The organism is Saccharicrinis aurantiacus (assembly GCF_001660705.2).
GTDB classification, from domain to species: domain Bacteria; phylum Bacteroidota; class Bacteroidia; order Bacteroidales; family Marinilabiliaceae; genus Saccharicrinis; species Saccharicrinis aurantiacus.
Genome location: NZ_LYBV02000021.1, coordinates 1 through 57,671 on the forward strand (window position 1 = coordinate 1; position 57,671 = coordinate 57,671).

Genomic DNA, 57,671 nt, shown 5'->3' on the forward strand with positions numbered 1-57,671 from the left:
GTACCCTTTGCGCCTCGTCATTCCGAGGCACGAAGGAATCTCAAGGCAAGCATTAAAGCAAATAAATTTTCAATGAATAAAATAACTTGGTTATCTCAAGGCAAGTTGTAACAACAAATTAAATATCTACTAAAACCACACAAAATGACAGCACTAAGCAAAATAGAAAACCACAACTACAACTTATCAGATAGCGATATACTAGAACTATTAAACATTGATGCCACAAGCCCAGAGTTTTACCGACTCATTGCCGTATCAAATGCCATAACCCGACAGAAAAGCAATAACAAAGGCTATGTGTTTACGCAAATTGGTATTAATGCACAGCCGTGTTCTATCGATTGTAAGTTTTGTTCCTTGGCTTCGAGCCATTACTCCCTAAGCGAGAAGTGGGAGAAGAGCATTGATGATGTGGAACTTGAGCTAAAGGGTTTAATGCAATATCATTTCGACGATTTCTTTTTGATGGCTACGGCCGATTACCCCGTTGGTAAGTTTCTGGAAATGGCAAAGGCGCTGAAACCATTACTACGTCCCGATCAGAAATTTGTAGCCAATGTAGGCGATTTTGATACACAAACTGCACAAGACTTGGTAGAAGCGGGTATTACTGGTATTTACCACATCAACCGCCTCCGCGAAGGTATAGATACCAAAGCCCAACCCCAACAAAGAGAAGCCACCATAGAGGCCGCCCGAAAAGCTGGTTTAGAAATATATTACTGCATAGAGCCCATTGGCCCAGAGCACAGCTACGAAGAAATTCTGACAGAGATAAAGCGCGCACGCGATTTGAATATTTCTGTTATGGCAGCCATGCGACGCACTCCTGTTAAGGGAACTCCGCTTGCAGACAAAGGCATGTTAAGTACCCTTGAAATGACAAAAATTGCAGCAGTCACCAATATTGTGGTAAACCCCTCCCGCTCAATGAATGTACACGAACCCTCGCAAATGACCTTATTGGCAGGCATAAACCAACTTTATGCCGAGTTGGGTGCCAACCCACGCGATACCGATTGCCACACCGAAAACAACCGTGGCTTTACTCCTGAAAAAGCTTGGGAAATGCTTTGCGAAGCAGGGTACGAGAGGTAATTGTTAATCTGCTTTATTACGCCTTTCCGAGGAATGAAGGAACCTCAAGGCAAAATGTAAAGCCAACAAAACAAAAAAGCTGCACCTATTGCTAAGTGCAGCTTATTAATTGAGACTATAAACCTATACTATTTAACTACTTTATGGCGGTGTACTTTGCCATCGCTATCTGTAATTATTAAAAAGTATATACCGCTTGGTAAATCACCCGTGTTTAATTGATAATCACCTTCAGTAGTACCTTGTTGTACAGTGCTTCCATTAATACTTAGTAATTGGTAGCTATACGTAGTATCAAAACTATTTGGTTTAATGTTTAAGATAGTTTTGAAAGGGTTAGGGTAGATATTAAAACCAATTTCTTCATTTAAGTGTAGATTCGCGTCTAATGGGTTTATGTTAATTTCCTCACTCATTATTGAATCACTTGTAATTGCATCTGAACTAGCATTTTTTAATGTGCTAAAGCTATCACTAATTTTAATTGTTAGATTTGATTTTGAGTTCGAAGAGTATGCAAATCCGGGCTTTAATGTTATGCTACTTTTAGCTTCAATATACTTTGAACTGGCGACATCCTCAAAAGGATATATCTTTAACTGCAAGTGATTTTCGATAGATGCACTACATGAGACCCACGAAGTATAAGCTCCATACTGTGTACCGATATCATGGAAATTATATGTTGGATTTGCTATAGCTTTGTATATTCGATTATCAATTTTATCCTCAAACCTGATGAATTCTATGTCTTTATCATATACAGATTTGCTATCTCTTACACTCGTTTTTGAATCTTCTATTTGACATCTAGTTGACTTTAAATCATAATAGTATGTAGGTCTACTCCATTGTGCAAGAATCAATGTTGGCCCAATCCTTTGCAAGGAAAGATCTGTAATTTTATAATTACCATGCTTATAAAATTCGTACTCACCATTTCCGTCACCATTATCACCATCTCCAGTATCTTCTTTTGTATAAGTAATAGTTATTTCTTTAGAAAATTCCACAATATCGTCAGCATTATAAACAACCATGGTTACAGTTCCATCAGCATATTTGTCGAGCATGCCAGAGATAGTTACTGTAAATGTTGTGTTTTCAGCAATGATTATGTTTACAAGATTTGATTCGCAGCTTGTTACACCATTTTGAAAATCTTCAAAACCAACTCTAAAATTCGTTTTTGTTGAGGAACTATTTTTTAATGTAATATCACCGCTAAAATCTCTACTTTCTTTGTCGGACTTAATTGTAAACTCTTCTGTTTTGGGCCCTGAAATAGAGCCAGCTATTATTGCACTTGTATATATCAATAAGGATAATACGATTATTATCTTCTTCATATCTATTTATTTAGTAGGGTTTCAATAGTTTGTAATCTTTTATTAAGGTCTTTTACCTCTTTGTCTTTTTGTATGGCATACAAGGTAAGCTCCTCAACTTTTTGTAGTAATATTTTATTCATTTCTCCTAGTTCAATGCCTTCGTTTTCAACAACTGCAGCGCTTGGTACGTCGGGTAGGTGGCTATTTTCAGTAATAAAGGCTTCTACCTCGCATAATGGTTTAAGTGCATAATCATCGGCAAATACGTAATCGGCCCAATTTGAGGCTTCTACTTTTATTTCTTTTGCTCGGATGGTACCGTTTACAGAAAGTTTTTCCGTCGGTTTTGTTGTTCCAATACCAACTCTTCCTGATTTGTCAATATATAATCTAGTATTACTAAAATTAGGATCGTTTGTGCCCGTTTGTAATGCAATACTATGGCCATGGAAGAGTGCTAAACGTTTATACTGGTGGTCATCACCTACAATACCACCTGCATATCCCAGTTTCTCAGGGAATCTGATTTCATCATATTCTGATCCCATAACAATATCACCATGTATATTCATCGTACCTCTGAAGATATGCCCATTGTCGGGTAGTTTATCATACACATAGATACTGCCTCCGTTATGGCTTATGCTTGATTTAGTAGATCTATTAGTTAAATCGAATACACGAGAACTCTCTGTAATAGTAAATTTACCAGTTTGCACACCATTGTTCGCTCTAACCCATAGTTCAGAATAAGTACCAGTGTTAATTATAGCAAACATTGGTTGATTCCATGCACTATATCCCATAGTATGATGGTTTTGTATTGCGCCATTTTTAGCATTGATAAATATAAACTCGCCCGTAGCTAAAGAAGGATTATTGCTAGTATATTGTGCATAGGTGTATTTTAAATGTGCATGTCCACCAGTTGCTTTACCTACGCGATGCCATTTTCCATCTCCTGGTAAATCAAAACTTGTTTGAGCATATGTGCTTATGGCCATTATACCCAATAGGGCAATCAATAATAATTTTTTCATCTTGTTAAAAGTTTAAGTTTATTTATTTTTCAATTCGTTTATTTCCTTTTGTTGTTGTATTACGTATAAGGTAAGCTCCTCAATTTTTTGTAGTAATATTTTATTCATTTCGCCTAGCTCAATGCCTTTGTTTTCAACAACTGCAGCGCTTGGTACATCGGGTAGGTGGCTATTTTCAGTAATAAAGGCTTCTACCTCGCATAATGGTTTAAGGGCATAATCATCGGCAAATACGTAATCGGCCCAATTTGTGGCTTCAACTTTTATTTCTTTTGCTCGGATGGTACCGTTTACCGAAAGTTTTTCCGTTGGGTTTGTAGTTCCGATACCAACTTTCCCCCCATATGCAGAAATTGTGACTAGCCCATTATCAGAATATCCAACACCTGTACCAATATGTAACTTATTTCCACTAGAAGCATCTGGACTGATCCAAAACATAGAGTTATTTGTTGCATGGTTACTCCCAAATATTATACCTGCGCGTGCATTGGCATTACCTCTTATATCATATCCTAAACCTGGGTTTTGTATTGCAATACCTCCACGGACATGAAGTTTAGCATCTGGAGCAGTTGTTCCAATACCTACATTACCACTATTTTCAACGGTTACCTTGATGTTTTTATTAGCTTCTGCAGTTCCACTTGATAACCTAAGGATGGGATGTACATTATCTACTTGATTAATATATACTACAGATTCACCACCAGTTCTTACAAAGTGGTTGTAGTCTCGATTATTTGCAGCATTCCTATAAACCTGCCCCCAAACAGAAGTACTCATTACAGCTATTATAGCTAGTGAAATTAATTTTCTCATAATTATTTATTTTTAAGTAATTGATTTATCTGATTTTGTTGTTTTGTAAGTTTCTTCTCTTGCTCAATGGTATAAAGCATTAGCTCCTCCACCTTTTGCAATAGCAGTTTGTTCATCTCGGCAAGGTTTACGCCTTCTTCTTCCATGGTGGCTGCGCTGGGTACGTCGGGTAGGTGTTTGTTGGTGGTAATGAAGTTTTCTACTTCTGAGAGTTCACGTAGGTTATAGTCATCAGCAAAAACAAAATCGGCAGTATTGCCGTTGGCGTTAATCGTAATTTTATCGGCAGATAAAGTTCCACTAATATTTGTGGAGTTGGCTGCTATTAGCTCAACCTTAATTTCCGAAGCCGCAATGGTTCCACGCACATCAAGTTTAGCTGTTGGTGCATTAGTGCCAATGCCAACCCTTCCGTTTGATCTTAAAACCAGATTATCTCTCCATTTCCAAGTAGAACCAGCTAAATATCGAGTTTGTAAATACATCCTTCCACATGCATTTGCATTCGTTGTATTATCAGGCGTAACAAGTATTCTACCTTGCTGCCAAGGATTCGATCCGTTCGAATTTGCAGGAACAATAAAGCCTAAAGCCGCGCCATTACTCGTTGTTCTTGAATTACTAGTGCCTTCAATAATCATATTTGCATCGTGTTGATTTGTAGAACTGAGTGCTACATTATTGGATTTTACATGTAATGTAGCATATGGATTAGATGTTCCTACACCTAACATTGCTCTTAAATAACCAACACCTTTACCAGATACATTAAAATTTGTAGTCCAAGAATTCGCTGAATAACCTTCATATCCAACTTGAAAATCAGAAGTATTTTCGTCACCCATTTGAATCCTCAATTTAGCTCGATCTTGAACTTCATCAGCACGATAAATATAAACTGGATCATAATTATTGATAGGATCAGCAAATCCATTATTAGATTCACATAGGACTTTAATTTTCTTATATGTGCCGGTTTGCCCCCACACAGAAGTACTCATTACTGTAATTACAGCAATTGCTATTAACTTTCTCATTTTAATTAAGTTTTAGCCCCCTCAAATATTGAGCGGGCTTATTACATATTTATCTATTTATTATTTCGCGCGATGCTTTGTATTGGTTATACAATTCGGGGTAAGTGTTTTGCGATAGTTCCATTAACAAATCTAGCTTGCCTTTTAGTATATCATTGGCTTCATCTATATGTGCTTCTATCTGTTCGCCAGCATCTCGGCGGTTTACAATGGCACTGCGCACTGTTGTCTGCTTTTCCTTAAAGGTATCAATGGCGTTTTGTAATGCTACGGCTCTGTCAACGGTTAATCCTAATGCTTCTGCTGTTGGCTGTATGGCATTGGCATGCTCCATCATTTTGCTGGCACGCACTATTAAAAGCTGCTCTGATGAACGGCGTAACTGTGATGCTGTAAAATCAATTTCGTTTAGCAGAATGCCTTGTAATAGCCGCAAAGTGCTTTGTAAACCCTGCAGGATGCTTTGCAAGCATCGCAGAACAAATTGTAAGCTTTGCAGCAGGCATTGCAGGTATTGCGGAAGGCCTTGTAAACACAGTTAGTATAATGTGTTATAATTAGTACAGAGATTTATGCAAGTAGTACCTTGTTAACATTACCTAGCCACTTAATATGCAAGTGAATTAAGTCGTACAGCAAATTCCTTCTGTAAAAGTATGTTTATAGTGGATAATATCTGAACGGGTTAAACCACCAATACGGAGTTGGGTGTTAGTTTGATGCATGTCCTGACGTGTTTTAATTACACACAAAGGGGTGTTAATTTGGGTAAAATTAAGTTTCATTGTTTAGGCTATTTGTGCAAATTAACAATTGAATGTTAATTCGGATTTGTTTGATGGCACAAATGTATATAAATATTAATTTTCATCTCATTTTGGGCGTGAAAAGGTATGATAGAATTTTGAGTTTTTGATTAACATATAATTATTTGGGCTGTATGTAGGTTTTGATGATTTAAGATTGTGTTTTGGTTAAAATATTTTGCGGTTATTTAGCCGAAATTCAGTAAGAATTGGGAATGTTTATGAGATGTGCTTTATTGCGATGGGATTGTGGTTAGTGTTTTAAGTTGCTGATATTGAGTAGTTGTGTTCTGGGGGGTAAGCCTTGGTTTACCATGTTGCGTCATTGCTAAGCACGAAGGGAACTCAAGGTGAAATGTAAGCTGCTTGATATTATCAATAGTACTGTATCTATGTGGTAAGGTCAGAAAAGCTGTACTGATATTATTTATTATTGCTAAGTTTTAGTTTATTATATTTACTAGTTGGTGCTGAGGTGTAGTAGCGAATTAAGGATAGATCTAACACTGCCTTGAGATCGCATTCAGCCTCATGATTATTCAATATTCTTAATGCGATTTACCATTAAACAAGCTGTAAATTCTTCTTATCGCATTATTACGAAAGCTTACCACAGTTAAAAATGGTCATAAAGGATTAATTACAGTGTATATTTCGATTGACCTATAATTCAGCACAGCGATATTAAAACCCTAAACAATAAGCATCGGGTTCTCCATGTGCTTTGAGTTTGAGTGGTAAATAAACCATTATACCATTGCCTCAAATAAAGAAATCTCAATCTGAAATGCAAACTTACTCGCAACTACAGCCAACCCAATACATCGTGCGCAATGCACCAACGTTTTTCTTTAATTTCGGCACCCTGACCTTCAACCCAGTGTTTGAAAAGTTTATCGATGGTACCATCTTTCGATTTTAGCTCAATCCATGTATCCACATATTCTTTCCAGCTTGAATCGTTTTGAGGTATGGGATATGCGTTGGGAATTGTTACAATATTGGGCTGTGGCACCACTACCTGATAATACGGGTAAATTAAAGTCCATGCAGCTCCAGCTTCAGCTGAAAATAGTAGGGCATCTGCATCGGGGTGATTGCCTTTAAAAAACTGACGTGGACTGGCAACGTTGAGTACCTCGCCATTAGGCATTGCCGTACTAAGTTTTGCTGTTAAATATGGATTGGCACTCACTATTTTTAATGAGTCTTTCTTGTTTAAAGATTCACTGTTGCCAAATAACTTTCTGTTGTAATCGGGTACTATAAATGCTAAGGTTTGGTTGAGGTAAGTTATACTAAAGTCGTTCGTCTCAAGCATGTCAATGGTTTTTGAAACGCCCGACATAATAATGTTGATGTTTCCTTTAGCCAAATGCAAGGGCATGTTCTCATAGCTAACTCTATAAAACTCGGGTTTAACCCCTAATTCTTCAGCCAATAAATGCGCCATTTCCACATCAAAACCAACCAATTCCCCTTCGTTGTTTCGGTATGCATAGGGCAAATGATCTGAGATGTATCCTACGCGTAGTACACCTCTTTCTCTAATATCGCGTAAGTTATTTCGTCTAAACTTAATAATGCTATCATTGGCGTAGTTGCCATCGGTAATAACTTTGGCCTTTTGGTGTGGAGTTCTGAATTCCATTTGAACGAATTCTTCGTACTGATTGGATTCTAACAAGGTTTCCTTTAGGTAATAACGAGCGCCAATAAATAACCCAACTGTTAATACAGAGCCAATTATTACTCCTTTAATCAATTTACCAAAGTCTATTCCGGCTTTGCCAATGGTCCATTTTACAGTTATTATGGTTAGGGCTATTAAATGAATGGTACCTAAAACCACACGTATTCTATCGGTATAAACACTGGATATCACAAATAATTGAAACATATCCTGCGGTAATTTAAATAGGTCGAGCAAAAAAGGAATACCAGTAACCGGAGCCACAAAACTACTAAGAGTAGTAGCAAATACGAATGCTATGTTCTCAAACAATCCGAATGAACTTCCCATGTACCAAGCCACAAACGGAACAAATACAAAAACCACAAAGGTTCCAATGTTTGGGAAAGGGTAAGAAAGTGGTACTAATAACTCAATTTTAGATTCCTCGTCCTCCGTTAAGCCGTGCTTACTTTCTTTAATCAACTGTTTAATATCATCAATTAACTGCGGAAGTACTATTATTATTTTACTTGTTGCAAAAATGGTAAGCATGGTGGTTTTTGTTACTGCAAACAAGCGCGAGGGTTTAATGCCTGTGGTCACATTAATAAGCATTGGTAGCCAGTAACCTCCTAGCAGTATTACTGCAAGGCTATACATAATAATGTAGGAGTGCAAGCGCTGCATTTCTTCAACCGTCATTGTGCCTGCGTTGTAGGCTCCAATGGCAAATACTCCAATAGGAGTAATTCTTACCACCATTTTATTAATCTCGTTAAGGGCATCACCCAGTATATCAAGATTGTCTAATAACTTTTCCTTATTCTTAATGCCGGTAAGGCCTATACCTAAAAATATACTAAACAGAACAACCGCAGGCACCACATTATTGGCCATCGAACTAAAAGGGTTAGATGGAATGTACAGATCAATAAAGTTCAAGGGTTCTTCAATGGCAATTACCGCGGGGTTGAAAAAAGAGCCTGAAGTCCACTCGGGTAATATAAGCGGCAAGAATAGTAAGGTTACCACCCCAATGCCAAGAATTGAAGCCAAAACAATAACGCCTTTTAGTAGCATGTCTTTACCATCAACCAACGACATTCGACCTAAGTTAGCAATGATGCCTACCATAATATAAGGTAAAACCGTCATCTGCATTAGGCCAATAAAACCATCGCCAATGTAATGTAAAGGTTCACAGAGTTCTCCAAAAAACAGACCTACTCCAATACCTAATAATAACCCTAATAATATCTTTGTTGATAACTTCATGTGCAAACAATTATAACTCATATGCAGGGTATTAAACCCTATATGAATTGAAAGGCAAAAAATAAGGAATTTTTTGCAATACTACAGCTTCAAAAAAGTACAATAAGTATTAAACTTCATTTATTTATTGGCTTCGCGGAGTGCTTTAGCATACAGAATGTTTGCAATTAAGGCACAAGCAAACATTGCGCTCCCGATAGGAATCAGATTTTCGGCCTTAAATAAGGAGATTACACTACCTATTATAAAGCTCAGTAAAAAACGGCTAATGCCGATGGTTGCATTGGCAGAGCTACTTACTTTGGGGTTGATGTTTAATATAACTGCCGTTCCATTTCCGAATACCAAACCCAAACTACCTATGAATAATACAATGCCTGAAAACACCCACCAAAGTTCAGGTTCTGCTTGGGATACGGATACTAGAATAATGATTCCTGCAATAAGTTCAAGCAATAAACCTGCTCGTAAAATATAGCGTGGGCGATAACGCTTCAGTAGAAAAGTATTTAAGAATGATAATAAAATATTGAGTAAAATATTGGCTCCAAATAAGTATGGAAATAGACTTCTGTCGATACCGAAATATTCAATGTAGATAAAAGATGAACTGGTAAGGAAAATGTATAAGCCCGACATTGAAAAACTTATGGCAAATAGCAGAATAACCGATAGTCTATCAGAGAAAAACTCTCGGTATTTATCTAAAATCTGGTTTCGAGTAACTTTTTTTGTAATCAATTCTTTACTTCTCGATTCGGGTACAATAATAAAGAAGGCAGAAAATAACACTACCGCAAATATAAATAGGAAGTGAAATACGGCTTGCCACCCCTTAAAGTCAATTAATAAAGACCCAATAACCGGAGCAAATAACGGAGCAAGCATCATCATTAAACTAACAATGGTTACCATCTTAGCTACCTGTTTCCCTTCGTACCAGTCTCTAATAAAAACGTTAGCTGTAACTGTGGCAAATCCTCCGCCAAAAGCTTGGAATACGCGAAGCACAAGTATATATTCTATTTCTTTACAAAAGGATATGCCTAGTGCGGATAATCCATATAAGGCAATACCGAACAGTGCAATTCTACGTCGGCCAAATGAATCGGATAAAGGGCCTCCGAAAAAATTACCGAGGGCGAATCCTAGAAAATATAAAGTTATGGTAAGTTCAACAACGCTAATGTGTACCCCAAAAACATCCGACATTATTGGCATAGCTGCCAAATAGGTGTCAATGGCTAAGGGTGAAAGGGTTGCTAAGGCTGCTAACATTACAGTTAACAAGGGTATGGCTTTGTGTTGAATATTTTTAATGGGCATAAAATAATTTTGATACAAATATAGCCTATAACGGCTTGTCAACAACTAACGTTACCGAAAAATGTTAAATCACCCCTTAAAGAATTGTTTGAATCAATCGACTTTGTATATTCACACTACAAACACTAATAGTTGGCAAGGGTATGAATTATAATCTCTTTAAATATATCATCGCATTAATTGTAGTGCATATAGGTGTGGTCTCATATGCGCAAATTAAAAAGATAGGCTTGGCTGAGGTGGAAGTTTTTAATAGGCGACAGTATAATGGAGCTACTCAAAACTGGAAGATTACTCAATCAGAATACAATTATATATATGCTGCTAATAACGATGGTTTACTTGAATTTGATGGGGAGACTTGGCGAAAATACATAAATACTGGTAACACTATTGTTAGAAGTACTTATGCAACTCATAATCGAATATACGTTGGGGCTATTAGCGAGTTGGGTTACTACTCATATAATGAGAACGAGAGCCTAGTATATCATTCATACAGTAATTTAGGGAACTTAAATACATTAGGCGATTATTGGACTATACTTGAGATTAAGGATCAAATAATATTTCATTCACAACAAGGGCTCGCTATTATTAAAGATGATAAGTTGCTTAAAACTATTGCGGCCCCTAGTATATTAATATCCTGTTTTAAGGTGAACAATACCATACTTGTTCAAGATGAGGAAGAAGGTCTCATGGAGCTACGAGGATTCGAATTATATCCCATATCAGGTGGGCATAGGTTTAAGGGACAAGTCATCGGTTCCATGATGTCACTCTCCAATAGCGAAGTACTTATTGGTACCATGAAAGAGGGGCTTTTTGTTTGGGATATGACTACAATAAAACCATGGGACAGTCCTACAAACAAGATGTTAGATAAAGCCAATGTATTTTGTGGTACGGTTCATTCCAATGAGCTTTTAGTGTTTGGAACCATACAGAGTGGAATTATAATTACCGATAAAAAAGGCAAGCTAGTAATGCATATCGATAAGGATAAGGGGCTTAAGAATAATACTGTTCTGGGTGTTTTTGTTGATATTGAAGGAAACATATGGTGCGGACTTGATAATGGTATTGCTCGAATAGCTTTAAATGCACCTGTCACTTTTATTAGTTCGTATTTTGATTTAGGTACAGGATATACCTCTAGTAAAATTGGTGATGATTGGTATTTTGGTACCAACCAAGGCTTATTTACCATTAACAATAAGAGCCTGGTTAATCCGGAAAAAACACATTCTGATTTTAAAAAGATTGAGGGGACCGATGGTCAGGTGTGGTCAATATATAATAATGGCACAAATCCGCTTTGTGGCCATAACTTAGGTGTTTTCGAAATAGATGGGAATCGATCTAAACTAATTACTCCTTCATCCATCAGAGGGGTTTGGAATTTTAAACCCGTCCCTAATAATCCCAATCTATTAATGTGTGGTACATATAGCGGGTTAATTCTATTGAGGTGGAATGGTGCCAATTGGGTTTTTCATAAGAAACTAAATGATTTTGATGTTTCATCACGATTTATCGAATGGGATGCCTTAAGTAATTTATGGGTATCACATGGTTCAATTGGAGTATATAAAATAAGTTTCAATAGTGCCCTAGATGAGATTGACAAGGTTGAGTTATTTAGTACAGATTATTTTTCTGAGAATAGCAGCGTAGTGGTTTCATCTGTGGCCGGAGAAACCATTTTATCATGTTCTGATAAGGTGTTTTATATCAATCAATACGGTAAGATTGCTGATTATACACAATTAAATAAGTACTTTCCTTCAAAAGAATTTCCTTTAAGTTATCAACAAGATAAATATGGTAATATTTGGTACTTCTTCGAAAATCATACGGGTGTATTAAGACTTTTAGAAGATGGCAATTACATAAGGATAGAAAACCCTTTTACAAACCTTAAACAGAAATTAGTTTCAAGTTTTGAAAATGTATTTGTTGCCGATCAGGCAAATGCCGTTTTTGGTATTGAAGATGGCTTTGCCCATTACTCAACTCAGGATAACAACAACTTTAGGTTACCACTATACGTGCACATGCGCTATTTTAAAAGTGAAAATGATACCATGGTGGTTGCACTAAACCAAAAGAAAGTGCAAACACAGCAAGCTATACCTCAAATTAATTTTGCTGATAATACTATTGAAATCGCTTATGCGAGCCCGTATTTCGATGATCAGGAGGTTTTGTATCAATCAAAATTGCACGGCGTTGATGCTCACGAAACAGAATGGACCCGCAATACAACACGTATATTTACGCAGTTGCACGAAGGGAAATATCAATTTGATGTTAAAGCAAAAAATAGTTACGGCACGGTATCAGAAACCCTTAGTTATAAGTTTGTTATTAAACCGCCTTGGCATAGAAGCAACACAGCCAAAATCATTTACCTTATACTGATATTGTTAACGGCATCTCTGCTCGGATTTATTTTTAACAAAAGGGTAGAAGTAAGTAGAGCCCGCGAAAAACTGAAACAACAAGAGCGCTTTAAACGAAGAGAAGAGAAATTAAAGAATGAAGCTTTGCGCAACGAAAAGGAGCTAATTAAAATGCGTAATGATAAATTACGTACCGATGTATTGCATAAGGAAAAAGAGTTAGCCAATTCAACTATGAACATTATTCATAAAAATGATTTTTTAGTATCTATAAAGGAGAGCTTGAAACAAATTAAGAAAGTAACAGATGTAAGCCAATTGCAACAAAAGGTAAATAAGCTTATTAAAAACATTGATAAGGATATTGATAGCGAAAGTTACTGGGAAATATTTGAAGTGCACCTTGAGCATATTCACGAAGACTTTTTGAAGCGCTTATTAGAACGTCATCCCGACCTTAATTCTAAAGAGAAAAAGCTGTGTGCCTATATTAGGATGGGGATGAGTTCAAAAGATATCGCATCGCTTATGAATATTTCTGCTCCAACAGTTGATAACAATAGATACAAACTACGTCAGAAATTAAATATTGAGCAGGGTACAAACCTTAATAAGTATATTACAGATATGTAATTTAGTTCCATAATTTAGGATAAATTGAAATAATTCATTTCGGATAACATTACAACTAATCCAATTTTTGTTAACGAATGCAAATTTGTAATTGTGAGGTAAGTGAATATTATATATTAATACTATGATGAACATTAAATAGCTTTATATTAAATATTTGGTAATTTTAAAATGAGAAAAAAGTGAGAAGTAATATGTAGTATAATGAGATTTAAGTGACTTGATAAATTACCATTTATTAACAATTGAGAGCAATATTTGCATAAAATCAATTGTCACTTAAAATCCAATTATTATGAAACATGTCTTAGGGATTTTTCTCTTTTTATTGGCTATAACAAGTCAAGCACAAAATTTAACAGTAACAGGAACAGTTACTGGTGAATCAGATGGACTTCCCATACCAGGTGTAAGTGTACTTATCAAAGGTACAACTAATGGTACTATTACCAACATTGATGGTAAATATTCAATTCAAGCCGTAACAGGTGAAACGCTTCAGGTTTCTTTCATCGGAATGCAAACACAAGAAATAATCGTCAACTCATCTACAATAAATGTAACATTAGGTGCTGATGTTACAGATATAGATGAGGTCGTGGTTGTTGGTTATGGTGTACAGAAAAAGAGTGTAGTAACTGCTGCTATAAGTAGCGTTTCTGCCGAGGATCTTGATCTTACAAACCCAGCCAGGGTTGAGGATGTTCTAAAAGGTAGAGTATCTGGTGTGCAGATAACTCAAAGTTCTGGTCAACCTGGTGCAGATTCAAAAGTTAGAATCCGTGGTGTTGGTACTATTAATAATAGCGAACCTCTATATATTGTAGATGGTATGGCTGTTGGTGGAGGTATCAATTACCTTAACCCTTCAGATATCGAATCTGTTGAAATCCTTAAAGATGCTGCTTCTGCTGCAATTTACGGTGCTCGTGCTGCAAATGGTGTAGTGTTAGTAACTACAAAGTCAGGTAAAAAAGGTAAAGCAACTATTAGCTACGACTTTTCTTACGGTATGCAGAATCCATGGAATAAACGTGATGTATTAAACTCAAAAGAATACATGACGATTATGAATGAAACTGCTTTAAATGATGGCAACAGCCCTATGTTTTCTACAGAAGAGATTGCAGCGGCTGGTGAAGGAACAAATTGGCAGGATGAAACATTTAATAAAAATGCTCCAATTCAAAACCACCAAGTAAGTATTAGTGGAGCTAGTGATAAAGCCAGTTATTTCTTGTCTTTTGGTTATTTTAATCAAGAGGGTATCATAGGTGGTGATTATGGTAGATCAAACTACGAACGCTATAGTATCAGAACAAATAATACTTATGATGTTTTTGAAGAAGATCGTAAGCTTTTAAAGAAATTTAGAGTTGGTGTAAACCTTGGATATTCTAGAGTTGAGTCAACAGCCATTGAAACAAACTCAGAGTTTGGTTCTGTTTTGGGTAGTGCTGTAGCATTTAGTCCTTTGGTTCCAGTATATGCCGAAGATCCTGATGCTGTATTAGCACAGTATCCAACTGCTGTTACTGATAAAGATGGTCGTGTTTTCTCAACACCACCAAGTGGATTTCAAGAAATTGCCAACCCAGTAGCAATGTTGAATGCGCCAACAAATACATTTGATAATTCAGATAAAATTGTGGCAACCTTTTGGGGAGAACTAGATATTATCGATAATCTTAAGTTCAAAACAAGTTATGGTGCTGATTTAGCATTTTGGGGTTCGGATGGTTATACCTTCCCTCACTTTTTAGCTTCTCAAGGTAAAGATATTACTCGTAGTGATGTTCGTTCATCAATGAACAGAGGTTACACTTGGCAGTTAGAGAATACATTAAGCTATGTGAAAACATTTAATGAGAAACATAACTTTTCTGCATTACTTGGTCAATCAGCACAAAAGTATACCTACCGTACTTTATCAGGAAATGATTTTGACTTGTTAGAGTATGATCCTAACAAGGCCAATATTGATTATGGTACTGCTGATAGAGATGATGAAAGAGTTTCTGGTGGTACTGGCGGATATTCTGCAAAAACATTAGCTTCTTACTTTGGTAGATTAGATTATAATTACGACGAAAGATACATGTTACAAGCAACCGTTCGTCGTGATGGTTCTTCAAACTTCGGACCGGATAATAAATGGGCAGTATTTCCATCTTTCTCAGCCGGTTGGAATATTACTAATGAAGCTTTTATGGAAGATGCACCACAATGGTTAAACTATTTAAAGTTACGTGCTAGTTGGGGTAGAAATGGTAACGAAAATATTGGAGCCTTTAGCTACACAAGTTTAATGAGTGGGCAACAAAATTATTATTTCGGAGCTGGAGATAGCCAAAGCTTAGCCTACGGTGCTAGTCAGGCGCGTATTGCAAACCCAAATGTTCTTTGGGAAGAATCAGAGCAATTAGATATTGGTTTTGACGCACGCTTTTTCGATAGCGCTTTAACTTTCGGATTTGATTATTTTGTAAAAAATACAAACGGAATGTTAATGGAACTACCAATCCCAGGATATGTTGGATTAGGAGCTCCTACGGCGAATGTTGGTGATATGGAAAACCGAGGTATTGAATTTGAGATTTCATACAAAAACAATATTGGCGACTTTATTTACAGCATTGGAGCCAACGCTTCATTAATTAGAAATAAACTAATTGAATTAGGAAACGAGTCAGGAGAAATAGTTTATAGTAGCAATGGTACTGCTGGTATTGGCGACTATGTAAAAGGAGAGAATGGTGAAGTATTCCCTTATTTTTATGGTTATAAAACAGATGGTATTCTTCAAAACCAAACACAAGCTGATGAGTACAATTCAATGTACGGGCAGTCAGCTCAACCAGGTGATGTGATTTTCCAAGATGTTAATGGCGATGGCGTTATTGATGATGAGGATCGTACTAAAATTGGGCAAGGAATGCCAGATTGGACTTTCGGTATTAATCTTGGTGCTGAGTATAAGAACTTCGATTTAAATATGTTTTTCCAAGGGAGTGTAGGAAATGATATTTTTGATTTCTCACAACGTGGAGATATTCCAAACATGAATAGACCAACTTGGGTACTTGACCGTTGGACAGGAGAAGGAACTTCTAATAAAATTCCTCGAATGACTTCTGCTGATTATAATTACAACTGGAAGTCTTCAGATTTATATATTAAAGATGGTTCATTTGTTCGTCTTAAGAATATTCAACTGGGGTATTCATTACCAAAAAATGTTCTTCAAAGCATCGCCATACAACGATTGAGACTGTATGTGGCAGCTGAAAACCTATTAACATTTACAAATTACGATGGGTTCGAACCTGAAATTGCTTCAGGCGATTATATGAGTATTGGTGTGGATAAGGGGATTTACCCACAAGCAAGAACTTTCTCAGTTGGAGCTAACATTACTTTCTAACTCAAAAAAGATACAATTATGAATAATTATATAAAAACAATATTTCTAGCAGCTGTTATTGCTTTTACATCGTGTAGCGATGATTTCTTAACAGTTACACCAACAGCTGATCAAGAAGCTGGCGGCCCTGCAACCGAAGGGGCAATAATGTCGAATCTTACTGCGTGTTATCAAATTTTATTATTTGATAGTTATGCTGATTTTCAATACAACAGCGTTACCCTATTATCTGATTTAAGATCAGATGACATTTATAAAGGTGGCGGTAATGCGGGCGATCAGGCTGTTTTATACAGAGTATCTCAGTTAAATCCTACTGCAAACGAAACACCACAAGGACTTTGGAATATTTATTTTGCAGGATTAAGTAGGGCCAATGGTGCAATAATTTCTTGCGAGAATGCTGTTGACGTTAATGAAGAAACATTAAATCGTTTTAAAGCAGAAGCGCATTTCATGAGAGCCTATTATGTGCACTGGTTATGGAAATTCTGGGGTAATATTCCTTATTTCACAGGTAACCTAGATGCTCCTTACATGGCTCCTCAATATTCGGCAGATGAAATTTATGCTGAACTAATAAAGGATATTGATTTTGCTATAGCAGATGATAAATTACCTATTACTACTACCGGTGCAGAAGCTGGAAGAGCTAGTAAAGCTGCTGCAATGATGCTAAAAGCGCGTATTGTAATGCACCAAAAAGATGAAAGTAAGTACGCTGAAGTTTTAGCTGATATGCAAACTATAGTTAGCGAAGGTGGTTTTGTATTAGCTGACTATGCTGACATATGGGGCCGTGATGGTCAATTCGGAAGTGAGTCTATTTTTGAAGCAAATCATGAAGCTGATGGAAAAAGTTGGGGTGGAGCCTGGTCTGGTTTCGGAACAAACTATCCAGCCTTTATTTCTCCGAATGAACTTACGGGTACTGATTTATTAAGCGGTAGTGAAGAATATACTGGCGGTTGGGGTTTTGGCCCTGTGAGATCTGAAACAGTTGCTATTTTCGAAGAAGGAGATGAAAGATTAGCTGCTTCTATTAATCAATTTGAAGCTGGTACATATACCGAGCGTTTTCAAAATACAGGTTATTTCATGGCTAAATATGCTGCGCGTGAAGGTTATAATGATGCTGCTTACGATCAAGATTTGAACTACGAAAACAATGTAAGAATTTTCAGATATGCCGAAACATTGTTAAATATTGCTGATTTAATAACAATACAAGGTGTTGCTGCAACTGGCAGTATGACCGCTCAAGATGCATTAGATGCCATAAGAATGAGAGCTGGTTTAGATCCTATTTCTGCTACAGTAGAAAATGTTAAGTTAGAACGCAGAAGAGAATTTGTAGGTGAAGGAGTTAGATTTTGGGACTTATTAAGATGGGGTGATACCAATTTAATTACTGAGAATATTCCTGATTTTTCTTCAGAAAGAACATGGGATGATACTCGCAAGTGGTTTCCAATTCCACAACCTGAAATTGATAAAACTGAAGGAGAATTTAAATTGGTTCAAAACGACGGTTATTAAGAAGGTATAATATGAAATTAACTGAGAAGTTAGCTTCTCAGTTAATCACTAAATTATAAAAACATGAAACGAGCGATGAGCAGCGTTTCCCACACAGGTAAACCATGTATAAGCGAGTTCCATCGAATACCTTTTAAAATATAAAAATATAATGAGATGAAAAATATAATTAAGTCAAGCATAATATTAGTGTTATCTACTATATTTTTTATGTCCTGTGAGGACAAGGAATATACATTAGGTGCCAATGAGGCACCTACGGATGAACAAATGGATTTCACCATTACACCTGGCGATGATGCCTTTCACTTTGTAATTACAAACAACACTCCAGTTGATGGAATTCATACTGTAAACTGGGATTTAGGCAATGGAGCTAGCGACAAGGGAAATGAGATAATTGCATATTACCCGCTACCAGGTGAATTTGAAGTTACGCTAACAATAACAACCAATAACGGACAATCTAATTCAAAGATTGGTAATGTTGAGCAAACTGAAACGGATTATTCATTTCTTGAAAGTCCTATACTTACCTACTTAACAGGAGGTGTAGAAAATACTGAGGGAAAAACATGGGTAGTGGATAGCTTAGCAAGTGGACATTTTGGAATAGGACCAACTGACGGAGTTGGTTTAGAATGGTGGGCAGCAACGCCACTTCAAAAAACAATGTCAGGAGCTTACGATGATGAATTCAATTTCAAATTAGTTGATTTCGTATTTACTTACGAAAATTACGGAGACTCATATGTTAAAGATTCGCGTATAAGTGATTCTAACTATTCTAATCCTGTAGAAGTAGATGGAACAGATGCACGTGTACAATATACTATTACAGAAAGTGCTTCTTGGACGTTGACAGAGCGAGATGGGATAAATTACCTTATTCTTTCCTCAGGACAGCCAATGTTCCTAGGTTTTGATTATGGTGGTACTTATGAGTATCGTATTGATGAAATTGATGAAACCAATATCAGTTTAAGTACAATTGGTGGCGATGGAAACAGATGGTATAATAAGTTAATTTTAAAAGGCTACGAAAAACCAACAGTTACTTTTACGACTGATATTGCCGAGGCTGCAGATGAAAATACATGGGCAGTATCGCTTCAAGATGTTGAGATACCAGAAGGAGTAAGTGTAAATGGCTTTACTGTTGATTTTGGCGATGGTTCTGAAGTGTATTCTTCCGATGATTACAATGCAACAATAGAGCATACTTATATGCGTAAGGGTACTTATCCAGTAACCATTACAGTTAGAGCATCAAATGAAGATACTGAAGACATGCAGTCTATTACGATTGATAACTATCACTCAGAGTATGAGGTGTTCCTATTGGATTACATGGTAATGTATGTTGATAATAGTGAGGTTGAAATGGCTCCAATGCAAGGAGAAGATTGTGCACTTACTCTTGTTGAAAATCCTGAGCGTATTTATCCTAACAAAGGCGTTAATGTGCTTCATTATAGTAAAGATGGACAAGAGTGGGCGAATGCTAACATGAAACTTCCTGCTGGATATCGCTTTAATTTAACTAAGACTTCTGTTTTTAAAGTTATGGTTAGAGGAAAAGCAGGACAAGCTGTATTGTTAAAATTAGAAAACACCGATAGAGGTGGTAATGCTTGGCAAACAGGTGCAGAATTATCATATACTATTCAGGCAGACGACACATGGGAAGTTGCTGAATACGATTTTGCAGGTGTTGGTGCAGGATGGGATTGGACAGGCGATATATTTACTTCGGATATCACCACAGATCCTAACTTTAATGATGGATTCTACAATATTGTAAGAATTATGCTTAATCCAGGAAATGGAGAAGGAGCTCACGAGTTTTATATTGACGACTTAGCTGGGCCTCACGTTGAGGGTTTAAAATCAGCGTCTGAATAATAACATGTAGATTGATGAGTACTCAATAATATGCTTAACCATTAGCAAACCATTGAGTACTCATTATTAAATAAAACTTCACAATATGAAACGCCCAATGTTTGTATCTATTCTTACCTCAATATTAGCTATCTGGAGTTTTATCTCTTGCGATAAATCCGATGATAATGCATCCTCAATAGACCCAAAATTCTCTTGGGAGGAATCAGCCAGTAATCCAAACGAAATTATATTTAAGAACCTTAGTGAAGGAGATTATTTATATGTAGAGTGGGATTTTGGTAATGGTAAAACCATTAGTAAAACTACCGATAAGCTTCAGGAACCCTCAGTTCATTATCCTGTAAAAGGAGAATACTCTGTAACACTTACTTTATGGGGGCAAACTAACCAAGCCAGCGATACTAAAACAACTATACAAACCATAACTATTTTAAACGATGACGAAAATTACGAACCCATTGAAGGACTAATTTGGTCTGATGAGTTTGATGGATCTTCAGTTAATATGAACAACTGGAAATTTGAAACCGGTGATGGGGGCTGGGGAAATCAAGAACTTCAAAACTATACCAATGGCGATAATGCGCACATTGAAGATGGGAAATTAATTATAACGGCTAAAAAGGTTAACGATAATCAGGTAGCAGGTTCATACACTTCAACGCGCATGGTTACTTGGGGTAAGCAAGAGTTTACCTGCGGACGAATTGAAATTAGAGCAAAATTACCATCAGGTAGAGGAATGTGGCCCGCAATTTGGATGCTAGGTAGCAATATTGGTGACGCCGGATGGCCAGCCTGTGGCGAAATAGATATAATGGAGTATGTAGGTTTCGAGCCAAATCAGGTACATGGTTCAATACATTGCCCAGCAAGTTATGGTGCTACAGAATTTACAAAAACGCTTCCGCTCGAGAATTGTGAAGAAGAATTTAATAATTACGGTATTATATGGACCGAAGAAAGTATACAATATTATGTGAACGATCCTGAAAATCCATTTTATACCTATGCTCCAAGTAATAAAAATGCTGACAATTGGCCATTTAATAAACCGCACTTTATTATTTTAAATGCTGCTGTTGGTGGTACCTGGGGTGGTGCACAAGGTATTGATAACTCTATTTTCCCACAAACAATGGAAGTGGATTATGTGAGGGTATACGAACTCTAACCTCCCTAATCTATAACCAAATTGCACAAACTTTAAATTAAATAAGATGAGATTAATTGTTTCCTCCTTTCTGGTATTTATGATGGCCACTAGTTTATTGGCCTCCGATGCATTGCTGCAAAATAATTACCTGCGCAAAGGTTTAACCCTTAACGGTAAATGGAATTATATTGTTGATGTATATGAAACGGGTTACTATAACTATCGTTGGGAACCCCATGATGGTTCTACAAACCCTGGTTCTGGTGCATTCTTTTTAAATGAGAAGCCACAAAATAAGAGAGAAATTATTGAATACGATTTCGATATGGCTCCTACGCTATTGGTACCTGGCGACTGGAACTCACAAAAGGAAAAGTTATTTTATTACGAAGGAACCTTGTGGTACAAAAAGTCGTTTGACATTGAAAACTTCGATGCCAATAAAAGATACTACCTACACTTTGGTGCTGTTAACTATAGAGCAGATGTTTATGTAAACGGAAAAAAGTTAGGTGTGCACAAAGGTGGTTTTACACCATTCAACTTCGAGATGACTCACCTAGTGAATGCCAAAGATAACTTTGTTGTGGTACGTGTGGATAACAAAAGAGCTGCCGATGAAGTACCAACCTTAAATACTGATTGGTGGAATTATGGCGGTATCACTCGCGATGTGACTGTTTACGAATTGGAGCAAACTTTCATCGAAGATTATTCTCTTCAGTTAGATAAAGAAAACAATAAATTATTGAATGGATATATCCAGCTGAATGGTGATACAAAAGCCAATGCAAAAGTAACAGTAAATATTCCTGAGCTTAAGCTGAATAAAGAATTTACTACCGATGCCAACGGGCATGTGAAATTCTCCATACCAACAAAAAAGTTAAACCTTTGGAGTTGCGATAATCCTAAACTTTACGATGTAAGCTTTGCATCGGGCGATGATATCATAAGCGATAAAATTGGTTTTCGCCAGATAAGCACACGTGGTTCTGATATTCTTTTAAATGATGAAGTAGTCTTTTTAAAAGGGATCTGTATTCACGAGGAAAACGCCATGCGTGGTGGCAGAGCTTATTCTATGGAGGATGCAGTAACGCATCTAAACTGGGCCAAAGAGTTGGGATGTAACTTTGTGCGCTTGGCACATTATCCGCACAACGAAAATATGGTACGCTTGGCCGATGAAATGGGGATGTTAGTTTGGGAAGAAAGCCCCGTGTATTGGACAATACAATGGGAAAACCCCGAAACTTATAAAAAAGCAGAGCAGCAATTAACCGAGGTGGTGTACCGCGATAAAAATAGAGCATCGGTTATTATATGGTCTATGGCAAATGAAACGCCACAATCAGAACCGCGATTAGAATTCTTATCGAATTTAGCCAAGAAAACACGTTCGCTCGATGACACTCGCTTGGTTAGTGCGGCTTTAGAAGTGCACAGTACAGTTCCTGGAGGCAATACCATGGTTATTGAAGATGAGTTTGCCGATGTGGTAGATATACTAAGCTTCAACCAATATTACGGTTGGTATTGGGGCGATATCGAAAATATCAAGAACCTTAAATGGGAGATTGATATCGATAAGCCTGTTGTGATTTCAGAATTTGGAGCTGGTGCTTTACAGGGTTATCATGGCGATAGCCTTACGGCTTGGAGCGAAGAATTTCAGGAGCTTTTATACGAAAAAACATTACCGGTATTAAATGCTATTCCTCAAATTAGCGGAATTACACCATGGATTATTTCTGATTTCCGCTCGCCACGTCGCGTACTTATTCCTTATCAGGATGGATGGAACCGCAAGGGGTTAATATCTGAAACTGGTAATAAAAAGAAAGCGTTTTACACGCTACAAAACTTTTACAAGAACATCAACAAATAAGATACATATGAACTTTAAATCGCTAATAAATGTAGGACTGATTGCAACCACTCTTTTAGGAGTGGGTTGTACATCGAGTGCAAATAATCGTGGGTACAGCAAAGATGCTGAGATTAACACTAAAGTAGAGATGCTACTTTCTAAAATGACCTTAGAGGAAAAGGTAGGTCAAATGAATCAGTACAATGGTTTTTACGATGCTACTGGTCCCGCACCTTCTGATGGTGATGCTAAAAATAAATACGAGCATCTGCGCAACGGATGGGTAGGTTCAATGCTTAATGTACGTGGCGCTAAAGAAGTACGTGCCATGCAAAAAATGGCCGTTGAAGAATCGCGTTTGGGTATTCCTATGATTTTTGGTTTAGATGTAATTCATGGTCATAAAACATTGGCTCCTATTTCATTGGGCGAATCGGCTAGTTGGGATTTAGAGGCCATTAAAAAATCGGCTCAGGTAGCTGCCACTGAAGCTGCTGCTGAGGGTATCAACTGGACTTTTGCTCCTATGGTTGACATTTCGCGCGATGCCCGTTGGGGACGCGTTATGGAAGGTGCTGGTGAGGATACTTACCTAGGCTCAAAAATCGGAGTAGCACGTATTCAAGGTTTTCAGGGAGATGATTTATCAGCAAATAACACCATTGCAGCTTGTGCCAAACACTTTGCAGGATATGGTTTTGCTGAGGCGGGTAGAGATTACAACACCGTTGATGTGGGTACTTCTACCTTATACAATGTAATTTTCCCTCCATTCCAGGCTGCGCTTGATGCGGATGTAAAAACAGTGATGAACTCGTTTAATATTTTAAATGGCGTACCAGCCACAGGAAACAAGTGGTTACAGCGCGACCTTTTAAAAGGGAAATGGGGCTTTAATGGTTTTGTAATTTCCGATTGGGGAAGTTGTATGGAAATGATGGCGCATGGTTTTGCCGCTGATTTAAAAGAAGCTGCCGAATTAGCTGCCAATGCAGGATCGGATATGGATATGGAATCGTATGCTTACGTAAAACATCTATCCACTCTAGTGAAAGAAGGAAAAGTTAACGAAGCAGATATTGATGATGCGGTACGCAGAATATTAACCGTAAAATATGAGTTAGGCTTATTCGATGATCCTTATAAATATTGCGATGAGCAACGCGAACAAGAATTGATCTATCACGAAGATCATAAGGCTGCTGTTTTAGATATGGCGCTTAAATCAGTTGTGTTGCTTAAAAATGACAAGCAAGTTTTACCGCTTGATAAATCACAAAAGAAGATTGCTGTAATTGGTGCTTTGGCCAATGATAAAACCAGCCCGCTTGGTAGCTGGCGTGTGGCTTCTGACGATAATACTGCAGTTTCTGTTTTAGAAGGATTAAAAAATCACAATATAAAATATACTTATGCCAAAGGTGCTGATGTATCGGTAGGTGATGTTGGTTTTCAAATTCCGGTTACCATCAACAATACCGATAAAAGCGAATTTGCCGAAGCCATTGCTTTAGCTCGTAAATCAGAGGTGGTTGTAATGGTATTGGGTGAGCATGGTTACCAAAGTGGAGAAGGGCGTAGTCGTACCAACATTGGTTTACCAGGCGTTCAGCAAGAATTATTAGAGGAAGTTTATAAAGTAAATCAGAATATTGTTTTGGTATTAATGAATGGTCGTCCTTTGGCTTTACCATGGGCCGATGCACACATACCAGCAATACTTGAAACTTGGCAATTGGGCACAGAAAGTGGTAACGCAATTGCGAAAACTTTATTTGGCGATAACAATCCATCGGGTAAATTACCAATGACTTTCCCACGCAACGTAGCTCAATGCCCTATCTATTATAATCACTATAATACAGGTCGTCCAACAGGAGGAAACGGAGTATTCTGGTCGCATTATATCGATGAGTCAAACGATCCATTGTATCCATTTGGTTTTGGATTAAGCTATACAAGCTTTGAGTATTCAAACCTTAAGGCGAAAGTTGATGGCGATGTGGTTAAAGTAAGCATCACGGTTAAAAATACCGGTAAAGTGGCCGGACAAGAAGTGGCTCAATTATATATTCACGATAAAGCTGCAAGCGTAGCACGTCCGATTAAAGAATTAAAAGGATTTGAGAAGTTTGAGTTAGCGCCAAACGATTCAAAGCTTGTGGAATTTGAATTGACTTCGAAAGAATTAGGTTTTTATAATAACGAAGGCGAGTTTGTGGTTGAAGCAGGTGATTTCGACATCATGGTTGGAACCGATTCACAAAATGTTTCTATTACTTCAGTTACACTATAATATCAATCATTCTAATATCAAAAAACTACCATTAAGGGTGTTCACTTGTTGAGCACCCTTTTTTACTTTTTACTTTTTACTTATCCTGATAAGTGGAATTTTCAATGCTAATGCCGTCCGCACTAAGTTTGAAATTTTCCGTACCAATTGTTGACCGTCCGTACTAATGGTGAACCCAATTGGAACCAAGGTGGAGTTGTCCGTACTAAAGGTTGAGGCATTTGAACACAAGGTTGGACTATCCGTACCAAAGTGAAGTCGTTTGAACCTAAGGTGGAGTCGTCCGTACCATACTTTACCCGTCCGTACCAATAGTAAGCCGTCCGTACGCGGCTTACAGAAGGTTTTTATAGGAATAGGCGATGAGGTAAAACTAAAAAGAGGCTGCACCATTTAAGGTACAGCCTCTTGTATATTATTTATTGTTTGAGTACTAATTACTCAAAAATCTTATCCTCAATTCCTTTGTTTATGATAACCTCAGTAATATTTACATCTATCATTTGAGGTCCCATTGATTGAGTTAGTTTAGTTGGGTACTTGATCCCTTCAAACTCTTTATACTCACCAAATGTAGTTGTTGATGATCCCATTTCGCTTACACTAACTTCTTTAACTTTTAAGCCTGTTTTAGCATCAAAGTACATTGTAGTTGCATTTTCAATTGGGTTTGTAACAATTACCTTGTAGGCATCATTACCATCTACTTTATCAACACCAGTAATTTCTAAAGTATATCCTTGCTCAGTATAGCTTAATTCAGGAAATAAAATAGCCTGATATTTCATGGTTTCAAGCATCTTACCTTCTAATACTTGCTCCTGACCTTGTGCAGTCATTTTACCAACAGATCCATTATAAACTTGCTTGCTTAATAGGTTCTCGCCCATTTTGGTTTCAACACAAATTTTATTAGGTGCTTTTTGGTAAGTATTCATGCTTAATTCCATGCCTTGAACTGCTAAGGTGGCGTGTACAGCAACATCATTAACTGTGGCTAGAATCTCTTCTCCACCAATACTCTTAATATGGTTAGCCACTACCTTTTCGGCAGTTAATCCTACAGGTACGCCTGAACGAACTACTTTATTTGCGTAATAATCATATTCAGTTACCTCAGCACCATTCGCTAATTTTTCCATTAACGGCTTGGTTACTGAAACATCGCCTACAGCTAAATAAACCGCGTTATCAGGCTTTAAATATTTAGCAGCCATTGCTTGAATATCATCAACCGTAATTGCCTCAAGACGCTCCATGTATGTTTCGTAGTAATCAGCAGGTAAGTTGTATTTATCGATATTTACTGCAAAGCTAGCAATGGTAGAGGCGCTTTCTAAAGCACGACCAAATGAACCGGCTGTAGAATTCTTTACCAATTGTAAAGTTTCTTCGCTTACTTGTTCATCAATCATACGATTCATTTCATAAGCAATCTCTACAAAAGCGCTATCCGTAATGGTTCCTCTTACATTAGAACTTGCTTTGAAAGTACCTAAATGCTCATCGCTTCTAACTGAAGAATAGGCTCCGTAAGTCCAGGCTTTATCTTCACGTAAGTTTTGAAATAAACGCGCGCTAAAACTTCCTCCTCCTAAAATAGAGTTCATAACACTTACCTTTAAAGCATCCGGAGTACCCGGTTTTAAATCGATAGGGTAGGATACTGAAATAGTGGATTGTGTAGACGCATCTTTATGGGCAATAGCATAAACTGGCTTGTCGATTGATTTTGGCTCAACAAAAGCATGTGTAGGAACATCTTTGGCTTCCCATTTAGCAAAGTTCTTTTTGGCTATTTTCTTAGCTTCTTTAACTGTAATATCACCTATAATAACTAGGTAGGCAACATTAGGACGGAAGTAAGTATCGTAATAATTTTTGCAGTCCTCTATGGTGATGTTTTCAATAGTTTCTTCTGAAGTTCCCTCGCCATAAGCAGTCTCCTTGCCAAACATTAAAGCTTGCGACACATTTCTGCTAATTGATTTTGGGTTGTCTTTATCGCTTTTAATACCTGTTAAAGTTTGCTTCACCATTTTATCAAGCTCTTCCTCAGGAAAAGAAGGATTGTAAAGTATATCCGTCATTAAAGCCAATGTTTCTTCAGAGTGCTTCTTTAACGAGCTTGCATAAATTCCATTTCCACTAGTACTTATTGATGCACCAATGAAATCAATTTTCTCGTCAATCTGATCTTTACTTAAAGTTGTAGTACCTGTACCTAATAAATCTCCAGCAAAGCCAATATATCCGGCCTTATCACCTTCGTAAATCGGATCGATATCTAAGGATAAAGTATAAGAAACAACCGGTAGTTTATGGTTTTCAACCACAATTACCTTCAGTCCGTTTTTTAACTCAAACTTGGTGTACTCACCTAAGTTTAATTTAGTAGCTACTCCTGCTTTGGGAGCACTTGTTCTATCTATTTGTGCTTGAATTGAAATTACTGACAAAAGCGCCAATAATAATATGCTTAATTTTTTCATTATCTATCTTTTCTTTAGTTAAGGATATAATTAATTGACTTCTTTTGCAGAGTTTGGTAGATAGTAAAGTACCACTCTGTTCTCTTTGGTAAAATACTTTTTCGCTACTCGTTGTATATCCTCTCGGCTAACAGACATATATTTATCTAACTTTTCGTTAACTAGGTTGGTATTGTTGTAATACACATAGTTACGAGCTAGGTTATTGGCAACCGTTTCCATTTGACTATTGCTGCGCACAATATCATTCTCAAATTGATTTCGTAGTTTCTGAAATTCTTGTTCTGAGATTAATTCATCTCTTGCTTCAGCAACAATGGCATCCATGGCATCTTCTAAGTCTTTATTCTCGATACCGCTATTGGGTAATGCATAAATTAAAGCCAAACCAGGATCTTGTAATCCTAAGTTAAACGATGTAGCTTCTAATGCAATTTGTTGTTTGTCAACCAATGATTTGTATAAACGCGAGCTTTGTCCGCCCGATAATAATTGATTAAGCATGTCTATAGCATAATAATCATCCGTTCCGTCTCCAGGTATATGGTAAGCTTGTAATAATAGTGGTAATTGAACTGCTCCAAATACAGTATCTCTTACTTCAGCTGTTTGTGGCGCATCAAATTCAGTAGGACGATACATTTCTCTAGTGCCTCTCGGTATATCACCAAAATAATCGTTTACCATTTTAGTGGCCTCTTCTTTATTGATATCTCCAGCAATAACTAAACAAGCATTGTTAGGTACATAATAGGTTTTGTAAAAGTCAACGAAATCCTGATCCTTAGCATCCATTAATTTTACCACATCACCAATGGCAGTCCATCTATAAGGATGTTTATCGTATGCTAAATCCATTACATTCATTAATAAATCACCGTATGGAGAATTATCGTAACGCTGCTTTTTTTCTTCAGCCACTACACGTTTTTGAGTAGCAATACCTATTGAATCAACAACTGCGTGTAACAATCTTTCAGACTCAAGCCATAAACCTAACTCTAATTGGTTCGATGGTAATATTTCGTAATAATAAGTTCTATCTTGGTTGGTGTTGGCGTTTAGAGTACCACCTGCTTTTTCAACATACTTAGAATATTCTCCTCTTTCAATATTCTCGGTTCCTTCAAACATCAGGTGTTCGAAAAAGTGTGCAAATCCTGTTAATTCAGGATCTTCGTTTTTAGAACCAACATCATACATGATTGAAACGGTTACAATAGGCGTAGAGTTATCTTGATGTAAAATAACATGTAATCCATTGTCTAAATCAAATTCTGTAAATTCAATTTTTTGGGCTTTCGATTGAATGCATACACCTAATAAAAATAAGGTCAGTATGCTTAAGTACTTACTGTTTAACATTTAAATTGCTTTTGATTGTTGAATTATTAAGTAATAACGGCTTGAATTTATAGTGTGTTGATAATGTTTTATGACTGATTTATAATATACTGCAAATATAAGTAAAGTCAAATGTGAATATCCATGATAATTATTACTTAGACACGTAAAACTATAAAAGTGTTACATCGAGATTTCTTTTTTTTGGAATTCTCTATTAGGGTTAAAATCGCACTTATACATATTTCTATAAGGTATACTAAAAAATGGTTCAATAGAGTAGTTAAGGTACAGCAGGTCAGTAGTTGTGGTTTGCTTCTCTTAGGTACTTTGCAACTAAGCAAAATAAAACGGTTAATTACTATATTAGGCTCCTAATTGGTAAACAAATAAAATTGTAAAATTATGAAACAGTTATTCCTTGTTTTGGTTCTGATGCTTTCAGCGAATGTAAGCTTTATTTTTGCTCAGGAAGAAGCGGTAGAAAAGCAAATTGATCAGATTATTGATCAATTAAGCCTTGAGGAGAAAGTAAAAATGTGCCATGCACAATCAAAGTTTAGTTCGCCCGGTGTTGAGAGATTAGGAATTCCTGAAATATGGATGTCGGATGGTCCGCATGGCGTAAGAGCAGAAATTGAATGGGATAGCTGGTCATATGCAGGATGGACGAATGATTCGTGTACTGCTTTTCCGGCATTAACGGCTTTGGCATCTACCTTTAATCCTGCTTTGGCACATAAGTATGGCGTTGCAGTGGGCGAAGAAGCACGCTATCGTAAAAAGGATATTTTATTGGGGCCTGGGGTTAATATTTATCGTACACCTTTAAATGGTCGTAACTTCGAGTATATGGGCGAAGATCCATACTTAGCTTCAATTATGTCGGTTCCTTATATCCAAGGTGTTCAAACCAATGGGGTTGCCGCCTGTGTTAAGCATTATGTGCTAAATAATCAAGAAATTTGGCGTTCTCATATCAATGTGCAATTAAGCGATAGAGCCTTACACGAAATTTATTTACCTGCTTTTAAAGCAGCTGTTGAAGAAGGTGATGTGTGGTCAGTAATGGGCGCATACAATAAATACAATGGGCAGCACACAAGCCATCATGAAGTATTAATAAAACAAATTTTAAAAGGAGATTGGGGATTTGATGGTGTTGTAGTAACCGATTGGGGTAGTGCTCATGATACCAAAGAAGCCGCTTTAAACGGATTGGATATTGAAATGGGTACAGGTACCGACGGACTTACCACCTCAAAAGAAAATGCTTACGATTACTACTATCTGGCAAAACCATTTTTAGAAATGATAAAAAATGGAGAGATAGATGAAAGTGTTGTTGATGATAAGGTACGTCGTATTTTACGATTGATGTACCGTACCAATATGGATAAAACACGTCCGTTTGGTAAAAAAGCCAATGCAGAGCATTTTCAAGTAGCGCGTGAGGTGGCACAAGAAGGTATCATCCTGTTAAAGAATAGTAAATCATTCTTACCAATTAATCCTGAAACTAAGCAAACCATTGCAGTTATTGGAGAAAATGCTACTCGCATGATGACAGTAGGAGGAGGATCTTCGGAGCTAAAAACAGTGCATGAAATATCTCCGCTTCAAGGTATCGAGGAACGCTTTACCAATGCCAATGTGGTGCACGCCATGGGTTATGCCTCTGGACCATCAGTTTATGATAATGTAATTCCATCAGGTTTAGATGCTGACTCATTACAGCAAGCTGCTGTTGATGTAGCAAAGAATGCGGATATCGTTTTGTTCGTAGGAGGACTAAATAAAAGTCATGAGCAAGATTGTGAAAATGGAGACCGTAAAGGATTAAATCTGCCATTTGGGCAAGATGAATTACTAGCTGATATAATGGCTGTAAATAAAAATGTGGCTGTGGTTTTAGTAAGTGGTAATGCGGTAGCTATGCCTTGGCAATCAAAAGCCAAAGCCATTGTTCAGGCTTGGTACTTAGGCAGTGAGGCTGGTTATGCTTTAGCTGATGTACTTTCGGGTGATGTTAATCCATCGGGTAAATTACCTTTCTCATTTCCTGTTAAGTTAGAAGATAATGGTGCGCATGCCTTCGACGAATTATCTTATCCTGGCGATGGTACAGATCAGGTGTATAAAGAAGATATATTAGTAGGTTACCGTTGGCACGATACAAAGAATATTAAACCTCTATACGCCTTTGGTCATGGTTTGTCTTATACGAGTTTTAAGGTGAACAATGCTGCTGTAGCAATAACCAACTATAAAAAAGGAGATAGCATTCAACTATCCGTAGAGATTACAAATACCGGAAAAGTTGATGGTGCGGAGGTAATTCAGATTTATGTGCACGATAAAGAATCATCAGTAATGCGACCAATAAAGGAGTTAAAGTCTTTTGAAAAGGTGGGCTTAAATGCAGGTCAATCTAAAAAAGTAGATTTTAATATTGATGTAAACGCATTTGCCTTCTATGATGAAACACAACGTGACTGGAATCTCGAAAGCGGTGCATATCAATTATTGATTGGTACAGCTTCTGATAAAATTATAAAAACTATAAATATTCAGGTTGAGTAACTTTTAAATACAACAATAAATAAAAGCCAGTTACCTTAGGTAATTGGCTTTTGTTATATAAAATCAGCTTGTTTTTTATCAATTATATTAAAATAATTAGACTTGAGGCTGTAATTCTAAGTTTAGGGTTTATTTTTGTAGAAATTATTAATAATTAGCCTTCATATTTATGTTATCAGGTTTACTTTGTAAAAAGTAATGAGCCGCAGAATATATGGCGAATTAATTAAGTTATTATCATGAAATTCAACGTTATTAGTATAATTATAGTTGTCTTAGTTTTACTGGGAGTAGGCTGTACTGGGAGTGATGATATTTGCTTATCGGGCCAAATGTCTGCTACAACAGGATTTTATTTGGATAGTACCTCAACGCAAACTACAATTAACATGCGGGTTGAAGGTAGATATCCTAGGATTGATTCTAGCCGTGCTGAGACTAGTACGAATAGTATATTTTTGCCACTTTCAATGGAAACTGATTCAACAGTGTTTGAATTGTTTAAAGATGGTATAGGAGAAACAGTGACTTTCCATCATACAAAAGAATTGGCCTATGTTTCAGAAGAATGTGGTTTTATCTTTCACTTTACTATTGAGAGTGTTGATTTTACCAATACAAAATATATTGCCGAAGTTGAGGTAGCAGATAAAGAGGTTAGTTACAATAAAGGAACAGAAAATGTTAAGATATATATTGATTAGTATTTTTTATATAACAACTTCTAATCTTCTTTTTGCGCAAGATTACACGGGTGATAGAACAGAGCAAACCACTGAGCGCATGATGCAAAATGAGGAGGAAGGAACTCCTCGTGAACCAAAAGAAAAAAAGATTTATCCGCATAAGCGAAGAGGTACTGCCATTAATATGGATATCTCAAGGTTTCTGATGCCAGCAATTGATCCGGGAACTCTGGGGGCAGAAATAGGAGTGAGAACCAACTTTAAAAAACGTATGTTTATTGTTGGCGAACTTGGATATGAGAACGTGAGTTTTGATAATAATTTAGCGGATATAAATGATCCAAATAAGGGATTTGAGGATAAACCATATTCATATAACTCTAGCGGTTTCTATGCCAGAGTAGGGTTTGATTACGATATTTTTATAGTAGATGAACCCGGAAACAACGACAACATACTATTTGGGTTGAGTTATGGTTATGCTTTTCAGAACCACGAAAGTCCTTCTGTAATTATCAGAGATGATTATTGGGGGCACTATGAAACCTCATTTTCAAAGTATGGTGTAAGCACGCATTGGTTAGAGTTTACCTTTGGTTTACGAACTCAAATTGTAAATAACTTTTATATGAGTTGGTTTATTCGTGTAAGAGGAAAGGTTTACACTGATAACGAAGAATTACTAGTACCATACAGAGTACCTGGATACGGTAAAGGGTCTAATGCGGTTAATCTAGGATTCTCTTATAAATTAGAATATCTGATTCCGTGGGGCAATAAAGATAAAGGACATTTATAAGCTTTTAAAAATCTAAATTAAGATCCCGGATTATCTTATAATCTTTACCATAAATATCTTTGTAATATTTTAGTTGTTTATCACTTTCATCATACCAGCAAGTAAAATAAACTAGATTAAGCATCAATCTATTTTTAAGATGCACCTTTACAGGGAATCCTTTTTTGTAGTAATAACTATGTGGTACAGTCTGTCCATCAATATCAAATAAAAGCTCTTCCGCCATTTGTTTGGCATTCTGCACTCTTACACATCCATGACTAAAAGCGCGAATATCTCTGCTAAATAGTCTTTTGCTCGGTGTATCGTGTAAATAAACCGAATAGTTATTGTGAAACATAAATTTAACAGCACCTAAAGCATTGTTAACATCTGTCCGTTGAAATATGGTGAATGGGAAGTTTGTGCTATTATACTGATTAAAGTCTACACTATCTGCCATAACTTCTTTACCTCCTTGCGAGATAAACATATTATGCTTTTGCAGATATAAGCTATCCTTTTTTAAACGCGGTAGCATGCTCTTGGATGCTATTGAGTACGGAACGGTCCAACACGGATTAAATACGATATAAGATAATCTGGATCTTAAAATAGGAGTCTGGTTATTGTATTTTCCAACCACAACACGTCTGGTCGAGAATAAACTATCTGCCCTATAGATATTTAATTGCATTGAGGGGATGTTTACCACAACGCCATCGTCCAATTGTTGAGCAGGTATCCACCTGAGTTTTTCCTGATTAGCCAATAATATTTCAATATGTTTTTGTTTATCCCAATTGAGGTAATAGTAGGTGTTTTTACCAATAATGCCATCTGCCGTTAAACCATGTTTTTGCTGAAATAAAACAACAGCATTGTGTAGTTCAGCATCAAAGGCCATAAGGTACTTACTCGTATCTATATTTAATAAACGTTGTTTTATGGGTAAAACATAACGGTTAGAATCTCCTTGGCGGAGTGTAAATTTAGGATCAACAATCTGGATGGTTTCCCCTTCTGGTTGATTCAATAAATCCTTTAGTTCAGCGTATATGTGATGATACAATTTATGCTTGGGCGAAAAAAACAGATTCAGTTCTGAAGTCTTGTTATTAACAACCAAATCAATCCATGTTGAATCAGAATAACTCTCGGGTTTATTGAAATTCCAGGATTTATAATATGCTTCGGCATTTAGTTTTCCGTAGCGGATATCTCTTCCTAAACTCTGAACGGCAGTGGTTAAGCTATAATCGAAAGAAGCACGATTAACTATAAAATTGCTATCGCTTAGTTCAAGTTTGTTCCAAATATTGTGTAAGGAATCTAATTGATACTCTTGCGCATTGAGCCCATGATAACGAGCTTCTGAAATCCATTTTAAAGCATGCTCAACCGAGGAGTCGTTTTTCCAAATAAACTGATTATTGCTATATCGATATAACTGAATGAAGTTGCTATCCGTGCTTACTTGAAGCGTTGAATCAATAAAATGGTTGATTCCTTCTTTAGGAAAAGTAGGTGCTTTGATCTGGGGCACCACTTGTACTATTTCCTTCTTTGATTTACAAGAAAGGACGATCAGTACTAATATTATATAGAATAGCGTTTTTTTCATTTAACTGTGATGAATCTATAATACTCAGATTATGTCATAAAGTTCTATGAAAAGACTATTTAATTGATGATTCAAGCAATTTATTTGATTGCAGAAATACAATTAAGAAACTGTATTTCTGCAATGTTATTTTTATTTGCGTAGTACAAAGCTATCAAGAGTAGCCAATCCCCCTAACGAAGTTTCTTTGTAGGTGTTTGGTAAGGCTTTCCCCGTTTTCATCATTGTTTCGGTAACCTCATCAAAACTAATGCGATGGCGGCCATCACTCATTAAGGCAAAGGCATTATGATTTAAGGCTCGAGCTGCTGCAAAAACATTGCGCTCAATACATGGTATCTGAACCAATCCTAAAATTGGGTCACAGGTTAAGCCCAAGTGGTGCTCTAATCCCATTTCTGCCGAATATTCAACCTGATAAATAGTTCCTCCGTGTAGTTGAGTTGATGCACCTGAAGCCATTGCACAAGCAACACCAACCTCTCCCTGACAACCCACTTCAGCACCTGAGATAGAGGCATTGGTTTTTACCACATTGCCTATTAGACCAGCAGTGGCTAGAGCGTGCAAAATATCTTCTTTACTGTATTTGTATATTTTTTTATGATGGTACAAAATTGCAGGTAAAACACCACATGCACCGCAAGTTGGGGCTGTAACTACAATGCCACCTCCCGCATTTTCTTCAGAAACAGCTAATGCGTAGGCGTATAACATCGCACGTTTTTTAATGGGGCCCGAATATGTCTTCGCCTTTAGCATATACTTTTTGGCCTTACGCTCTAGGTCAAGACCTCCAGGCAAAACACCTCCTGTTTTAATGCCTTGTTTGATGGCGTTTTTCATTACACTCCAAACTTCAGCTAAGAAATCCCAAATCTCAGGTCCCTCAGAATACTCTACATATTCCCACAGTTCTTTCTTGTTATCTTCGCACCATTGCAAAATATCATCCATGGTGCTTAGTTCATAAACTTTTGGAGTTGATGTTTCATTCGAATCATCAATAATAGTCCCACCGCCTACGCTATAGGCAACCCAATTTTCAAGTACATTCAGGTCATCATCATAGGCTATAATGCGCATAGCATTTGGGTGCTTGGGTAAAAACTCCTCAGGTTTCCATATCAATTCCATGTTTTTATCCTTAAAAACACGCTCAATGGTTACACCTGTTAGGTGACCTTTACCTGTGGCTGCCAAACTACCATACAGGGTAATTTCATATTTAGCTGCATTGGGGTGACGCTCTAAAAAAGCATTCGAGGCGTTGTGTGGCCCCATTGTGTGACTGCTTGATGGGCCCAAGCCAATTTTATATAATTCCTTTAAGGATTCCATTCAGTATTCGTATTAATGCGGGGCAAAAATAAGAGCTTCCTTTTGCTTAGATTATGACTTTTATCGCTTTTACTCACGGTTTGAGTGACTTATGTGAGAATTGTGTTAGAATTTTGTAAGAGAATAATCCTTAACGATGCTAAAAATAAAAGTTGCAGTAGATGAAGATGGAGGGGGATGGTGTAAATCAATGTACTTGCCTAAAGATTTAGTCGAGTAATGTTTATGGTTGGCTCGTATTAAACACAAGTTAAACTCAGACCAAACTCACGTTAACGTGAGTTTGGTCTGAGTTTAATCTGTAATAGATATGGCTTAAATGCGAGCCAATACCAAAGCCTTTACCTAGAAAAGGTGCAAAGTGTATAAATAAGGACTAAGGTTTAGCCCATTTTAGCCAACTTTTTTGTGACTAGCTTTTTACTTGAGAAAAGGCATAAAACATTTCTGTCGCAATTTGTTGACATCTCTCGTCGTAACGAGATTCTTCGGCTGGTGTATTGTCAGCTTCCTTAGGATCAACGTAAGTTACCGCAATTCTGTCGTCGGCGCCAAGTACCACTGGGCAAGATTCATCAGCATGTGAGCAAGTCATAACCGCAATAAAATTAGAGCTTGGGTTCATTTTATCGTCGTATTTTTTGCTGAAAGCCTTAATAGGATTTGCAGTTTTAGCATAGCTGGCTAAATACAATGGGTTTGTATTTTCGTCAGTCTGCTCAATATGCATTCCAGCTTTACGCATTGCTTTAATAGCTCTTGGGTTAAATGCTGTTGCCTCTGTACCTCCTGAGTAACAATTCACATTTTCGATTCCATAATAAGCAGCTGCAGTTTGTGCCCATAATTGACTCATATGACTTCGGCGTGAATTATGTGTACAGATGAATGTAAGGTTAGCAGCTTCAGGGTTTTCAGTAATTTTAGCAGCTAACTGCTTTAAAGTTTCTTTGCGCTCTTCGCTAATTTTATCAAAATCAGCTACAATAGTATTGATATAACTTTCAATTTCAGGGTAAAAGGCCACTTTGTCAGATGAGCAATAAGTATCTTTTTCCTTTTTACAACAAGCGGTTTCTTCCTTTTTACAGCATTTGTCACTCGCTTTTTTATTACTTGATGAGTTGCATGAGGCTAATAAGCTGATGCATATAACTGCATATGCAATAACTAGAGTTTTCATATTATTTATGTTTTTCATTGAAGCAGCGAAAATAGAAAAGTATTTCAACACAGTATATTAATTAAAAGTTAAGCTTTATTAATTCGGCAAGATATTACCGAATTGTACATTGTGTTTTATGTATATCTTTGAGTGCTTGAAATAAAGAAACTTAAGATGAAGAACAATAAATCTACCTTTTTCTACGGAATTGTCATAGTGATTATGGGTACGCTCGGTATTTGGGCAAGTATACCAGGCCAAACCATGGGAGTGAGCACTTTTACCGATCCCGTTAAGGATGCACTTGGCTTAACTCGAAATCAGTTTAGTTGGGCCTATACAATTGGAACTATCTTGAGTTCATTTTTACTAGGATATGCAGGTAAATGGTTCGATAAGTATGGTGCACGAAGGGTAGCCTTTGGTGCTGCCATGGGTTTGTCTGTAGCCTTGTTTTTAAGTTCTAAGTCGGCGGTAATAAGTAGTAGCTTGCAAGGAAGCGAGGCCACTTGGATAGTGCCATTTGCGGTTATTTTATTTTGTTTCTTTTTACTCCGGTTTACAGGCCAAGGAATTCTAACTATGGCTTCGCGTAACATGATTATGCTTTGGTTTGATCAGTATAGAGGAAGAGTTAATGCCATAAGTGCAGTGGCTGTTTCTTTGGGATTTTCTATTTCTCCCTTATGGATTAATATGCTAATTGAACATGGTGGGTGGCAGCAAGCGTGGTCTAATATGAGTATATTACTTTTTGTTATGGCCATTTTAATTGCGATTTTCTACAGAGATTCACCGGAATCAATGGGTTTAAAACCCGATGGGAATTGGCTCAAGAAGAGTAATGCTGATGGAGCAAACAAGCTTACTGTTGATTTTACGAAAAAGGAAGCACTTAAAACACGTGCATTTTGGGTGTATAGTTTAATGTTATCATTTAATGGTTATTTCATAACGGGCTTAACTTTTCATATTGTTTCTATTTTTAAAAGTGCTGGCTTAACAAAAGTTGAAGCACTCTCTATTTTCGTTCCCATATCAATACTTTCTGTTGTTACATCAATCATTTTTAATGCCCTGAGTGATGTAATTAAATTGAAGAAACTATTGTTTTTAATGATCATTGCCGGAATTGTTACCTCAGTTGGCGTTGGTATTTTAAATACCTCACTAGGATATTATATGTTAGTATTGGGAGCCGGATTAATGGGTGGTGTGTTTGCTGTACTTACTGCAGTTACTTGGCCGCGTTTTTATGGCCGTAAGCATTTAGGTGCTATTTCTGGCGTATATATGCAAATGATTGTTTTTTCAAGTGCTCTTGGTCCCTTATTATTTAGTTATTCATTTAAACTATTTAATACTTATTCAGTAATAGCATTATTAGGTTTAGTTGCTTTAGGAGTTCTATTGTTTGCGGCGCGTAAAGCAGATAATCCGCAATAGTTGAATGGCTTAATCAATAATTCCTATTTTTGTTCATCAACCTATAATCACTCAATTCTGATTTATGAAAGTACAGCTTAATAAAAATCAGGGCAAACTAATAGCTCAACTAATTGACAATTGGCACACGCATAATTTAATCGATGAAAAAACTAAAGGACAACTCAGTGATACGCTAGAGGTAAAATCGTTTAATTGGAAAAAGTTAGCTGGATATTCCTTTTTAATATCCATTATTTGCATAGTTATTTCAATTAGCTCCGTTTTTGCCGATAGTTTTCTACTTAAATTCATTGAGCAATTATTTAAAGCATCAGATTTAGCGTTTAGTATCTTTTTTGCGTTTGCTGCACTTGGCTTTTATGCTTGGGCATATAAGGTACGACTAAAAAATCCACATAAGATTTTTAGCAATGAGTTTGTAATTATGTTAGCGGTTTTATCAACTGCAACTGCAATTACATTTTTAGGAAATGCATTAGATAATGGTAGTGGTCATTTTTCAATTCTATTTTTACTAGGCACCACTATATATGCAATAATCGGAGTTAGTTTTCCTTCCAATCTTGTTTGGATTTTTTCTCTATTATCCCTAGGAGCTTGGTTTGGCACAGAAACAGGATACGTCTCAGAATGGGGCGCTTACTATTTGGGTATGAATTATCCTTTAAGGTTTGTGATTTTTGGTTTAGTCTTAGCATCGTTAAGTTATCTGTTCAACTATTCCAAATTGTTAAAGCCTCTAAAAAAGGATACTTATACAATCGGCTTATCTTACTTTTTTATATCCTTATGGATCTTATCTATCTTTGGAAATACGCCTGATATAGAAAGTTGGCATCAGATAAAACAAATAGAATTGTTATCGTGGGCTGTAATATTTGGTATTTCAAGTATTGCTGCCATTCTAATTGGTTTAAAAAATGGCGATGTTTTAACTCGGAGCTTCGGAATAACTTTTCTATTGATTAATTTATATACACGTTATTTTGAATATTTCTGGGATCTCACCCATAAATCAATCTTTTTCATCATACTTGCCTTATCTTTCTGGGTAATTGGTAGAAATGCAGAAAGAATATGGAATGTAAATCTAATTGATAAAATGATTAGAAATCAATCATAAGTTTATATCAGTATTATTTCATAGATTTATAAACCAAAGTGCGATCCAGTAATCCATGAAAGATAAAGACAATTCAGCAAAAATAATTCGTAGCATACGACCCTCAAGAGTCATTTGGCCCATCTTAATAGGTCTTTGTATTTCTGCTTACATGCTGTATCAAGAGTATGAACCAGGTAGTTTAAGCGCCATTAAGGTTACCAGTAGTACATTCCTATGGGTTTTTATCTCTATTTTATTGATGGTGGTTCGCGATTTTGGATATATTATTCGTATCCGACTTTTATCAGGAGGTCTTTTAAATTGGCGTAAATCATTTCAAATTATAATGCTTTGGGAGTTTACTTCCGCAATCACACCATCCGCCATTGGTGGTACTAGTGTTGCTATATTCTTTTTGAACAAAGCAGGCATTAAGTTGGGCAGGAGTACAGGCATTGTTATGGTGACTTCTTTTTTGGATGAACTATTTTTCGTATTAGCCTTTCCAATGGTAATATTATTTATAGGTAGAAGTGATATTTTTGCCTTTGGTGCTTCAGAGGTCAGCAGCATAGTATGGTATAAAAATCAGTTTCTACTATTCTCATTAACGGGCTATGGTTTAAAGGTACTCTATACTTTATTTATTGCTTACGGATTATTCTTAAATCCGCGAGGACTAAAGTCATTTTTGCTTTGGGTGTTTAAACTTCCAATTATTCGTAAGTGGCGCCCTGAAGCCAATAATGTTGGCAATGAGTTAATCCTAACGTCTACAGAGTTTAAAAAGTGGCCATTAAAAGAATGGTTAAAAGCGTTTATGGCTACCTCAATAAGTTGGGTGTCGCGTTACTGGATTGTAAATACACTCATTATTGCTGTTTTCGGTATAAAGTACCTCGATTTATCCAACCATATTCTTGTATTTGGTAAGCAACTAATTATGTGGATAATGATGTTAGTTAGCCCAACGCCAGGAGGTAGCGGTTTTGCCGAGTATGTATTTAAAGAATTCTTACAAGGTTATATTCCAGACGGAACAGGAACTGCAATGGCTTTTCTGTGGCGTACTATTAGTTACTATCCATATTTATTGATTGGCGCCATCATTGTTCCCCCATGGGTTCGTAAATACCTACTTAAAGGGTAATTGTATTTGATTAATGGTAGGTTTATAATGATAAAATCTGTGTTCTTCTGCTCATTTCTGTCGTAACTTGCATTTGATTATGTAGTTAATTTAACTGCAATAGTAAAATGTAAGCTTGTGAGATATATAACCGGCATAGTTGTCGTACTTTTATTTACAATTCATTGTAAAAGAATTAGCAAAGAACAATCAGTTTCTGATGAACCAGAGGAGTTGTTGATCTATTGCGAAAATTCTATGGTGCAACCTTTATTGGAACTTAAAAGTGAATTTGAAGACATCTGGAATTGCGAAATAATTATTCATAATGACTGTTCTCAAAATCTGATTAGTTTAATTCAATATTCCCTTAAAGGAGATTTATATATGCCAGGATCTAAAAATGGTTTTACAGCTTTAAGAGAAAAACATAATATTTTAATTACCGACTCTGTATTTATTGGCTATAATCCTATTGTTTTAATGGTGGAGAGGCATAACCCTAATCAATATAGTGGCGATTTAAAGTCTTTAATAGCTAATAATAGAGCTATAATTATCGCAAACCCTGAAACAAGCTCATTGGGTTACGAAACACAAAAAATACTGAATAACGAGGACGTTTATAATAACCTTTTAGATAATGTAGTTTCCTTATCAGTTGATTCAAGAGGGCTTATTAAAAGTGTTTACGATAAACAAGCACAAGTGGCTATTAGCTGGAGAAGCGATATTTATAGCAATATTTATGCATCAGAACTAGATATTATAGCAATACCTAAAAGTGATGAATCGCCACCGGAGGTTTATGTAGGTCTTTTATCGTCTGTTAAGAATATTCATCTTGCCGAAGTTTTCCTTAACTATATAGCAGGAGAAAGAGCTAGAATAATTTTTAAAAAATATGGCGTTACTCAACAGAAGTCGATTGTTTTTTAATGCTTAATTAGTTAAATTATATTAATATTGAGCTAGTAAAAGCCTTATAAAAAACAAACTGTGATAAATCCATTTAAAGCTAAAAAAAATAAGAAAATTTTTGGAGAACCTATTGTCTTAAAGCTATATATGCTTTTAGGGATCTTCTTGCTTACCATTATCACTATTATTGTTGTTGAGTCATATTTTGATAAAACGTATATTGATACCTACAGAAATGTAATTCAGAATCAAAAGCAAAAACAACAAATTGAGCGTGTCTTAAATAAGAATATATTGTTGCTAAATCTTCATTTTAAAGATTTTGCAAGTATCAAACATCCTCAAAAACTAACCAACACACAAAACTCTATTCAAAAGCTTATCCACGAGTGTTATAATATTATTGATATTCTTGACGAAGGAGGAACCTTGATAACAGAAATCCCCGTTAATTTACAAGAGCAAGAGAATATTACTATCATATCAGAGCATAACGAAGATGAATTCCTAGGAACCATATCTGAGATTAGAGAATTATTACCTAAACTACGAGATATAAAACTTCTTTCGAATAAAATAGGAGCCCTTATAGAACCTAATCTTATTGAGCTAACAATGGAAATTGATGAGTATCATCAAACGGTTGAATTTTATGTAAAGCAATCTGAAAGTTTATTTCAACGTATTAGTGAAATAGAAAATAAAATATCTTACGATATAAGTAAAAATGTACTGGAGTTAAGTAATACCTTTATTGAAAAAGAGAAAAGGTATACAAAAATAAAATACCTGAGTTTATTTATATTTTCTCTTGCAGCGATACTGTTAACTTATTTACTTATTATCCAAATTAAAAAAGTTATCATAAACCGAAGAAAGGCAGAAGAAAGTAACAATAAGTTGCTTCAAGCGGTGGAACAAAGTCCCATAAGTATAATGATTACTGATACTAAAGGTAATGTTGAGTATGTGAATAAGGGCTTTGAAGAAATAACTGGGTATTTTAAAGATGAAGTATATTCAGGTAGAATTGATTTTATTTCAAATGGCTCAGATGTTATGCCTCCTCATGTGTGGCAAACTATACAAGAAGGAAATATTTGGGTTGGAGAGATCAATAATAAACGCAAAGATGGAGCCTCATATTGGGAGAAAGTATTGATTTCTCCGGTAATGAATCAGCGTAATACAATCTCAAGTTTTATTGCCATAAAAGAAGATATAACTGAAAAAAGAAACCTTACGGAATCCTTAGAGGAATCGATAGATTCAATGAAAACAATTATCGATAACTTACCTGTAGGGATATTAATTGTTAATAAGGATAGGTCTATTATTCAAGCTAATGATACCGCTGCCTCAATAATGGGGTATAGTAATCAAGAGGAAGTTATTGAAGGTATGAAAGATTCCAACTATTCAGAAGTCTTTATTACCCAAAAAGAAGAATTGGTTTCTAATCCATCTACGCATGTAGTAATTTCTGTTTTAGAAGAAACCATTCATGTAAAAGAGAATAATGTTTCTAGGTCGATTCTTAAGAATATTATACCGATAAAGCTTAATAATGATGAGGTTTACCTTGAGGCATTTATGGATATAAGTGCTCAAAAGGAGGTACAACAAAAAGAGGCAGAAGCCAACAAAGCAAAATCAGAATTCTTGGCTAACATGAGTCACGAAATTCGTACTCCAATGAATGGCATGATTGGAGCAACTGAATTACTTGCTGTTACGCCTTTAACTGGGGAACAGAGTAATATTATAAATATCATTAGTCGCTCGTGTGAGAATCTTCTGAATATTATTAATGATATTTTAGATTTCTCGAAAATCGAAGCTGGTAAAATGAATATTGAGCCATTTCCGTTTAATATTCGTTCTACAATTGACTATTTAATCGATCAAATTTCCTTTAAAACCAATGAAAAAGGTATTGAGTTAATTAGTTCTGTTGAGCAAACCATTCCAAATATTTTAATTGGTGATGAGAGTCGTATTATACAAGTCCTTATTAATTTATTAAGCAATTCAGTTAAATTTACTGCCGGAGGAGAAGTGGTTCTTAAGGTTGAAATGCAACAACAAATTGAATCAGAAGTTACCTTACACTTCTCAGTTGAAGATTCAGGTATTGGAATTCCAAAGGAGAAACTCGAAAAGATATTTGAATCGTTTACCCAAGCCGATGGCTCAACTACACGTAAGTTTGGTGGAACAGGACTAGGAACAAGTATTTCAAAGATGCTTATTGAATTAATGGGTGGTCAGATTTGGGCGGAGAGTCCAAATCCTAATTTTGCTTTGAGTTCAGAAAATCCAGGATCTATATTTCACTTTACATTGCCATTCGCAATCGAAAAAAATCAGGATGGAGAAGAGCAATACCTCAATAGATTTAATAACATTAATGCCTTGGTTGTTGATAATCATAAAACCAATGTGTTGCTGTTGGTTAAGGCATTAAACAATTGGGGATTATCATCGGATATTTGCAGTGATGAAGAATCTGCTCTTGAAACAATAAAGACCAATAAATATAATTTGGTACTTATTGATGCGCATGTGTTTAGCAATGATGGTGATGTATTTTTAAGTAACCTGAATGCTAATTATCCTAAACTAAAAATTATAATATTTAGTTCTGATAATAATTGGAAAACAGTTTGGGAAGAAAAAAGGATAGATAAACTAATAAAGAAACCATTGAAACACACTATGTTATTCAACTCAATTGATGATTTGTTTAGAAATGAAGTAAGTACTGAATCGCTTGATAAAGTATCATTTGAAGAGAGGGTAAAAGATAAAAAAGTATTATTAATTGAGGATAACTTGATTAATCAAAAAATTGCTCAAAAGATGCTATCAAAGTTGGATTTGAGAATTTCAATTGCCAATAATGGTAAAGAGGGTGTAGATATGGTTTGCGATGGTGATAATGACTACGACCTATTACTTATGGATATTCAAATGCCAATAATGAATGGACTTGATGCTACAAAAGAGTTGCGTAAGCGAGGGGTGAAAACTCCAATAATTGCAATGACAGCCAATGCTATGAAAGGAGACCGAGAAATTTGTATTAATGCAGGAATGGATGATTACATTGGTAAACCTGTTAAAATGGAACTCCTCTCTAGCTTGCTCGACAAATGGTTATAAAACATACTAAGCTGTAGTTTTTACACTATATTATTTTCTATATTTGTCATCGATTTTAACGGGGTGCCTTAATAAAACGGGCTGAGATTATACCCATAGAACCTGCGCAGGTAATGCTGCGAAGGGATTATGATTTACTCAGATATTTTTTGCGGGTACCATATATTTTAAATAAAGTATTATGGTAATTTTTATTAACGATGAAAAGAATAATGTTTCTGATGGAGCATTACTTTCGGATGTTATCACTACGCTCAATCTCCAAACTAAAGGATTGGCTATTGCTGTAAATAACGCAATTGTGCAGCAACAAAATTGGCAATCAACATCTCTTAAAGAGAACGATGAAGTTCTGATTATTTCTGCCACTAAAGGTGGATAATTCAATAGTCCTCCACTACAGACTTCTGACTAAAAACTAACCACTATTAAGAAAATAACGTACCTACAAACAAAATAATGGATACTAAAGAAATTCTAAAGGTAACTACCGGTTCCTTTCCAAAATCAAAAAAGATATTTGTACCAGGAAAAATTCATAATATTCTTGTACCAATGCGTGAAATCCGTTTGTCATCAACTAAAGATGCAGATGGTAACAGAACGTCAAATACACCAATAACAGTATATGATACTACAGGTCCTTATACCGATCAAAATTATCAGATAGACCTTAACAAAGGGCTTCCTAAAATTAAGGAAGAGTGGATTTTAGGACGAGGAGATGTTGATGTATTGGAAGAAAAAACATCAGAATACGGCAAAGCTCGCCTTGAAGATAAGGAATTGGATAACATCCGCTTTGAGCACCATCGCACCAAGCCTTTTAGAGCAAAAGAAGGCAAAGTTGTTACGCAATATTACTACGCCAAACAAGGGATTATTACGCCAGAAATGGAGTATGTAGCTATCCGTGAAAATCAGAAGTGCGAAGAGTATTACAAAGCCAATGGAATTGAGCCTCACACTGATTTTATTACACCTGAATTTGTACGTGATGAAATAGCTGCAGGTAGAGCAATTCTTCCGGGTAACATCAATCACCCCGAAGCAGAGCCAATGATTATTGGTAAAAACTTCTTGGTGAAAATTAATGCCAATATAGGTAACTCACCAACTACATCAAGTATTGGCGAGGAAGTTGAAAAGGCAGTTTGGGCTTTCCGTTGGGGAGCAGATACTATTATGGATTTGAGTACTGGACAAAATATTCACGAAACACGTGAGTGGATTATCCGTAATTCTCCCGTACCAATGGGAACTGTACCTTTATACCAAGCACTTGAAAAAGTAAATGGGGTTGCAGAAGACTTATCTTGGGAAATTTATAAGGATACTCTAATTGAGCAATGTGAGCAAGGAGTTGACTATTTTACCATCCATGCAGGGATATTGAAAGACTTAGTTGGTACTTCCCTTGAAAGAACAACAGGCATAGTTTCACGTGGTGGATCTATAATGGCCAAATGGTGTACTGCTCATGAAAAAGAGAACTTTACTTATACACATTTCGAAGAGATTTGTGAGATATTAAATAAATACGATGTGGCCGTTTCTTTAGGAGATGCCATGCGCCCAGGAAGTATACACGATGCCAACGATAGAGCGCAATTTGGTGAGCTTAAGGTATTAGGCGAATTAACCAAAGTAGCTTGGAAACATCATGTACAAGTAATTATTGAAGGACCAGGTCACGTGCCAATGCACCTGATTAAAAAGAATATGGAAGAGCAACAACGTCTTTGTCACGATGCACCATTTTATACATTAGGGCCTCTAGTTACTGATATTGCTCCGGGTTACGATCATATTACTTCGGCCATTGGAGGAAGCATGATTGCTTGGTATGGCACATCAATGCTCTGTTACGTAACGCCAAAAGAGCACTTAGGCTTACCCAATAAAGAAGATGTCCGCACAGGTGTTGTAACTTATAAATTAGCTGCTCATGCTGCCGATTTAGCCAAAGGATTTATTGGTTCTGAGATTCGTGATAATGCCATGAGTAAAGCTCGTTTTGAGTTCCGTTGGCACGATCAGTTTGCTTTGGCCTTAGATCCTGAGAAAGCGATCTGTGATCATGATGAAACCTTACCAGATGAGGAGCAAAAGCAATCGCATTATTGCTCAATGTGTGGTGAGCATTTCTGTTCAATGAAAGCAAATTACGAGGTGCGTGAAAAAATGAAAGCGAAAGCTGAAAGTAATTCATAAGCATTGAAAAATAATAACATAACATATGTACTAAGTATTGCTGGGCACGATCCATCGGCTGGAGCCGGATTAACAAGTGATATTAAAACTTTTGAACAGTGCGGAGTTTATGGATTGTCAGTAGTCTCGGCTATTACAATTCAAAATGATGCAAGCTTTAAGGCGGTTACTTGGGTGGATGTTGATCAGATTAAAGCACAGATAAATGTACTGTTTGGTGCTTACAATATTGAGTGTGTAAAAATTGGTTTGATAGAGAATATTGATGTCTTGAATGAAATAGTTAGACTGATCAAAAAACATAATAGGGATACCAAAATTATTTGGGATCCCATATTAAAAAGTAGTTCAGGATTCCCCTTTCATCAAATACAAAAGCAAGATATTCAATCGCTCTTAAATCAATTGTATTTAATCACACCCAATCAGCCCGAGTTTGATGCCATTGGCTTATCAAGTAATGATGAGTATGCTTGTAGCTACCTATTAAAAGGCGGGCATCATCAAAACCCAGGGACTGATATTTTGTATAGCGAAGGCTTAGTATTTGTATTTAAGGGAGAGTCGTTCGGCGGGGCAAGTAAGCACGGTACAGGCTGTGTATTATCTGCGGCAATTGCTGCAAATGTTGCACTAGGTAACTCCTTAGAAATAGCCTGTAAGAAAGGGAAAAGTTATGTTGAAAAATTCATTTTAAGTACTGATATAAATATTGGTTGGCACAAGCATTAGGTTAGGCCTTATAAAAAATATTACGATGGATAAACTTACAATAGCAGACAAAACATTTACATCGCGCCTTTTTACAGGCTCGGGTAAATTTGCATCAAATCAAACCATGCAAGATACTATTACAGCTTCAGGGTCGGAGTTGGTAACAGTGGCTTTAAAGCGAGTAGATGTTAAAACTGGAGTAGATGATATGCTGCAGCATTTAAATATTCCGGGTGTGCATTTATTGCCAAATACTAGTGGAGTGCGCAATGCTAAGGAAGCCGTTTTTGCAGCACAATTAGCACGCGAGGCTTTGGGAACCAACTGGCTTAAACTTGAGATTCATCCCGATCCAAAATATTTATTACCTGATGGTGAAGAAACCCTTAAGGCTTGTACCGAATTGGCAAAGTTGGGCTTTGTGGTGTTGCCTTATATTCATGCCGATCCGGTTTTATGTAAAAAACTTGAAGATGTAGGAGCGGCAGCAGTAATGCCATTGGGCTCTCCAATAGGGAGTAACCAAGGCATTAAAACAAGGGAGTTCATCCAAATAATTGTGGAACAAAGTAATGTGCCCGTAATTGTAGATGCAGGTATTGGTGTGCCTTCGCATGCGGCTGAAGCCATGGAATTAGGTGCTGATGCGGTTTTGGTTAACACTGCAATTGCTGTTGCTGATGATCCAATTCAGATGGGACGTGCCTTTAAAATGGCCGTTGAAGCCGGACGAATGGCTCGCCTTTCAGGACCTGGCGCAGTGCGTGTTAAAGCAGAGGCCAGCAGTCCGCTTACTAGCTTTTTAAATGAAATGTAAGCTTCAATATGAACAGCTATTTCATAAAATATTGCGTCATCGCGATGAAAGAAGCGATCTCAAGGCGAGATGTAAAATAGGGCGCCTTGAGATGGCCACGTTCCTCACCATGACGAGGCGCAAAGCGTAATGCTGCAATGAAATAGTTAAAGAACCATTATTCAAAACCAAAAAGATGTCGTTTAAACAAGTACATCAACAATATAACTGGGACGAAGTACAAAACTCTATCCTACAAAAAAACTCAAGCGATGTGGAGCGTGCCTTACAAAGCGCAGCTCCTACGCTGGAGGATTTTAAGGCGCTTATATCGCCTGCTGCCGAACCATATTTAGAACAGATGGCTCAAAAAAGTCATCAGCTCACGCTGAAGCGTTTTGGTAAAACCATGCAAATGTATATTCCGCTATACCTCTCAAACGAGTGTGCCAACGGATGTATTTACTGTGGATTTAACTGTAAAAATAAGATTAACCGGGTTACCCTTAGTAAAGAGGAGATTTTGCAAGAGGCTGCCATTATTAAAGAGATGGGGTTTGAGCATGTTCTTTTGGTAACAGGAGAACATCCGAAGGCCTGTGGTATTGATTATATTAGCGAGGTGGTTGATTTATTGCGCGATTCTTTTGCCAATATTTCGGTTGAAATTGCGCCTATGGATGTGCCCGATTACGAGAGAATGCAGCAAAAAGGCCTAAATACCGTTTATATTTATCAAGAGACCTATAATAAAGCACGCTATCCTATTTATCATCCTAAAGGGAAAAAATCTGATTTTAATTATAGATTAGAAACGCCTGATCGATTGGGAGAAGCAGAGATCCATAGAATTGGGGTAGGTTGTTTGCTAGGTCTAGAAGATTGGCGTACCGATACCTTTTTTACTGCGCTACATTTAAATTATCTAGAGCAAAAATATTGGAAAACTAAATACAGTATTTCGTTTCCACGATTGCGCCCACATGCCGGAAGTTTTGAGCCCAATAGTATTGTTAACGATAAACAGTTGGTGCAACTCATTTGTGCCTATCGTATATTTAATCAGGAATTAGAGATTTCGTTAAGTACGCGCGAGAATCCGGTTTTCAGAAACAATATGGTTAAACTAGGCGTTACTAGCATGAGTGCTGGCAGTAAAACTGAGCCAGGAGGTTATGCCAATCCTGATAAGGAATTAAAGCAATTTGAAGTATCAGATTCACGCTCATCAGCGGAGGTGTCTCAAATGATTATAGCTCAGGGCTACGAAGCTGTTTGGAAAGATTGGGATGCTTGTTTTACTGTTTAGTTCATCATTAACAATTTACACCTGTCTGCCAACAGGCAGGATTTACCATTAACAATTACCGCCATGCTTACAGAACAACAAAAGGAACGCTATAACAGACAAATATTACTGCCTAATTTTGGCGAAGCTGCTCAAGAAAAGCTTTTAAAAGCAAATGTATTGGTTGTAGGAGCCGGAGGATTAGGCTGTCCCGTTTTGCAATATATTGTGGGTGCAGGCATAGGAAATGTTGGTATTATTGATGCTGATGTGGTGAGCTTATCTAACCTGCAACGCCAAATTTTATATACTGAAGCTGAGATTGGACAATATAAAGCCGAATTGGCTGCGAAAAAAATGGCTGCGCTAAATAGCGATGTAAGCTTTGAGGTATATACCGAGTTTTTGAGCGAGGAAAATGCGAAAGCGATTATAGCTAAGTATGATATGGTGGTTGGTGCCACCGATAATTTTAAATCGCGTTACCTTATAGATAAGTACACCAAAGAACTCGGACTACCTTTTGTTCATGGTTCCATTGGTGAGTACGAAGGTCAGTATACCGTTTTTAATTACAAAGGTAGTATGGCTTACGCCGATTTGTTTCCAAACAGTAATGCCGATGGCGGAAAAGTACTAGGCGTAATGGGGGCTTTACCCGGTGTAATTGGCAGTTATATGGGCTGGGAAGTCATAAAAATTGCTTCTGAAGTGGGCGAGGTAGCAGCTAACAAATTGTTTATTTATAATGGCTTAAATAATAAGATACACCAGTTAAAGTATTGATGATGTTTCAGTAACTGAACTTACCTTTTATTGTAAGGTAGTGTTTGGGATGGTATTATATAGTTCTATATATGGGCCAAATTCTTGCCAGAAGTCATATATAGTACTGTTTATTGCCCTAATTTCAGGCAGAAGCCAATATATAGAATTATGTATGGGCTAAATTCTTGCCCCATGGCCTATACAGTACTATGTATAGGTCAAATTCTTGCCATAAGCGTTTTTATAGTTTTATGTAGCCTTCCCTTTTGCGCCGCTTACAAAATATAGTACTATGTAAGCCGCAAAATGAGATGGGTATTTAAAACTAGTTGTGTAATAACAACTCTTTTAATACGAAACATTAATCTATAACGATGGTGATTGTTATATTTTTCATCACACCATTAATAGAAAGAACTAAAGGATGGGGTGAGCTCTAAGCCTTTATGCCAAATACCTTTTATTTGTTGTGTTCCCATTTGAAATTAAAACACTTGTCTTGAAGTAAATATATTTATCTCGAAAATTACACCAATTTTATTAATCATTGTATTTGCTATTCCTACTGATTAATAATAAGTTTACTAGTAGCTAACGATATATTACATCATATTTTAAATTGATAAGTAATCCCTTATTGATCATTTATGTTAATGCTTAAACCCCTACATCATGAAAAAGATTCAATTAATTCTATCGCTATCTCTCCTTATTCAATTAGCCATTGCTCAAGATGGGCATTATTGGACCGAGCAGTTTGGTACAAAATCTATGTTACTTAGTAACTCTGTAGTAGGAGTGGTTGAAGATTTAGGAGCAGTTTATTATAACCCGGCACGTTTAGCTCTTATTGATAATGCCGCTTTTGTAATTAGTGGTAAAGTATATGAACTGAATAAACTCAATGTTGCCAATGCAACCGGAGATAATGCAGGGGCATCGCAAAATAGTAGCGATTTTGGAGGAGCGCCAAGTTTGGTTGCCGGTACATTTTCTATCAAAGGATGGGATAACCATAATTTTGCATATGCTTTTTTAACACGTAGGCGTATGAATATGAACTTAAATGGGATGTCTGATGCCTACGGAAGTTTAATTGACCCCTTGCCTGGCGATGAATATTTTAGTGGAGAGCTAGGTATTAGTAAACAGTTTACCGAAGAGTGGATAGGAGGAACTTGGTCTTATAGTAAAAATAAAAGGTATAGTGTTGGCGTAACAGGTTTTGTAACCATACGTAATCAGGAATCTAAGAGCACATCTCAACTTCAGGCCTACAATAATGAAGATGTTGCTACTTATTATAACCGTAAAAGCTACAGCTTTAGTAATTATGGATTGTTGTTTAAAATTGCAGGTGCAGCAAAGTATGAGAAACTTGATATAGGCATTACTTTTACAACGCCCACCATGGGCTTGTCAGGAAGTGGAAGTTTTAGATACGAGCAATACTTTTCAGCGATTCCTGGGAGTGATGAAATTTACGTTCGAAATCTTCAGAAAGGTGTTCAAAGTACTTTTAAAACCCCTATGTCTGTAGCTGTTGGTTTCGGTTATAAGTTATTTGGTGGTACACTTATGGCAAGTGCCGAATATTATACGAGCATAGACCAATATAATTTAATGCAAGGCACTGAGTTTATTGGACAAAGTAACAATTTGAGCTATACGCCTGTATTGTACGATCACTTAGAATCTGTTACTAATTTCGGGATAGGTTATAATTTTGTGTTCAGCGAACGTGTTAATGGCTATATAAGTTACTCAACCGACTATTCAGCATCCACTGAGGAAAATCAGAATCTGGATGATAATAGTATGTACCTTAAGGCTTCAACGTTTACTTCAGATATTAACCATTTTGGTGGTGGTATAGTACTTAACTTAAAGAAAGCAGATATAACCTTAGGGGCTACTTTAGCTACATCGAGCTACAAGATGGAGCGTCCAATCGACTTCCCGGATGGAAATGGAGGGTCGATAGTAGATCCCGATGAATATTCTAAAGTTAATTGGAACAGGTGGCGTTTTATTGTGGGTATTTCTGTTCCTTTTGTTAACGATATTGCCAAAAAATGGGAAAATAAATTAACCGGAGAGGATAAATAATTGGCTTATCCTTACGTATTTTCTTCTTTCGTAGCTTATGAGTTAAGGTTAATACTAACTAATGTTGTTTCTTTGCACGGAATTAATACGATAAGTGCGTGAGAAATGTTGAGTTGTTAGCCCCTGGTGGTGATAAAGATGCCATAAAAGCAGCAATACTTGCTGGTGCCGATGCTGTTTATTGTGGACTAGATAAGTTTAATGCCCGCAATAGAGCAGCCAATATTTCTATTGATGATTTACATGGTATCCTTCGAGTAGCACATCAAAATAATTGTCAAGTCTTTATCACTCTTAATATATTATTGCTCGATGGGGAATTACCTTCGTTGTTTATCCTATTAAACAAGTTATATCGCATGCCAATTGACGGATTAATTATTCAAGACATTGGTTTGGCTTATATCTTAAATAAATACTTCCCAAATTTTGATATTCATGCATCAACACAATTAACCACACATAACGAGGGGCAAATCAGTTTTCTGAAAAACTTAAAAGTAAGTAGGATTAATTTATCCCGTGAGTTAAGTTTACCCGAAATAAAAGAGATGTGCGAAAGTGCACACTCGCAGAGTATTTTAACTGAAATATTTGTACATGGTTCTCAATGCATTTCTTTTTCGGGTGCATGTTATTTTAGTTCTGTTTATGGCGGAAACTCAGGTAACAGAGGAAAGTGTAGTCAGCCCTGTCGGAGTAAATACCAATTAAATAGTAATACGCAATCTTATATATTCAATTTAAAAGACAATGCAGCTATTCATCATATAGATGGGTTGATAGATGCTGGTGCCGATTCGTTAAAAATTGAAGGCCGTATTAAAAAAGCCGATTATGTTTATACTGTTGTAGATACCTACAGGAAACGTATGGCAAATAAAATAAGCTCACAAAATGGTGAGGAGAATTTGTACAAGGTTTTTAATAGAGATTTTACAACAGGCTTTTTATCAGGCAAAATGGGGGAGCAGATGTTTATTAGTAATCCGCGAGATTATTCAATTAAGCATTTACATAAAGGACTTCGTGATGCTACTAAAAGTGAGGTAGAACAAGCCGAGCTTAGGTTTTACAATAATAAGGATGCGGCAAAAAATAAAATTGCAAAAGAGATTAGTAGTCTCTCTTTTGATAAATTACCCATTAGCATAAAACTACTAGGGAAGGTAGGGGAGTGTTTGCAGTTTATTTGTAAAACACCTAACGGTTTATTTCAGTTTAAGAGTGCGTCTTTATTATTGAAAGAGGGTAAGGAAGTAGTATCAGAACACCTTCTTCGTGGGCGCTTAAAAGGTATTGAAGAAACAGAATACAAGCTTACTGAAATTGATGATACGGAGTTAGAGAATGGGGTATATATTCCTTTTAAAGAAATAAATGCCTTTAAAAAGTTTTTACTGAATAAGCTTATAAACAATTCGGCTACACTTCCTAATATAGAACTTCCTACGCTTGAGAAGCATCAAGCTATAAATAAAAATAAAACACTATCGGTTTTAATTAATGATATCAGCAATTTTGTTCCTATCCCGGGAGTAGTGTATTATTTCGATATGCCAAGTGCCATGAAAAGTGGGCTAAAGAATTTATGCGATGTATTTATAAAGTATGATCAACTAATCCCATATTTCCCATCCATTTTAATTGGAGAAGATTTTACGGCAGCTAAAGAATTCTTATCAGTTGTAAAACCCAATGTGCTTGTAACAAATAACTCAGGTATTGCAAGTATAGCAATGGAGCAGGGAATTGATTGGATAGCCGGACCTTATTTTAACTTAAGTAATTCATTTAGCTTAAAGGCGCTTAGCGAAATGAGTGGCTGTAAAGGCGCATTCTTATCTAATGAAATGAATCGACAGCAATTACGAAAAATCCGCAAGCCTGATGATTTTCAACTATCATTCAGTATTTATCACCCCATATTGCTTATGACTAGCCGTCAGTGTTTAATACATGAGGCCAGTGCTTGCCGTTTAACCGAAATGAACGAACAGTGCTTACCAACGTGTAATAGAAAAGCAAGGGTAAAGAACGAGAAAAAGGAGCTTATTCATATTATCAAATCTAAAGGGCATCATCATCGTGTTTTTTCTAATACACGTTATTTGAATTTTGATGTGCTCAAGGATTGTAATGGTCTGTTCGATAATTATATGATTGATCTAACTCAACTCGAACCTAATGAAAATATGCAGTCCATTATCGAAAGTTTTAAAGGCTTAGTTACTGATGGATTAATGGAGGATCAGTTGTTAGCAGCATATTCTAGAAACACCACAGACCATCAATATAGGGTTGGTTTGTAGGATTACAATAATATGAGTTAATAAATTATAGTTGTATTATTATTAAGTAGTTTGTTGTTCGGTTTTTTAGGGGGTATTTTATATTTAAGAGGCTATTATTTTGTGTAAGTGGTGTAATTAAGGGGGTGTAATTAAAATAGATGATTTTTTAACATTTTCAATTTGATTTAAATAGTTATATTTGGCGAGCTAATTAAAGATAATAATAAGCACACATACTCCTTATGCTTGTAAACAGAAAACATAATCATACCGCAAGCTTTCATCACTCCAAGATGAAAACAGGATTCACATCGGATTTTATTATTGGCTATAAGAATATTCCAGTTCCAGAAGATTAATACTTTTAATATCGACTATTTTATATAGTAATCTCTTGAGCAACTATTCGTCATTTATTAAGCATTCAATTAATTAATCACCATTTAATTGCTTTTGTATTGAAATAATAGTTTTTTGTATTCTTGTATCTGTATTAATAATCCGAAGGGTGAAAAGTATAAATCATAAGCGCATATTTGAAGGTTCTACTTACGAGGATGTTTTCCATAAATACTATGGGGCTTTGGTGAGTTATGCCGTTCGGTTTGTGTCTGATGATCAAGCTTCTGAAGATTTGGTGCAGGATGTATTCTTAAGGTTATTAAATAAAATACGCAATAACGAAGAACTTAATGATGTAAGATCTTATTTGTATCGATCGGTAAAGAATCAATGTATTAATTATAATAAGCACATGTTGGTTCGTGATAAATACGAAGCTGATAATGCTGATGGTATAGATAATGAAGACAACTATATTGATGCAGCTATTAGAACAGAGGTTTACCGACAATTAAATGAAGCGTTAAAAAAGCTACCTCCTCAAACGCAAAAAATATTTCGTTTGGTGTTAGATGGTCTTACATCAAAAGAGATTGCAGAGGATCTTCAATTGTCTGTTGAAACTGTTAAAACGCAGCGTAAGAGAGCGAAAATGATGCTTAAGCAGCATTTGGGTAATGTTACATATGTGCTCGCAATACTGTTCAACTATATACCCTGATATTAATCGCTTTTTCTATCTGATAACGGTCATTTTATTGGCTTTCTGACTTCAAATTGCTTCTTGATTGTAATTAAAAGTCATTTTTTTACGATAAAATGAAATTATTTGTACCCACTTTTTTATAAACGCATGTCTTAACTATAGAAGCGCCTAAAAACCTATTGTTGATTTATGAAAGAACAATTTAAAATAGCCGATATTATTACAAAGTGTATTCAGGAGAAAGAGCTGAGTGCAGATGAGATGCAGTATATAGGCAATTGGCGTAAGCAGTCTAACAATAATAATACCTACAAAGAATTGCTGAATGGAAATGGCTTGGAAGTATTTCAGCAAGGAATAAAGAAATACGATTCCAACGCTGCATTACAAAATGTATTGCGAAAGAGCAGTGCTTCGCGATTTAATAGAGTTCGTTTAAGTTTTCAAAAGATTGCCGCAGTAGTAATACCTGCCATCATTATTTTGGGTGCATCTTTTTTATTGTGGGATAGCACGCCCGAGCAAACAACAATTGCAAAATCAGAAGAAATTAAGCCAGTTTCTAATAAAGCAATATTACTTCTTGATAATGGTCAGTCGGTTCAATTAGGTGATATAGAGCAGGGCGTTATCAGTGAATCAGATGGTACGCTTATTAGCAACGATAAAGGTTTGATAAAATATGATCAATCTAATAAAATTGCTCAAAAAACGATTTATAATACGATTAAAGTACCTCGTGGCGGAGAGTATCAATTGGTTTTAGCTGATGGTACTAAGGTGTGGTTAAACTCTGACTCAGAAATAAAATATCCAGTTCAGTTTACAGGTAATACAAGAGAAGTATGGATTAGCGGAGAGTTGTATTTTGATGTTCATCCTGATAAAAATAAACCATTTAAAATATCTGCCAATGGTGTTGGTATAGAAGTTTTAGGTACTGAGTTTAATGTAGAAGCTTATAAAGAAGACCAAGATATAATTACCACATTAATAGAGGGAAGCGTT

At 36.3% G+C, this 57,671-nt stretch carries 39 protein-coding genes (1 of these 39 running past the window's edge); 26 read left to right on the top strand and 13 right to left on the bottom strand.

Annotated elements, in window-relative coordinates:
• Positions 1–144 precede the first annotated feature (144 nt).
• Positions 145–1,101: a biotin synthase BioB gene (locus A8B35_RS08240; protein WP_075602654.1), complete on the top strand. Its 957-nt coding sequence runs from the start codon at positions 145–147 to the stop codon at positions 1,099–1,101.
• 128 nt (positions 1,102–1,229) lie between these two features.
• On the opposite strand, the gene A8B35_RS08245 is transcribed toward A8B35_RS08240, so the two are convergent.
• From A8B35_RS08245 to A8B35_RS08275, 8 genes are all read right to left on the bottom strand, one after another.
• On the bottom strand, positions 1,230–2,450 hold the full coding sequence (locus A8B35_RS08245) for a T9SS type A sorting domain-containing protein (protein WP_075602655.1): 1,221 nt from the start codon (positions 2,448–2,450) through the stop codon (positions 1,230–1,232).
• Between the two features lie 2 nt (positions 2,451–2,452).
• Positions 2,453–3,472 (bottom strand): hypothetical protein, encoded by a 1,020-nt coding sequence (locus A8B35_RS08250; RefSeq protein ID WP_075602656.1) that lies wholly within the window; start codon positions 3,470–3,472, stop codon positions 2,453–2,455.
• Between the two features lie 18 nt (positions 3,473–3,490).
• Positions 3,491–4,294 (bottom strand): hypothetical protein, encoded by an 804-nt coding sequence (locus tag A8B35_RS08255; RefSeq protein WP_075602657.1) that lies wholly within the window; start codon positions 4,292–4,294, stop codon positions 3,491–3,493.
• Between the two features lie 2 nt (positions 4,295–4,296).
• A complete protein-coding gene (locus A8B35_RS08260) occupies positions 4,297–5,331 on the bottom strand; it encodes a hypothetical protein (protein ID WP_075602658.1) in 1,035 nt (344 codons plus the stop codon).
• A gap of 49 nt (positions 5,332–5,380) precedes the next feature.
• On the bottom strand, positions 5,381–5,767 hold the full coding sequence (locus tag A8B35_RS08265; RefSeq protein WP_139314844.1) for a hypothetical protein: 387 nt from the start codon (positions 5,765–5,767) through the stop codon (positions 5,381–5,383).
• A 187-nt stretch (positions 5,768–5,954) separates the two neighbouring features.
• The gene (locus tag A8B35_RS23280; RefSeq protein ID WP_171973174.1) at positions 5,955–6,116 is read right to left on the bottom strand and encodes a hypothetical protein; all 162 of its coding nucleotides are present in this window, start codon (positions 6,114–6,116) and stop codon (positions 5,955–5,957) included.
• 826 nt (positions 6,117–6,942) lie between these two features.
• On the bottom strand, positions 6,943–9,087 hold the full coding sequence (locus tag A8B35_RS08270; RefSeq protein WP_075602660.1) for a cation:dicarboxylate symporter family transporter: 2,145 nt from the start codon (positions 9,085–9,087) through the stop codon (positions 6,943–6,945).
• A 120-nt stretch (positions 9,088–9,207) separates the two neighbouring features.
• Positions 9,208–10,413, bottom strand: coding sequence for a multidrug effflux MFS transporter (locus tag A8B35_RS08275; protein ID WP_075602661.1), 1,206 nt, complete (start codon positions 10,411–10,413; stop codon positions 9,208–9,210).
• A 143-nt stretch (positions 10,414–10,556) separates the two neighbouring features.
• Here A8B35_RS08275 and A8B35_RS08280 point away from each other — a divergent pair, with 143 nt between their 5' ends.
• From A8B35_RS08280 to bglX, 7 genes are all read left to right on the top strand, one after another.
• On the top strand, positions 10,557–13,454 hold the full coding sequence (locus A8B35_RS08280; RefSeq protein ID WP_075602662.1) for a helix-turn-helix and ligand-binding sensor domain-containing protein: 2,898 nt from the start codon (positions 10,557–10,559) through the stop codon (positions 13,452–13,454).
• 295 nt (positions 13,455–13,749) lie between these two features.
• Positions 13,750–16,878, top strand: a complete 3,129-nt coding sequence (locus A8B35_RS08285) for a SusC/RagA family TonB-linked outer membrane protein (protein ID WP_075602663.1) — start codon at positions 13,750–13,752, stop codon at positions 16,876–16,878.
• Between the two features lie 18 nt (positions 16,879–16,896).
• Entirely contained in the window at positions 16,897–18,417 is a 1,521-nt protein-coding gene (locus A8B35_RS08290) for a RagB/SusD family nutrient uptake outer membrane protein (protein WP_075602664.1), read from the top strand.
• A gap of 156 nt (positions 18,418–18,573) precedes the next feature.
• The gene (locus A8B35_RS08295) at positions 18,574–20,322 is read left to right on the top strand and encodes a PKD domain-containing protein (protein ID WP_075602665.1); all 1,749 of its coding nucleotides are present in this window, start codon (positions 18,574–18,576) and stop codon (positions 20,320–20,322) included.
• Positions 20,323–20,407: 85 nt separating this feature from the next.
• Positions 20,408–21,499: a family 16 glycosylhydrolase gene (locus A8B35_RS08300; protein WP_139314845.1), complete on the top strand. Its 1,092-nt coding sequence runs from the start codon at positions 20,408–20,410 to the stop codon at positions 21,497–21,499.
• A 46-nt stretch (positions 21,500–21,545) separates the two neighbouring features.
• Positions 21,546–23,372: a glycoside hydrolase family 2 protein gene (locus tag A8B35_RS08305; protein WP_075602666.1), complete on the top strand. Its 1,827-nt coding sequence runs from the start codon at positions 21,546–21,548 to the stop codon at positions 23,370–23,372.
• Positions 23,373–23,379: 7 nt separating this feature from the next.
• Complete coding sequence (gene bglX, locus A8B35_RS08310; RefSeq protein ID WP_075602667.1) at positions 23,380–25,650, top strand: beta-glucosidase BglX; 2,271 nt, start codon at positions 23,380–23,382, stop codon at positions 25,648–25,650.
• 437 nt (positions 25,651–26,087) lie between these two features.
• Here the strand turns inward: bglX and A8B35_RS08315 are convergent, their stop codons facing one another.
• Both A8B35_RS08315 and A8B35_RS08320 read right to left on the bottom strand, forming a co-directional pair.
• Positions 26,088–28,142, bottom strand: coding sequence for an insulinase family protein (locus A8B35_RS08315; RefSeq protein WP_075602668.1), 2,055 nt, complete (start codon positions 28,140–28,142; stop codon positions 26,088–26,090).
• A 30-nt stretch (positions 28,143–28,172) separates the two neighbouring features.
• Entirely contained in the window at positions 28,173–29,507 is a 1,335-nt protein-coding gene (locus A8B35_RS08320) for a M16 family metallopeptidase (protein ID WP_075602669.1), read from the bottom strand.
• A gap of 384 nt (positions 29,508–29,891) precedes the next feature.
• Between A8B35_RS08320 and A8B35_RS08325 the strand changes: the two genes are divergently transcribed.
• The 3 genes from A8B35_RS08325 (at position 29,892) to A8B35_RS08335 (ending at position 33,554) form a co-directional block, all read left to right on the top strand.
• A complete protein-coding gene (locus A8B35_RS08325) occupies positions 29,892–32,069 on the top strand; it encodes a glycoside hydrolase family 3 C-terminal domain-containing protein (RefSeq protein WP_075602670.1) in 2,178 nt (725 codons plus the stop codon).
• A gap of 239 nt (positions 32,070–32,308) precedes the next feature.
• Positions 32,309–32,773, top strand: coding sequence for a DUF6452 family protein (locus A8B35_RS08330; RefSeq protein ID WP_075602671.1), 465 nt, complete (start codon positions 32,309–32,311; stop codon positions 32,771–32,773).
• Entirely contained in the window at positions 32,751–33,554 is an 804-nt protein-coding gene (locus A8B35_RS08335; protein WP_075602672.1) for a DUF6048 family protein, read from the top strand. Before A8B35_RS08330 ends, A8B35_RS08335 begins: the two co-directional genes overlap by 23 nt.
• 4 nt (positions 33,555–33,558) lie before the next feature.
• Here A8B35_RS08335 and A8B35_RS08340 read toward each other — a convergent pair whose 3' ends face one another.
• The 3 genes from A8B35_RS08340 to A8B35_RS08350 all read right to left on the bottom strand — a co-directional run bounded on the left by A8B35_RS08340 (position 33,559) and on the right by A8B35_RS08350 (position 37,681).
• Positions 33,559–35,157, bottom strand: coding sequence for a L,D-transpeptidase family protein (locus tag A8B35_RS08340; RefSeq protein ID WP_083634373.1), 1,599 nt, complete (start codon positions 35,155–35,157; stop codon positions 33,559–33,561).
• A gap of 132 nt (positions 35,158–35,289) precedes the next feature.
• Positions 35,290–36,498 carry an L-serine ammonia-lyase gene (locus A8B35_RS08345; protein WP_075602674.1) on the bottom strand — a complete coding sequence of 403 codons (1,209 nt, stop codon included), beginning with the start codon at positions 36,496–36,498 and terminating at the stop codon, positions 35,290–35,292.
• A gap of 412 nt (positions 36,499–36,910) precedes the next feature.
• Positions 36,911–37,681, bottom strand: coding sequence for an arsenate-mycothiol transferase ArsC (locus A8B35_RS08350; RefSeq protein WP_083634374.1), 771 nt, complete (start codon positions 37,679–37,681; stop codon positions 36,911–36,913).
• A gap of 156 nt (positions 37,682–37,837) precedes the next feature.
• Here A8B35_RS08350 and A8B35_RS08355 point away from each other — a divergent pair, with 156 nt between their 5' ends.
• From A8B35_RS08355 to A8B35_RS08425, 15 genes are all read left to right on the top strand, one after another.
• On the top strand, positions 37,838–39,109 hold the full coding sequence (locus tag A8B35_RS08355; RefSeq protein WP_075602675.1) for an MFS transporter: 1,272 nt from the start codon (positions 37,838–37,840) through the stop codon (positions 39,107–39,109).
• A gap of 64 nt (positions 39,110–39,173) precedes the next feature.
• Positions 39,174–40,235, top strand: a complete 1,062-nt coding sequence (locus tag A8B35_RS08360; protein ID WP_075602676.1) for a DUF2157 domain-containing protein — start codon at positions 39,174–39,176, stop codon at positions 40,233–40,235.
• A 55-nt stretch (positions 40,236–40,290) separates the two neighbouring features.
• On the top strand, positions 40,291–41,367 hold the full coding sequence (locus A8B35_RS08365; RefSeq protein WP_075602677.1) for a lysylphosphatidylglycerol synthase transmembrane domain-containing protein: 1,077 nt from the start codon (positions 40,291–40,293) through the stop codon (positions 41,365–41,367).
• A 117-nt stretch (positions 41,368–41,484) separates the two neighbouring features.
• A complete protein-coding gene (gene modA / locus A8B35_RS08370; RefSeq protein ID WP_075602678.1) occupies positions 41,485–42,285 on the top strand; it encodes a molybdate ABC transporter substrate-binding protein in 801 nt (266 codons plus the stop codon).
• Between the two features lie 60 nt (positions 42,286–42,345).
• Positions 42,346–45,432 carry a PAS domain-containing hybrid sensor histidine kinase/response regulator gene (locus tag A8B35_RS08375; RefSeq protein ID WP_075602679.1) on the top strand — a complete coding sequence of 1,029 codons (3,087 nt, stop codon included), beginning with the start codon at positions 42,346–42,348 and terminating at the stop codon, positions 45,430–45,432.
• Positions 45,433–45,613: 181 nt separating this feature from the next.
• Entirely contained in the window at positions 45,614–45,814 is a 201-nt protein-coding gene (thiS, locus tag A8B35_RS08380; RefSeq protein WP_075602680.1) for a sulfur carrier protein ThiS, read from the top strand.
• 77 nt (positions 45,815–45,891) lie between these two features.
• On the top strand, positions 45,892–47,646 hold the full coding sequence (thiC, locus tag A8B35_RS08385) for a phosphomethylpyrimidine synthase ThiC (RefSeq protein WP_075602681.1): 1,755 nt from the start codon (positions 45,892–45,894) through the stop codon (positions 47,644–47,646).
• A 3-nt stretch (positions 47,647–47,649) separates the two neighbouring features.
• Positions 47,650–48,378 (top strand): hydroxymethylpyrimidine/phosphomethylpyrimidine kinase, encoded by a 729-nt coding sequence (locus tag A8B35_RS08390; RefSeq protein ID WP_083634375.1) that lies wholly within the window; start codon positions 47,650–47,652, stop codon positions 48,376–48,378.
• Between the two features lie 25 nt (positions 48,379–48,403).
• The gene (thiG, locus tag A8B35_RS08395; RefSeq protein WP_075602682.1) at positions 48,404–49,177 is read left to right on the top strand and encodes a thiazole synthase; all 774 of its coding nucleotides are present in this window, start codon (positions 48,404–48,406) and stop codon (positions 49,175–49,177) included.
• Between the two features lie 175 nt (positions 49,178–49,352).
• A complete protein-coding gene (gene thiH / locus A8B35_RS08400; RefSeq protein ID WP_075602683.1) occupies positions 49,353–50,465 on the top strand; it encodes a 2-iminoacetate synthase ThiH in 1,113 nt (370 codons plus the stop codon).
• 63 nt (positions 50,466–50,528) lie between these two features.
• Positions 50,529–51,230 (top strand): HesA/MoeB/ThiF family protein, encoded by a 702-nt coding sequence (locus A8B35_RS08405; protein WP_075602684.1) that lies wholly within the window; start codon positions 50,529–50,531, stop codon positions 51,228–51,230.
• 654 nt (positions 51,231–51,884) lie between these two features.
• Positions 51,885–53,321: an immunoglobulin domain-containing family protein gene (locus A8B35_RS08410; RefSeq protein WP_075602685.1), complete on the top strand. Its 1,437-nt coding sequence runs from the start codon at positions 51,885–51,887 to the stop codon at positions 53,319–53,321.
• A gap of 98 nt (positions 53,322–53,419) precedes the next feature.
• Positions 53,420–55,633, top strand: a complete 2,214-nt coding sequence (locus A8B35_RS08415; protein ID WP_075602686.1) for a peptidase U32 family protein — start codon at positions 53,420–53,422, stop codon at positions 55,631–55,633.
• 490 nt (positions 55,634–56,123) lie between these two features.
• The gene (locus tag A8B35_RS08420) at positions 56,124–56,678 is read left to right on the top strand and encodes an RNA polymerase sigma factor (RefSeq protein ID WP_075602687.1); all 555 of its coding nucleotides are present in this window, start codon (positions 56,124–56,126) and stop codon (positions 56,676–56,678) included.
• 174 nt (positions 56,679–56,852) lie between these two features.
• Positions 56,853–57,671: the 5' portion of a FecR family protein gene (locus A8B35_RS08425; protein WP_075602688.1), read on the top strand. 348 nt of this gene lie beyond the right edge of the window; only the first 819 of its 1,167 coding nucleotides appear in the window; its start codon is at positions 56,853–56,855; the stop codon falls past the right edge of the window.

Bases quoted from the DNA above. Each gene is read 5' to 3' on its own strand.
- A8B35_RS08240 (WP_075602654.1), top strand. From the start codon at position 145: ATGACAGCACTAAGCAAAATAGAAAACCACAACTACAACTTATCAGAT.
- A8B35_RS08245 (WP_075602655.1), bottom strand. From the start codon at position 2,450: ATGAAGAAGATAATAATCGTATTATCCTTATTGATATATACAAGTGCA.
- A8B35_RS08250 (WP_075602656.1), bottom strand. From the start codon at position 3,472: ATGAAAAAATTATTATTGATTGCCCTATTGGGTATAATGGCCATAAGC.
- A8B35_RS08255 (WP_075602657.1), bottom strand. From the start codon at position 4,294: ATGAGAAAATTAATTTCACTAGCTATAATAGCTGTAATGAGTACTTCT.
- A8B35_RS08260 (WP_075602658.1), bottom strand. From the start codon at position 5,331: ATGAGAAAGTTAATAGCAATTGCTGTAATTACAGTAATGAGTACTTCT.
- A8B35_RS23280 (WP_171973174.1), bottom strand. From the start codon at position 6,116: ATGAAACTTAATTTTACCCAAATTAACACCCCTTTGTGTGTAATTAAA.
- A8B35_RS08270 (WP_075602660.1), bottom strand. From the start codon at position 9,087: ATGAAGTTATCAACAAAGATATTATTAGGGTTATTATTAGGTATTGGA.
- A8B35_RS08275 (WP_075602661.1), bottom strand. From the start codon at position 10,413: ATGCCCATTAAAAATATTCAACACAAAGCCATACCCTTGTTAACTGTA.
- A8B35_RS08280 (WP_075602662.1), top strand. From the start codon at position 10,557: ATGAATTATAATCTCTTTAAATATATCATCGCATTAATTGTAGTGCAT.
- A8B35_RS08285 (WP_075602663.1), top strand. From the start codon at position 13,750: ATGAAACATGTCTTAGGGATTTTTCTCTTTTTATTGGCTATAACAAGT.
- A8B35_RS08290 (WP_075602664.1), top strand. From the start codon at position 16,897: ATGAATAATTATATAAAAACAATATTTCTAGCAGCTGTTATTGCTTTT.
- A8B35_RS08295 (WP_075602665.1), top strand. From the start codon at position 18,574: ATGAAAAATATAATTAAGTCAAGCATAATATTAGTGTTATCTACTATA.
- A8B35_RS08300 (WP_139314845.1), top strand. From the start codon at position 20,408: ATGAAACGCCCAATGTTTGTATCTATTCTTACCTCAATATTAGCTATC.
- A8B35_RS08305 (WP_075602666.1), top strand. From the start codon at position 21,546: ATGAGATTAATTGTTTCCTCCTTTCTGGTATTTATGATGGCCACTAGT.
- bglX (WP_075602667.1), top strand. From the start codon at position 23,380: ATGAACTTTAAATCGCTAATAAATGTAGGACTGATTGCAACCACTCTT.
- A8B35_RS08315 (WP_075602668.1), bottom strand. From the start codon at position 28,142: ATGAAAAAATTAAGCATATTATTATTGGCGCTTTTGTCAGTAATTTCA.
- A8B35_RS08320 (WP_075602669.1), bottom strand. From the start codon at position 29,507: ATGTTAAACAGTAAGTACTTAAGCATACTGACCTTATTTTTATTAGGT.
- A8B35_RS08325 (WP_075602670.1), top strand. From the start codon at position 29,892: ATGAAACAGTTATTCCTTGTTTTGGTTCTGATGCTTTCAGCGAATGTA.
- A8B35_RS08330 (WP_075602671.1), top strand. From the start codon at position 32,309: ATGAAATTCAACGTTATTAGTATAATTATAGTTGTCTTAGTTTTACTG.
- A8B35_RS08335 (WP_075602672.1), top strand. From the start codon at position 32,751: ATGTTAAGATATATATTGATTAGTATTTTTTATATAACAACTTCTAAT.
- A8B35_RS08340 (WP_083634373.1), bottom strand. From the start codon at position 35,157: ATGAAAAAAACGCTATTCTATATAATATTAGTACTGATCGTCCTTTCT.
- A8B35_RS08345 (WP_075602674.1), bottom strand. From the start codon at position 36,498: ATGGAATCCTTAAAGGAATTATATAAAATTGGCTTGGGCCCATCAAGC.
- A8B35_RS08350 (WP_083634374.1), bottom strand. From the start codon at position 37,681: ATGAAAACTCTAGTTATTGCATATGCAGTTATATGCATCAGCTTATTA.
- A8B35_RS08355 (WP_075602675.1), top strand. From the start codon at position 37,838: ATGAAGAACAATAAATCTACCTTTTTCTACGGAATTGTCATAGTGATT.
- A8B35_RS08360 (WP_075602676.1), top strand. From the start codon at position 39,174: ATGAAAGTACAGCTTAATAAAAATCAGGGCAAACTAATAGCTCAACTA.
- A8B35_RS08365 (WP_075602677.1), top strand. From the start codon at position 40,291: ATGAAAGATAAAGACAATTCAGCAAAAATAATTCGTAGCATACGACCC.
- thiS (WP_075602680.1), top strand. From the start codon at position 45,614: ATGGTAATTTTTATTAACGATGAAAAGAATAATGTTTCTGATGGAGCA.
- thiC (WP_075602681.1), top strand. From the start codon at position 45,892: ATGGATACTAAAGAAATTCTAAAGGTAACTACCGGTTCCTTTCCAAAA.
- thiG (WP_075602682.1), top strand. From the start codon at position 48,404: ATGGATAAACTTACAATAGCAGACAAAACATTTACATCGCGCCTTTTT.
- thiH (WP_075602683.1), top strand. From the start codon at position 49,353: ATGTCGTTTAAACAAGTACATCAACAATATAACTGGGACGAAGTACAA.
- A8B35_RS08405 (WP_075602684.1), top strand. From the start codon at position 50,529: ATGCTTACAGAACAACAAAAGGAACGCTATAACAGACAAATATTACTG.
- A8B35_RS08410 (WP_075602685.1), top strand. From the start codon at position 51,885: ATGAAAAAGATTCAATTAATTCTATCGCTATCTCTCCTTATTCAATTA.